The sequence below is a fragment of the Pseudomonadales bacterium genome (assembly GCA_024234435.1).
GTDB lineage: Bacteria > Pseudomonadota > Gammaproteobacteria > Pseudomonadales > Porticoccaceae > JACKOF01.
The window spans coordinates 864774-922444 of record JACKOF010000001.1 but is presented as its reverse complement, the minus strand read 5'-3'; the positions used below and the strand labels follow the sequence as shown (position 1 = coordinate 922444).

The following is a 57671-nucleotide window of genomic DNA, read 5'->3' as shown; positions in this document are numbered from 1 at the left end:
TGATTAGCCGGGTATTTATCCAGTCAGGCTATCAGGTACTGAAATGGTTATCATGAATCAGGTACTGCTGTTATTTGCGAGACAATCCAAATGCCAATTTACACAGGGCCTATGCCCAACTGTTTTTTAAGAGGTTTACAATGAACAGCCTTATTGCAATCACAGTGCTGTTGTTTCTGAACGGCTTTTTTGTCGCCGCAGAATTCGCATTGGTAAAAGCCCGTGGCGTGAGAATCGAACATATAGCCATGTCCGGCAACAGTTCTGCGCGGCTAACCCTGCGCATCCAGAAAAATCTTGAAGCCTATCTCGCCGCATGTCAGTTAGGCATAACGATGGCATCACTGGGTCTGGGATGGATCGGAGAGCCGGCTGTAGCAGCTATACTCACACCGCTACTTACTGGTATGCAGGTACCGGAGACGGTTATACACAGCGCATCCTTTTTACTTGGATTTCTGGTTTTTTCCTCACTCCATATCATTGTCGGCGAACAGGTGCCAAAAACATTCGCTATTCGCAAGGCGGAACGTGTAGCCCTCTGGATCGCCTACCCTCTGCACTTATCCTACCTGATTGTCTGGCCATTAAACTGGCTATTAAACAAGGCATCAAGAAGCATTTTATCTCTTTTTAACGTTGACGAAGCCACTCATGGCGATGTGTTCAGCGATCAGGAACTGAAAGGCCTGGTTTCCACATCCCAGGATCACGGCAACATTGAACAAAATAAAGGCGAGATGCTACAAAACCTCTTTGATTTTGATCAGCGGGCTGTTGGCAAGGTGATGATCCCCCGCAATGCTGTCCAGGTCCTTGATCTGGCCGCCTCAGCGGCAACCAACCAGCGCATAGTACTTGAGTCCGGGCATTCCCGTTTCCCCTTGATAGACGGTGGTAGAAACGATGAAATTCTGGGGGTTGTACTCGTCAAGCAGCTTTACCATGCTGCACTGAAGGACGGCGTCGACCCATGGGAAAACCTCTCTCACTACTGCCGGGACCCATTAATCGTGCCCGAAACCCAGAAAGTATCTCAACTATTCGAGCTGATGAGAGAGCAGCATAGCCACTTTGCCTTTGTGGTTGATGAATACGGTAGCATGCGTGGCATCGTGACACTGGAAGATTTGCTGGAAGAAATTGTCGGTGATATCGAAGATGAAACAGATGCCTCTATCCCGGACAATTTGCAAATAACCAATACGGCCAACGGCCTCTGGGAGGCAAGTGGCATGCTGTCACTGGCCGATTTACAACGCACGATAGGCATCAGGATTGACAGTGATATCGAGGCAAACACATTGTCAGGGTTACTCATGGAGCGCTTGCGACGTATGCCTAACATTGGCGACGCCATTATTGAAGACGATTTCAATATCGAGATCACATCCATGTCAAACCGCCGTGTTGGCAGCGTTACTATACGTCAATTACAGGACACAGATAGTACCAAATCCAGCGAAAATACAGTGGCAGCAGAAACCCCTGAATCCTCTATTGTCGATAAACAGGAGGCCGAGTCATTTACGGAAAAGCCTACTGCTCGTGATATTGACTAAACGAAATACCAAAGAATACTGTCATATGTGCAAGCGGCATCGAATCAAAGAGTCACGCAGAACCCAAAACAGCAGGTTATGAATTACAAACTGACAAGCCTGATAATAGCCGGTTGCATATTTCCGCTTTCCGTCCATGCGCTGGATACCTCTTCACTGCCATTTCTGGGCAAAGCTCCCAGCTTTGTCATTGAAGTGACAGACAACCAGGATTTACAAGAAATTCTCAGTGAAGAATTGGCGCAACAACGCAAAAACAATCGCCAGCTGCAGCAATACTCCAAACCGGGAAAAATTGCCTACTATGAAAGTAAGCTGCTCAAAGAGCGGCTGCGTGCCGAAGGCTATTACCAGAGCGAAATCCGATCAAACACCAGTGAAAATAAATTTACATACCGTGTTAACCCCGGACCTGTTTATCTTATTCGCCAACTCCGTGTGGAGCTTCCCGACACACTGCAACTGAACAAACCGCCCTTACCCGAACTGACAGAGGGTTCCCCGCTCAGGGCAAAAGCCGTACTTTCAGCCCAGCAGACGCTCTCGGATGCCATTGCCGCCCAAACCTGCCTGTACAATATTGATGTCAATTACCGGGCCAAAGTATTTCACGAGAACCACTCCGCAGAAGTTGTCTTTATTGTCAGGGATAGTCCTTCTGTTGTATTTGGCGATATCACAATATCCGGTCTTTCTTCAATTGACGAAAACTACTTCCGTTCACTGCTTCCGTTAAAAAAAGGCGACTGCTTTAAACGCAGCCTGATCGACGTCGCACACCTGCAGTTAATGGAAAGCAACCTGTTGGCTCGCGCTGATATTCAGATCGAAAACCCCATTAATGAAACTGTACCGCTTGCCTTCAATGTTACCGAACGATTCCACCGCACGCTGAGTGCAGGCGTCGGCTTTCAGTCCGATGAGGGGCCCGGCATTTCCGTCAGCTGGGAAAATCGCAACCTGATGGGCAAGGCCCAAAAACTGTCACTTGAAGCCTATCTGGCCAGAAACAGGCAGGGTTTCTCCTCAAACCTGAACTTTCCCAACTTTTTTGGTAGCCATCAATCGGGAACGCTTTATGCTGATCTGGAACGAGAAGACACGGATGCTTTTGAGTCAAAACTGGCAACTCTCGGTCTGGAATTATCAAAACCGCTTTCACTCCATTTGCGGCGTTTAGTGGGCGCCGAAATAGAGTTTTCCGACATCACCGAGGATCACGACAGTGATACTTTTGCACTGTTTTCCTTACCCTTCAGCCTGGAGTACGACAAGCGGAATGATGCTCTGGACCCCCGCCATGGCTGGATCGCTGTCGGCAAGGTAAAGCCCTATTGGGATCTGTATGACACCAGCACATCCTTTGTAAAAACCACTTTTGCTACCAGTGCCTACTTCACTTTTGAGCAAGCCCGCTGGCAACCAACCCTGGCAATGCGTGGCGCTTTGGGGATAATCAGTGGCATAGCACGGGACCAGGTTCCGGCCAACCTTCGTTACTATGTTGGTGGTGGCGGCTCTGTCAGAGGTTATCCATTTCAAACGCTGGGGCCATTAACCAATGGCGACCCGGATGGCGGCCTGTCGTTCAGTGAAGTTTCTCTGGAAGCCCGTTTTCGCTGGCATCAGGACTGGGGTGGGGTCATATTTACTGATGGCGGCCTGGCCTACGAAGAATCAGCACCACAACTGGGGCAGAGCCTGTTGTGGGGTGTCGGCTTTGGGCTTCGCTACTACACCAGTTTCGCGCCTATACGTCTTGATGTGGCTCTACCGCTAAACAAGCGCGACGGGATAGATGACAGCTTCCAGTTGTACATCAGTATCGGGCAAGCATTCTAATGGCACGCCCGACGTTATTTCCTTCGATTATCCGGCAGCTGGTAAAAATCATACTGTCTGCACTACTGTTCAGTTTTCTGGTGTTATGCCTCGCTTGTGCTTTTACCCTTGGCACCGAGCCAGGCAGGTTGTGGCTGACTCGTATATTGATAAACAACCTCAATGCTTCCGGAGAATTGCAGGTTAATATCGACCAGCTGTTGATGCCACGACTCGGACACTGGCAAGCGGATAATATTACTATCCGGCGTAACGATCAGATATGGTTGGAAATGCACGAATTTGAACTGAAATGGCAGCCCGGTGCATTGCTGGAAAAAAGCCTGATGATAGAAAACCTGGCCGCAAACACACTGAACGTTCACCACCTTTCGTCACCGCCGGAGGGTACGCCCGGAGAGCGTCAGGGGTCAGCCCTTTTTAATCGTACAAGGGCCAACAACATTAGCTTACAAGACTTCAGGCTCGACAATCTGAATATTGCTCAGTTGAACCTGGTCGGCTTTATGCCAGACGACAACTACCCTGGCTTTCAAAGCTACTCAACCAGAGGCAATGTCAGCTGGCTGAAGAACACCCCACTGACCGTGAACCTGGACGTACAGTCGCTGAACGACAGCCCTGCTCACCTCAGTATCAAAAGCCGTACAGAAAATCTGAAAACGGTGACTGTCGAAGGTTCTTTGCAAGAACAACCCGGCGGGGTGATAGGAAGACTGTTACAACTACCAAAAAATCAGGCCATAACAGCGGGTTTTAAAGTAAAAGTGACCGCAACCGGAACACCCGTTCTGTACGAAGTTGAATCATTCAGCTTCCCTCTGGGCAAACACAAACTCGCCGCAACCGCTCTATTTAGCGTCGAAACAGAGCGGTCCGATACCAACACCCCTGACTTCAATATAAGGGAACTGGATATCACGATTGATGACACAAGGCATCGCGTAACGGGTAGCCGCACCAACGACGCTTTGAATCTTGAGCTGGAAGCCAATCGATTTCCTCTCGATTTGCTAAATCCCTGGATTCCCAGCCTAACGACTGGCGAAATATCAAGCAGGTTACATATTCAGGGCACAACCTCAGAACCGGTTATAAAAGGTGAACTGACAACAGCAACGACTTTTAACGACAAGCCGGTAACAGCGCTCTGGCAAGGGTCAACGAGCAACCGTGAAGTCCTGCTCAACAAGCTGGTCATAGTTCAGGGGGCAACCCGAATTGACGCTACAGGAAACGTGGATCTTGCAGGCGAAACCTCCAATATCGCGGTGCAGATTGCCAATCTGAATCTGGACCAGTTTAATACGGCGCAACTGAAACGATTTAATATCCCGCTGCCACAACAACTTCAGGTCAATATAACCTCGGCAAAAGCGATGCTGCACGGTTCGATTGGCAATCCTCAGGGAACAATCAGCTTTTTATCTTCAGGACAATATCGACAACAGGACTTTACACTCACAGGCAGCCTGAACAAGTCCGGCAACACTATTGCTATCAGCAACAGCACACTTGATGCTCTGGGTGGTGAAACCAGAATCGCAGGTACTGTCAATGCACAGACACTCAAAAGTGATCTCAGTATTGAGGCGATATCCATTCCCCTGTCAGTCCTGACATTATTCGATATCACCTTGCCGAAAAACCTGGATGCCTCAATCACTACCCGGCTGTCACTACAAGGCACTCTCAGACAACCCAACCTGAGGGGCAACATCGTTGTGGATGGCTTCTATCAGAAGATACCCATCTCACTTGAAGCCTCGGGCGATTACCAGCGCGGCCGGAGCAATCTCGAAAAACTGGTTTTACAAGCCTTTAACGAAAAGGTCTTCTCTGCTTCAGGTCAGCACCAGGCACAACATTTTGACTTCCAGTTTCAAATGGAGCAATTACCCTCAGAGCTGCTGTCTTCCCTAGGCTGGCAATTACAGCCAGGCCTATTCAATGCTGACTTCAGAGCCAAAGGAACGTTGCAAGAACCGCGACTCAGCGGCAAACTATTGTACGAAACGAGCTTCACCGGGATAAATTTTGAGGGCACTGATGAACAGAACCGGTTTTCCTGGCAATTAATTGCCGATACCCAGGATTCAACACTCAGCCTCGCCTCGGCATTCAACCGCAACGACAGCACAAGCGGTCAATTATCGGTAGAGTTGCCAATGCAACCCTACGTTCATCAGTTGTCAAGCTCCAGGACACTTGACCGTACAACCCCACTAAGTGCAACAATCAAAGGTTCCCTGGACCTGCACACAATATCGTTTCTGCTTGATCCTGATCTGCACCGTCTGAGCGGCAATGTTATTGCTGATCTGGCTCTGGCAGGCACATTCGAAAATCCGTTGGTTAACGGTACTCTGCATATTACCGATGGTGCTTATGTCAACACTATTACCGGTACTACAGTAGAAGACATCAACTGCGGGATATCCACCGTTCAGGTCAGACTTCATATCGATAGTTGCCAAGCTTCAGATGGTCACACAGGGCAATACCAGTTACAAGGTGAGCTACAGCTGCCAGCCAGTTCCGATTCAGGTCTTATCAATCTGCAATTGCAAGCCAATAACGCAAATATTTTGAGACGGCCTGATATTGAAAGCGAGGCGACTGGGCACATAGCATTAACCGGGAATTTCAAAACCCTGCTGGCAAAAGGTCATCTGGAAGTATCACCCTTTACCGCCCTACTCGACTCCGCACTGAGCAGCAGCACCGATAACATAGAGGTGGAGGAAATCTACGCAGATCAGCCACAACCGACTGCCACTGTATCGGAAAAACTCAACTTGCCAGACGTCAGCCTGGACCTTCTGATCGCCGCTAATCAACAGGCTTACCTACGGGGCCGAGGCCTGGAAGCGGAACTGGAGGGCAAAATTGCCATAAAGGGAAATTTGCAAAACCCTCATTACGATGGCGAATTCAGAACCGTGCGCGGTGTTTTTGAGGTTTTTGGCAAGAAATTCAAGCTGGAACAGGGTAGTGTAAATTTTGCGAACAATGCCATCTCCCTTTATATTCCTGGTATATATAAAAAGAATGGACAGCAAGTCAGAGCCGAACTGACCGGCTCCAATGGCGACTTCAGGCTATCGCTATCGGCAATTCCCGCGATGGCCCAGGATGAAATTCTCGCCTTCGTGATTTTTGGGAAATCGCTGCAAAAAATCACACCATTTGAGGCCATACAGCTGGCAAATGCTGTTCAGAAATTGCGCAATGGCAACAATGGCTCCTTCGACCCTATTGGCACCACTCGGGATATTCTGCGCGTAGACAGCCTCTCTGTGGGCACCGAAAAAACTGAAAGTGGAGAAAGCGGCCTTAACGTAGGCGTAGGTAAATACATTAATGAGAAAGTTTACCTTGAGCTGGAGCGAACCCCTAACCCCTCGCAACCCTGGAAAGGCAATATACAGATTGAGCTGACACCCAACCTGAATATTGAAAGTTCTACCGGTGGAGAAACCGGTATCGAAGGTGTTGAGCTCAAGTGGAAAAGAGATTATTAAAAACTCTCTGATTTGAAACAAAGTCAGCAATCAGTAATAAGACTCTAATATTTATCAGTCAAAATCTTATACGCATTCGACAGTCTTAACCGGCGAGAAACGGAAATGTCCAACAATACACTTTTGAAATCAACGCTCTCAACCCTGTATCCCCGATCACTAAAACACTTGAGTGGCACGTTATCCCGCTTTGTTGAAAAACGCTTATGGTTGAAAGTCCTGATTGCAATGTTTGCAGGGATGCTGGTTGGTATTCTTATCGGCCCCTCTGTGGGCTGGGTTAAACCAGCTACCGGCGCAGTAATCGGCAGCTGGATGGCTTTTCCGGGGCAATTGTTTATTGCAGCCATTCAAATGATGGTTATTCCTCTGGTTTTTGCCTCTATTATTCGCGGACTCGCGGCAAGCGAAAGTATTGAACAATTGCGTCGCTTGGGGTTTGTGGTGGCTGGCTACTTTGTCTTTACTACTGCAATCGCGGCCATTATTGGATTATGGGTCGCTAGCATGATTGACCCGGGACAGTATTTAAACCCGGAATTACTCACCACACAGATCAATTTCTCGACGACCCCCACAGAAACAGCACCAACCTACTCGTTCTCGGGGTTTCCCGAAAAATTGCTGCATATTCTGCCCAGCAATCCACTGGATGCCATGGTCAAGGGTGAAATGCTGCAAGTGGTTTTATTCGCCATCATTGTCGGTGTTGCGCTAATTTCAATGCCAACAGCACAGTCCAAACCCATGCTGGATTTACTGGGCTCCCTGCAACAAGTGTGCATGACCGTTGTGCACTGGGCCATGCGCTTGGCGCCTCTCGCCGTGTTCGGTCTAATGGCGCGGCTCACCAGCCAGACAGGTGCAGAAGCGCTGGTAGGCGTTGCTGTTTATGTCGCAACGGTGCTTCTCGGGCTGGCGTTGTTGTTTATTTTGTACATCGCAACCGTTAGCCTGCTAACAACAGAAACCCCCACCGGGTTTATCAAAGCAATACGTGAGGTCATACTGCTGGCCTTCTCTACTTCCAGTTCCGCAGCCGTCATGCCTCTGTCGATCAAAACAGCTGAAGAAAAGCTGTTGGTCAGGCCCTCTATTTCTCAATTCGTCATTCCGCTGGGCGCCACTATCAACATGAATGGTACTGCACTGTATCAGGCAATCGCCGCCGTATTTCTAGCCCAGGTCTTCAATATTGATATCGGTCTGGGAGGCATGGTCTTGGTGGTTGTCATGGCCGTAGGCGCATCTATAGGCTCTCCCGCCACACCGGGTGTTGGTATCGTTATTCTCTCACTAACCTTAAGTACAATAGGTGTTCCCCCCGCAGGCATTGCTCTGATCATGGGTGTAGACCGTATTCTTGATATGAGCAGAACTGCCATCAACGTCACCGGAGACTTAGTCGCCGCAAAGCTGATGGATAAATGGATCGGCAGCGAAAAGAGCCTGGAAGCAGAGTTAGCAGAGGAGCAACAGCATGACCTTATTCGCACAAAAACTGGTGAGGATGTTATTACCAGCCCATAACAATAAGAAAAATAAATAAAAGCAATCACACTCTAGTGCTGTCATTAAACCATGAGGAACAGTCAACCAAATCTCTCGGGGTTCGTTACTAACAGTGACTCCAACAACCTATGAGGACAATACTATGAAGATCGGGATATTAACCGCCAGCCTTTTGCTGACTCTACCTGCCCTTTCTTTCGCCAATGATCGGGGTGACCGTGTCGAAGAGCGACTCGACAGAAAAGGTGACCGCATCGAACACAGGCTGGATCACAAAGGCGATAGAATCGAAAATCGCTTCGAGCGTCGCGCCGACAACGCTGAAGAGCATGGCCACGAAAAACGTGCACGTATGCTTGAGCGTAAAGGCGAACGCATAGATACCCGGCTGGATCGAAAAGGTGAGCGAATTGATCATCGACTAGATCGCAAGGGAGATCGAATTAATCGCCGCGCCGATTAGAGTGCTTAGGCAAACCGAAGTAATAGACCCGGCTAACTAAAAAGTTTTTTTAACGTCACTTAACGACCAACAACCCGGCACAAGGCCGGGTTATTCGTTTCTGGCGGTGAGGGAGGGATTGACTCGCAGCTCTGCTGCTCGGGGTTTCACCCCGTCGTCGCAAGCGCCGACGCCCAAAACGCTTTCGCGTTTTGTCGAACCCCACGAGGCTTCTCACCCACCCGTCACCGCAACAAAAAACCCGGCACAAGGCCGGGTTATTCGTTTCTGGCGGTGAGGGAGGGATTCGAACCCTCGATAGGGGATTAGCCTATACTCCCTTAGCAGGGGAGCGCCTTCAGCCGCTCGGCCACCTCACCAAATATGTTTTTGAACTCGGATTTAAACAAGTTCAGGAAAGGCGCCCCCAGGTCGCGCGTTGCTCATCGCTCCGCTCTTCGTCCCTTCGGGATCAACCTGCGGTTGCCCAAGTTAAAAACTTGTCAGCCGCTCGGCCACCTCACCAAATATGTTTTTGAACTCGGATTTAAACAAGTTCAGGAAAGGCGCTCCCAGGTCGCGCGTTGCTCATCGCTACGCTCTTCGTCCCTTCGGGATCAACCTGCGGTTGCCCAAGTTAAAAACTTGTCAGCCGCTCGGCCACCTCACCGTTTTTCGATTAAAGCAGTAATACACCGCCCCGAAAATGAGGCGGCATAATACCATATCGATTGGAAAAACAAAGAAGATTTAGACGTTTCCGTTCCCGTCTTTTTCCATCTGGATGCGCTGATAAATTTCTTCTCGGTGGACAGCCACGTCTTTTGGTGCGTTAACACCAATACGAACCTGATTGCCCTTTACACCAAGAACAGTGACAGTAACTTCGTCACCAATAACCAGCGTTTCTCCAACACGTCTTGTGAGAATTAACATGCTACTACTCCTATTTAACTGCCTGAACTGGCAACACTATGCCAACATCCATATCCGTGGCCCGATTATTGTTATGAGACCTCCGGCATAAGACAAACTCATACTACTCTTCGCCTTACGGCCGATACAATACCATTCGTTCCAATTTAAGTCACTAGCGTTTAAGCAAGTAAAAACCTTAATAACGGACTAATTGTCATTCTGCTGTTTGCTGTCCAGCTCAAATGCTGAGTGAAGTGCTCGTACTGCAAGCTCCAGGTAGCGCTCTTCAATCACAACAGTAATTTTGATTTCAGAGGTAGTGATCATCTGAATATTGATATTCTCTTTGGCCAATGTCTGGAACATTTTTGAAGCCACACCTGCGTGAGACCGCATACCTACACCAACCAGGGAAAGCTTGGCAACGCGATCATCGCACTCAATAGAGCGAACGCCTAACTCGGAAGATATTCCATCCAGCACTTTTCTGGCTTTGGTCATTTCATTGCGATGGACGGTAAATGTCATAGAGGTGGTCTGATCCTCTGAAACATCCTGTACTATTACGTCAATCTCAATATTGGCATCACTGACCGGACCCAAGATTTTATAAGCAACCCCGGGCACATCCGGAATACCCCGGACGGTCAATTTGGCTTCATCCCGATTGAAGGCTATTCCTGAAACAATGGGTTTTTCCATTTCGTCGTCATCCTCAAGCGTAATCAGTGTTCCCGGCCCGTCTTCAAAACTGGACAGCACTCGCAAGGGCACTTTATATTTTCCAGCAAATTCAACTGAGCGAATTTGTAGTACCTTTGAACCCTGGCTGGCCATTTCCAGCATTTCTTCAAAGGTGATTTTATCGAGCCTGGAAGCCCCCTGCACAACACGAGGATCAGTGGTATAAACACCGTCCACATCAGTGTAAATCTGGCATTCGTCAGCTTTCAGAGCAGCAGCCAGCGCCACAGCTGTGGTATCGGAACCACCACGACCCAGTGTGGTAATATTGCCTTTTTCATCGACACCCTGAAAACCGGCCACCACCACTACACGACCTTCATTCAAATCGGCCTGCATGTTGTGAGCGTCAATATGTTCTATACGCGCCTTCGAGTGGGCATTATCCGTGATAATTTTTACCTGCCCTCCCGTGTAGGAACGGGCATCACAGCCAATTTTGTGCAAGGCCATGCTGAGCAGCGCTATTGTCACTTGCTCACCCGTGGAAACCAGCACATCCATTTCTCTGGTCGCGGGATCCTCATCTATTTCTTTAGCTAGTGCCAGCAGCCGATTGGTTTCACCACTCATTGCGGAAACCACAACGACGACATCGTCACCCTTCTCACGGTATCCGGCTACTTTTTCAGCCACGGCCTTGATACGGTCAATAGTACCAACAGATGTACCGCCATATTTTTGAACAATTAAGCTCATATCCAGCTTCTTTTTTCAGATCTTGATTACGGTTTCATTTCCAGCAACAAAACCCTGCGTTTACAAGGGGCGCCATTAAACAACAAACCCCAATAAGTGTTAAGAAAAACAACGCAATTGCACAAATTATTTAAGTTTTTTCTCTACCCAGTTGTACACAGACGCCACCGCTGCTGGTAGAGCAGACTGATCCGTTCCTCCACCCTGAGCCATGTCGGGCCGTCCACCACCTTTACCGCCAATCTGTGTAGCAACAAATTGTATCAGTTCACCCGCTTTTATTTGACCAATGCTATCCTGGGTCACACCCGCAACCAGCGAAATTTTTCCTTCACTGACTGCGGCCAGAAGTACAACCCCACTTCCCAGCTTATTCTTCAATTGATCAACCATATCCCGCAAGGATTTCGGATCTGCGCCCTCAAGGTTGGCTGCCAACACCTTGATTCCGGCAATATTTTTAGCGCTGGAAACAAGATCGCTGCCAGCCGAGGACGCCAGTTTTGCATTCAACCGGGCATTTTGTTTTTCGGCTTCTTTGAAATCGGTCATCAATGCTTCAGCTTTTTGTACAACATTGTCGCGACCGGATTTCAATATCTTTGCAACCTGGCTCAGTTGTTGGCTTATGCTGTCAATATGATCAAGGGCCTGCTCACCCGTTACCGCCTCAATACGACGAACACCTGAAGCAATACCTGTTTCACTGGTAATACACATCAGACCTATATCCCCGGTTCTGGCGGCATGGGTTCCGCCACAGAGCTCAACTGAATAATCATTTCCCATGGTTAGCACACGTACACTGTCTCCGTACTTTTCACCAAACAGCGCCATTGCACCTTTGGCAATAGCTGTATCCATATCGCAGATTTCGGTTTCCACTGCGGTGTTGCGGCGAATCTCGGCGTTTACCCGGTGCTCTATTTGCTTCAATTGCATCTCTGACACGGCTTCGCCGTGGCTGAAATCAAACCTCAGTCGCTTGCTATCCACCAGTGAACCTTTCTGCGTAACATGTTCACCCAGAATTTCACGCAATGCCGCATGCAATAAATGCGTCGCAGAGTGATTCAGTGCAGTAGCCTGTCGAACCCGGTCATCTACGACTGCCGATAATGTCTCTCCGACCGCAATTGAACCTGAAACAAGGAGCCCGATATGCAAGTGATGATCGCCCTGTTTTTGGCAATCACGCACCTCAAATTTTGCTGTTTCAGTTCGCAGGTAGCCACTATCTCCAGCCTGACCTCCTGATTCGGCATAAAATGGCGTCTGGTCGAGAACCACAACACCGGATTCCTCTGCCTTCAGCGTATCAACTGATTTGCCATCTTTTAGCAAGGCAACCACTTTGCATTGCCCTGTCACCGCCTGATAACCGGTAAACTCGGTATTGCCTTCAAGTTGCACGCTCTGACTATAATCAACCTTGAAAGTCCCCGCAGCCCGCGCCCGTTGCCGTTGAGCATCCATTGCCGCCTCGTAACCCGCCATATCCAGCGTCAGGCCGCGTTCCCGGGCAATATCGTTGGTCAGATCAACAGGGAAACCGTAGGTGTCGTAAAGGGTAAACACCACATCACCAGATATTTCACCACCATTTTGTGAAGGCTGGCCGTCATCCAGAGCCTGTTCAAGTATGGCCAAGCCCTTATCCAGCGTTTTCTCAAACTGTTTTTCTTCCGCCAGCAGCACTTTCTCCACCTGCTGCTGGCTGGCGGTCAGCTCAGGGTAAGCCTCGCCCATTTCTGCAACCAGTGCGGCAACCAGCTTGTGGAAAAAGGCCTGCTGCTGACCAAGTTTATGACCGTGTCGGATCGCCCGGCGAATAATACGCCGCAGTACGTATCCTCTCCCCTCATTAGACGGCAACACACCATCGACAATTAAAAAGCTGCAAGAACGAATATGGTCTGCAATCACGCGCAGTGATTTGTCTTCCAGATTTGAGCAACCGGTTACTGCGGCGGCGGCTTTCAGCAATGCCTGAAACAGATCAATTTCATAATTGCTATGAACACCCTGCATGACAGCAGCAATTCTCTCAAGCCCCATACCTGTGTCTATAGAGGGCTTGGGAAGCGGTGTCATGGTGCCATCGGCACTTCGCTCATACTGCATAAACACCAGATTCCAGATCTCGATGTAACGATCAAGATCATCATTGTCACTACCGGGTGGGCCGCCCGGCACATCGTCGCCATGATCGTAAAAAATTTCCGAACAAGGGCCACAGGGGCCGGTGTCACCCATCTGCCAGAAATTATCTTCGTCAAGCCGAGAAAACCGCTCGGCATTCACACCCAGCTCTTTGAGCCAGATATCAGCGGCTTCGTCGTCTGAAATATGTACCGTTACCCAGAGCCGCTCTTCCGGCAAACCCAATGTTTCGGTAAGGAACTGCCAGGCAAAGTGTATCGCCTCCCTTTTGAAGTAATCACCAAAACTGAAGTTACCAAGCATTTCAAAAAAGGTATGGTGACGGGCGGTGTAACCGACGTTTTCCAGATCATTGTGCTTGCCACCAGCCCTGACACACCGTTGAGAGGATACCGCCCGCACGTAATTACGTTTTTCTGTGCCCAGAAAAACATCTTTGAATTGCACCATCCCGGCGTTGGTAAACAGCAGCGTGGGGTCATTACCAGGCACCAGACTGCTGCTGCTGACTATACTGTGTTGCTGGCTTTCAAAATATTTCAGGAAAGCATCCCGTATTTCTGCACTTTTCATTGCGCCCTTCATAAAACTCGTAAAACGTTTGTTTCCGATGGCTCAAAATGAGCCTTTAGATCTGACAACCAATTATGCTTGCCGCCTAAAAACCCAACTGATCCTCGGAAAACTGTTTGTTGCCCAGAATATGTAGGTGTAAGTGAAACACCGTCTGACCCGCTCCAGCACCATTATTGATAATCAGGCGGAAAGCATCTCCAACACCTGCTTGTTCTGCCACTTTACCAGCCGTCAGCATCAAATTCCCCAATAACGCCTTATCCTCATTCGAGGCATCCACAAGACGCGGGATCGGCTTTCGTGGAATCAGCAATAAATGCAGTGGGGCCTTGGGAGCAATATCCTTGATAACGAAACAATCATCATCCTGGTAAAAAATATCACCGGGAATATCGCCATTAATAATTTTGGTAAAAATACTTTCTTCAGACATGACAAACCTGTTCGCTGGAAGTGGTTATATGGAAGTGGTGAATAGCTGCTCTTAGCCAAGTTTTTCATCGGCAGAAAGCTGGCGCGCCTCACTCTCCAGCATGACAGGAATACCATCCCTGACCGGGTATGCCAGACCACTGGCCTTGCATACCAGTTCCTGCTTCACTTTGTCGTAAACCAGCGGCGCCTTGCTTACCGGGCATACGAGCAGACTTAATAATTTTTTGTCGATCATGGATAAACCCTGTTGTCAGCCCCAACACTTGTACTCCCACATTGCAGGAGAAGCTCATAAGGCTGCTATTTTAGAAAGATGGTAATTCTACGTGAAAGATCGGGTCAAAACCACGTTGTCAGTAAGGCTACCCCGGAGGATCAATCAAGGCTCTGGCTGAGCAGAGGATGCCGGGAAGCTCTCCAGCACCAGCGCCGGGTCAACCCGCACATCAAACCAGTTTATACGCCAATCAAGATGGGGGCCGGTAGCCCTTCCTGATGAGCCTACTTCGGCAATCAAATCGCCCATTTTTACCAGATCACCCGGCTGAACGTGAATCTTGCTCAGGTGGATAAATGAAGACGTAATGCCATGTCCGTGATCGATGATCAATGTACCCCCGGAATAATACATATCACGATGACTCAGCTTGACAACACCGGCCGCTGGCGCATGAACCGGTGTACCTGTAGGGGCGGCAATATCAAGACCATAGTGCGGCCGCCCGGGAGTGCCATTGTATATTCGCCGACTGCCATAAACACCACTGATGCGACCCTCCAGCGGGCGCCTGAAACCATCGCGAAAATACTGAAAGTGCTCATCGTCAGCACGCGCAGCTCTGACCAGAGCAGCCTCCTCACGGATACGCTGCAAGACATCTTCCGGTGGTGTTACCGTACGCTGCGGCACCCCTTCAACTCGCTCTTCGGGATATTGCCGTTGCGCAATATGAAAATAATGATGCTCTGCCGGTCCATTGGCTACCTGCACCAGCAGCTCCACATCAGCCGGGGCATCGCGCCCAAGAGCAATAACAAAGACTCCCTGATCGGAAACACGCACACGCTTGCCCATAAACTGAATATCTGCATCAGGGGCAGTCCTACCAATCAACATACCGCCCTGCGACCAGCTGCCGGTCAGCTCCAAAGCACGCAGCAGGGGCGTAAATAGCACCATAAACAGCACGAAAGACAGGAGCTTACCAAGGGGAAATAGCGACACGTTTGAGTTACTCCTCGGAAACATTCTGATCTTCATTTGGCTCTATATAGGGTTCGAAAGACTCTATCATGCAGGTATTCCCCTGCCTTAATACTCTGATGGAGTCAAACTTTGCGCACAGTTGCCCCGTGCGGGAGCTATAAATAAATCCGTCATGTTTCAGGTTTCGGCAGTCATTTTTAAAGCGCATCAACAATTTCTTGCCGCCGGTCAGTTCGAGAATCGCCGTTTTGCTATCCAGCACATCAACGTTGCGAATCCGCTGTGTCGACACGCAGCCATTGCGCAAAGACCAGCCCGCCGTATCCGAATCACTCTCCGGCACCGCACTCAATGACGACCCTTGCGCAAACACCGCAGAAGTTGCCACAGACATGGCGAAGAAAAGGGTTTTAATGCTTATCTGCTTACTGATACTGAGAATCCTGCTTTTTGTCGGCAACCTACACCCCGGAACATAGAGATTTACAGCCAATACTGTCCGTTAGAGTATCCAGCATGACCGCCGTTCCGTGAATTTTCACGGATATTATAAAATTCATCAATCCAGTACCGCCTGTATTTGTTCAGCGGTGAATCCCCGGTATTGTAAAAAACGACTACGTTTAGCTTTTTCTGCATAGCTGTCACAAACGGTTTCTCGATATTTTTTGTTCAACACTGCCAAGGCAAGCTCGTACCAATCAGTATCACAACAGCTCAGAGACTCATAGATCAGCACTGAAGACACGCCCCTTTGCTGAAGCTCACGGGCAATTCTTTGGGGTCCTTGCCCCTTGCTGATTCTGGCACGGATAAAGGATTCGGAGAAGCGGGAATCTGATTGCAACCCCTCCTCTGCAAGCTGATCCAGGACGGGATACAGAAGGTTTTCTTCCTCAGGAAACCGGGAGAGCAGCTTCCGGTACAACTCCTGCCGACTGTGCTCACGCCGGGCGAGCAAGTCCATTGCCTTTAGCCGGATAACTTTTTCGGGATTCGGTTCTGTAAATGCCAGTTCGGGCATATTAGGGCTGAGGTTTGACCGTATCTGGATGCTGCCGATGACTTGAAACAGCACTCTCAAGCGGTGCTGTATTGCCAGCAACTTCCAAGGTTGACGGCTTACTGCCTGAGAACCAGCCACGAATTTTTTTGATCAGCGCGATCAATGTACGAATCAGTTTAGGCAACAACCAGATAACCAGCAGGATAAAAGCCAGCATCAACCCCAGGAACAGCAAAGGATAATTCAACATTGTCCAGAGGCCACCCAGCACTACAACGTCTTCACCAATAGATGCAGCCCAATTAGTCATTGGCTCTGGAGAAGTGTTAATCAGGACTCGTGAGGAAGCCTTGGTGACATGACTGACCGTTGCCATGGAACCACCCAAAATACCTGCAGCAATCTCCAGCGCTGGCGTCACATCGCCCACCGCTCCAGCCGCCAGCATCGCACCCGCCGGGATGCGGATAAAGGTATGAATCGCGTCCCAACCAGTATCCACACCTGGCGTTTTATCCGCAAAAAACTCCACAAAGTACATCAAGCCTGCAGCGGCAACCACCATCGGATTTTGCAATACCACTAACTCTTCCGGCAAAACAATGTTACCTGTTGAGCCTGCGATACCCAACACCAGAAGAGCAGCATAAAGATTAATACCGCTCGCCCAGCCAACACCCATGGTCAGGGCAATAACCGAGATTAACTCCTGATAATTGTCCATTCTGTTTCCTTATTTAGCTGTCACTATATGACAGCATCATTTGAGGTTTTCATCAATCATTATGGCCCTCTGATAACAACATCGCTTTTTGCTGCGCTTGTCTACTCTCTCTGCTTCCCAAAGGGTGAAGCCAACAGGCCAATTAAAGATGTCTCACGGCTATCATCAAGCCCAATCGCCATATCCAGTTCCCTGCGGCTGTTTGAGCGAGAGCCAAACAGTCTGTCCCAAAAACTGAACAGAGTGCCATAATTACTGTTAGTATCAGACCTTAACACATGGTGATGCACCCAATGGATAGAAGGTGTGATAAATACTTTCGACATACGCTGCTCAAATCTGACAGGCAAACGCAGATTTGAGTGCTGAAACCCTGACATCATCAACACCAACGTCTCAAAAATAATGACTGATACAAGTGGCATCCCCATGATCCAGACTATGGGTATGCGTGCCATCGCTGAAAATATAACCTCTCCAAAATGAAACCGGACGGAGGTGCTCACGTCAAGCCATTCATCCAGATGATGCACCCGGTGAAAGCGCCAAAAAACAGGTATGACATGGTTCAGCCTGTGCCACCCGTAAATCCATAAATCCAGCACAACAATACCCACCAGAATACCCGGCCAGCCATTCAGCCACGAAAATCGCCAAGCCACCCCTTCAGACACAAGAGCCGTCATCGGAATAACCAGCAATGGGGAAAACAGTGCATTCAATCCCCATAGAGACAGGTTACGACCCACTCTCGCCATATCGTGATATTGCTCTGCCCTTATCGCAGCAGGCCGAAGCCTTTCAGCTATAAACAGCAGTAACAGGCAAGTCAGGACAACAGCCCCTTTTATGCTCAACAATTGTTCAATACTCATAACGGCATATTAAGTGAGTTACCTCCTTTCACCAAAAACAGTATCTATTGCAAACAAAAACCCCCGCACTAAAAACAGTACGGGGGTTACAACTGGGCCAACGCTTTAAAACAGGCATTCACCGCCAGAACAAGTGATCTGCATTCATTCTATATTTTCAACCGCCTTCTTTTTTGGATCTACTTTCTTTGGATCACCCAGCAGTTGGGCACGAATTTGCTGTTCAATTTCGTTTGCTACTTCGGAATTTTCTTTCAGAAAATCACAGGCGTTTGCCTTACCTTGCCCTATTTTGTTGCCTTTGTAGGCGTACCAGGCGCCGGATTTTTCCACCAAACCACATTTGACACCCAGATCCACAATTTCGCCCAACTGGTTAATGCCCTGATTATAGAGAATCTGGAACTCAGTCTGTTTGAATGGCGGTGCAACCTTATTTTTAACAACTTTTACCCGTGTTTCGTTGCCGATTATTTCCTCGCCATTTTTTACCGCACCAATTCTTCTGATATCCAGCCGCACAGACGAATAGAATTTCAATGCATTACCACCGGTGGTGGTTTCCGGATTCCCAAACATAACCCCGATTTTCATGCGAATCTGATTGATAAAAATCACCAGACAATTGGCCTGCTTGATATTACCGGTTAATTTACGCAACGCCTGAGACATTAAACGCGCCTGCAAGCCCACATGATGATCACCCATTTCGCCTTCGATCTCAGCCTTCGGAGTTAATGCCGCGACAGAATCAACAATCAGTACATCAACGGCACCGGAGCGAACCAGCATGTCGGTCACTTCCAGAGCCTGCTCACCTGTATCCGGCTGGGAAACGATCAGGTCATCAACATTAACCCCAAGACGCTCGGCATAAATCGGGTCCAGCGCATGCTCGGCATCAACAAAGGCGCAAGTGCCCCCTTGCTTCTGCGCCTCGGCAATGACCTGCAGCGTCAGCGTTGTTTTACCCGACGACTCCGGCCCATATATTTCAACAATACGTCCTTTTGGCAAACCGCCAACACCCAGAGCAATATCCAGCCCCAGCGAACCGGTGGAAACAGCTGGCACCACAACACGCTCCTTGTCGCCCATGCGCATGACAGTACCCTTGCCAAACTGACGCTCAATCTGACCTAATGCCGCCTGCAGCGCCTTTTCCTTGTTTGGATCCATTGCTTTTACCCCTTTTTTAATATCATTCTCTATCATCTGTTCCACAGCTGCATTCATGGTAATCACCTCAACATAACTGGATAAATATACACTGTATGTAGATACAGTATATTATTTTTTCAGGATGTCAAGCAATCCCTGCAACGCCCTTTCAACTGCCGCAGACCTTACCTCAGCGCGGCCGCCGGAAAAAATTTCACGCGCACAGTGTGCGCGCTCCATCTTCTCCTGCCAGCAAAACCAGACAGTACCCACCGGCTTATCCGTTGTACCACCATCAGGCCCAGCAATACCACTGATAGCCACCGCAATATCAGCACCCGAAACACGGAGTGCACCTGCAACCATTTCCCTGACCACTGGCTCACTTACCGCTCCGTGAGCACACAGAACCTGTTCCGAAACACCGACCAACTGCTGCTTGGCTCTATTCGCATAGGTAACAAAGCCATACTCAAACCAGGCGGAGCTGCCGGGGATATCGGTAATGGCGCTGGCAACACCTCCACCGGTGCAGGATTCAACACAGGTGACCTTGAGTTTTCGCTGTAATAACAACTCACCCAGTTGCGATGCCAATAGTGAAGTTTTTTCAGTCATCCTGAAAACCCGGCGACAGTTTATTCCGGCCTCATGTGAGGGAACAGCAACACGTCACGAATCGAGGGGGAGTCTGTGAGCAACATGACCAGGCGATCGATGCCGATACCCTCGCCTGCCGTGGGTGGCAAGCCATACTCAAGGGCGCGAATATAGTCTGCATCGTAGTGCATGGCTTCGTCATCACCGGCATCTTTTTCCGATACCTGGGCACGAAATCGCTCTGCCTGATCTTCAGCATCGTTCAGCTCCGAAAAACCATTAGCCAGTTCGCGGCCACCCACAAAGAATTCAAAACGATCCGTTACGAATGGATCGGCATCATTGCGACGCGCCAGCGGCGACACCTCAGCGGGGTACAGGGTAATAAAGGTTGGCTGATCAAGCCGGTGTTCCACTGTTTTTTCAAAAATCTCAATCTGAACCTTGCCCAGCCCCCAGTAGTCCTTCAAAGGAATATCCAGATGCTCCGCAATCTGCCGCGCACCGGTTTCATCCGCCAGAGCCTCAGCACTGATATCAGGGTTAAAATGCAAGATTGAATCGAACACTGAAAGACGACGAAAAGGCTTGGCAAAATCGTAAACCGTTTCCTGCACAACCTCGCCTTCGGCATTTTTTACTGTGCTACGCACTTCTGTTGTAGCCAACACATGCCGGGAAAGTTGACGCAACATGTCTTCTGTCAGGTCCATCAGATCATTGTAATCGGCGTAAGCCTGATAGAATTCGAGCATTGTGAACTCGGGGTTATGACGCGTCGACAGCCCCTCGTTGCGAAAGTTGCGATTAATCTCATAGACTCGTTCAAAACCACCCACTACCAGGCGTTTGAGGTAGAGTTCCGGCGCAATCCGCAGGTACATGTCGATGTCCAGAGCATTGTGATGGGTAATAAATGGCCGGGCCGTAGCACCGCCTGGAATGGCTTGCAGCATGGGAGTTTCCACTTCCATAAACTGCTGATAATTAAGATATGATCTAATAAATTCAATAACTTGTGATCTAATCCTAAAGACATTTCTAATATCTGGATTCACAATCAGATCGACATAACGCTGACGGTAACGCAGCTCCTGATCGGCAAGACCGTGATATTTGTCCGGCAGCGGACGCAGTGATTTGGTCAACAACTGATATTGCTCAAGGTTGACATAAAGATCACCCTTTCCGGATTTGTGCAGCGCTCCGGAAACTCCGACAATATCACCCAGATCCAGCCCCTTCGCAAAAGGCCTGGCTTCCTTGGTCACGTACAACTGAATACGCCCTGACATATCCTGGATTTCCACAAAAGCACCGCGGTTGCGAATTACCCGACCAGCCACTGAAACCGGCAGCACCTGCTCCTCAAGCTGCTCCTTGGACTTTTCACCAAATTCCCGCTGCAAATCACCGGCCAGATGCTGACGCCGAAAATCATTGGGGAATGCCGTACTGTTCTTCTCTGCCGACTGCTCGCGAATCATTTGCAATTTGGCACGTCGCTCTGCAATTAGCTTGTTTTCGTCTTGCTGGCTCTCAGTCATTTTACTGCTCGATCATGTTCGTTTTCAGTGATTGCGTCGATATCAATATCTGGTTAAACACCAGCCTTAAGACTGGCTTCAATAAAAAGATCCAGATTACCATCCAGCACGGCCCCACAATTGCTGGTTTGCACATTGGTGCGCAGGTCCTTGATGCGCTGGTCGTCGAGCACATAGGAGCGAATCTGGCTGCCCCAACCGATATCGGATTTACTCTCTTCCAGCTCCTGCGCGGCTTCCCTGCGTTTCAGCATTTCCTGCTCATAAAGTTTGGCACGCAGCATTTTCCATGCCTGATCACGGTTTTTATGCTGCGACCTCTGACTCTGGCACTCCGCCACAATACCGGTAGGTTCGTGAGTCAGGCGCACGGCTGAATCGGTTTTGTTCACGTGCTGACCACCGGCCCCGGAAGCACGATATGTATCTGTGCGAACATCAGCAGGGTTAATATCAATCTCGATATTGTCATCAATCTCCGGTGACACAAAAACCGAACAGAAAGATGTATGTCGACGATTCCCGGAATCAAACGGTGACTTTCTGACCAACCGATGCACGCCGGTTTCGGTGCGCAACCAGCCAAAAGCGTATTCACCTTCAAAACGGATTGTTGCGCTCTTGATGCCAGCAATCTCTCCAGCGGAGGCCTCTTCAAGTGTGGTTTTGAAACCTCTTGCCTCCCCCCAGCGCAGATACATACGCAGCACCATTTCAGCCCAGTCCTGAGCCTCAGTACCACCTGAACCCGATTGAATTTCAAGGAATGCGTTATTGGCATCCGTTTCACCGGAAAACATCCTTCGAAACTCAAGATTGGCAAGGTGGCTTTCCAACTGCTCTACTTCAGCTTCTATTTCACTGACCGCATCTTCATCATTTTCTTCAGCAGCCATTTCAAGCAGGTCTCTGGCATCACTAACACCCGCATCGAGTGTTTCAATCGTTTCAACCACCGCTTCCAGAGATGCCCGTTCGCGCCCTAACGCCTGAGCTCGATCAGGGTTGTTCCAGACATCGGCATCACCGAGTTCCAGCTCAACCTCTGCTAGGCGGTCCTTTTTTTCAGCGTAGTCAAAGATACCCCCTGAGCACGTCAGTACGCGCCTGAAGATCATCGAGGGCATTTTTTATAGGGGCAATTTCAAGCATACAGTGCTTTAACTCTCAAGATATGCACCTCCATGGTGAAACCACGCAAGCACAAAGGGTTTATGTACGGAATAAAACAAAGCCGGGATTCTAACGGAAAGCGCCACCCTTCTCCAGACACCGGGAAGCTTTTCCACACGAAGATCAATAAACAACACTCATACCCCTCCGCGCCAGCCAGCGCACCATAACAATAGCTCCAACTAACACAGAAACAAGAAACCGGAGGCAGGCCGCGCCATAAACACAAGAAAGCCGTTGACCCGAAGTCACCGCTATTTTTATTTCGGATAACTTCGGATAACAAAGTACAACAGCGAATTTGATATAGATTCACAACACAGCCCATAGCAACGGCTTGAGAGCTGTCAGCTTTTTTTACAAAATTTACCCATACTTTATAGAAAAAATATTAACATGTTGTTTTTAAAAGAAAAAAAATATTGGCATTTTAATTGCTTTTGAGAAAGGAGAGCCATTAATACAAAAAATAATCAGCGTGTTTATGGCTACTAAATTTTGTATGTTTCGACTATAAGGATATGCTGATATGCTAAATTCTAACCTCAAACTCATAAGAGCATTTGCATTATTAGGCGCAGTGTCTCTGATGCCTCACGCAAATGCCGCACTGTTGGACGCTTTCGAAAATGGCGGTTTTGAAGGTGGTTCAATAAATACAAACTTCCACAACTCCCAAGTTCCTCCGGGTTGGACTACAACTGGCGGCACACCAGACACTTTTGACGGCAATACTAATTTTGGCAGTTACACCTGGGCACCCAGTAGTACAGGCGGGCAGTTTCTGCACGGTATTGGTGATCAACCAAACTGGACTGAAAGTGCTTTGCAAGTAGGACTTGGTGGACTGGTCATTGGCCAGCAATATGAAATTTCCTTTGAGCAAAGTATCTCTCGAAGCCAATGGTCGCAGACTGGTGGTTACTGGAAGATCAAGTTTGGTGATGAGATTCAGGATTCTGCTCATATGGACATCCCGGATTTCGGTGTATTCGAAGGCTGGACATGGCAAACCATGATTTTCACCGCAACAGCAGAGATCCAGACACTTGAAGTGATCGCTTGGAGTGACACCGACAGCTTCAGAACCGATATTGGTATTGACAGCTTCTTCTTGGGAGACCCTGGCACCAATCCTGATAACCCGGATAATCCAGATAACCCGAATCCTGTGCCCGAGCCAGCTTCAATTGCACTGTTCGGACTTGGTCTTGCGGGCCTTGGCTTTAGCCGACGCAGAAAAGCAAAAGCGTAAAAACCAAACCCTGTGGCGGGGGCATTAGCGCCAGATGAAACAAGGGGCATTTAGTTAGCCCAGCAACAGGGAATCAAAGGGCAATCATTCTGTTATAAGGTTGATTGCCCTTTTTCCATTTTCGGGAAAATCCGGGTAATCAGCATCACAGATTATCTGCCGTCAACACCCGTTTTATCTGCCCAGAGGTAAACGGCCAGTCTTTTTCTTCTCCTCCCGGTGTAACAACGACAGGAATTCTCGAGCCGTATTTGTTTTTTAACGCAGCGTTATTCGCAATATTGATTTCTTCCAGTGCCCAGCCATATTCCGTCAGCAGGGGGTAAATCAGCATTTTCGCCTGATCACAAAGTGAACAGTGGTTGCCCGTGTAAAGAATCAGCTGCCGCATTACTCGCTACCTCTGCCCCGCCCGCGTTTCCAGGGGTTCGGTGACGCATCAGGCAGATACTGAGGCGCCAGGTTGCTCCCTTTGCGGTGGTGAATTAACCAGCAGTTGTGAATCCGCTGGTTGCGCTGAAAGTCCGGGTCCAGCGTTCGACTCGTCACATTCTCAACCTGATAATCCATCAACACAGATTCGGCCATCTGGAAGCGACGAAAATTATTGGAAAATACCAAAACTCCTGTTTCAGGCAACAGCGACATGGCATTGGCAATCAACTCAGGGTGATCTCTTTGAATATCAAGTATCGACGTCATCTTCTTTGAATTTGAAAAGGTCGGCGGGTCGAGAAATATCAGATCAAACTGCCGATCTCCCGACTGCGCGGTTTCGGCCAGCCATTCAACACAATCCGCTCTCAGCAGGCGATGCCGCTTGCCGATACCGTTAAGATCAAAGTTGCGCTGCGCCCACTCCAGGTACGTGTTCGACATATCGACACTCAATGAAGATTCAGCACTCGCCAGCGCCATTTGTACGGTTGCCACAGCGGTATAACAAAACAGGTTCAATACCCGTTTGCCTCCGGCCAGCTCCGCCAGCAAGTGCCTGACAGGGCGATGGTCCAGAAACAGCCCTGTATCCAGATAGTCCTGCAAATTAACTTCCAGTTCTGCACAACCCTCTTTGACACGGAACACAGCATTGCTGTTACGGCGGGCGGATACTCGCTGGTATTGATTCTCACCTTTTTGACGTCGGCGCTCCTTAAAAAACAGTTTGGCGCGACTTTGTGGATACAAGTATTGCAAAGCCTGCTTCACTTCAGATAAATGTTTGTTGGCCTGCTGTTCGCCGATTTGCTGGGGAGGTGCATACTCCTGAACGTGGATAGCATCGTGATAAATATCTACCGCTACTGCATACTCGGGCATATCGGCATCGTAGAGCCGGTAACAACTCACACCCGACTGTTTAAGCCAGGGCTTCAACTTGCGGCTATTCTTCTTGAGCCGGTTGGCAAACATGGTTGCCCCCTCCGGCAGGATAACGGCCTTTTCAGACTCTGATTCTGCAGCCTTTGTATCGGTCTTACTGTCCGCATCCCTCATCTGAAACAGCAATAATTGGCTGGCTATGGTGCCATTAAACAGTTTGTACTTCCTGTCAGCCCTCAGGCGCAACTCACCGGCCAGCGCTTCGTTGCCAGTGAACACGGCCAGCCGCCAGCCGGGGCATTCCTGCTTTGCCAGTTCACCCAGTTGTTGGTAGAGGGGTCTCAGCTCCTCCATCTCGCCCCATCGTTCGCCGTATGGAGGATTGGTGATTAACAACCCCTTTTCGATCTGCCGGTGAGTCGGTTTTTTAAATGCGTTCAGAGGTTTCGCCATCACTCGTATAATGCCATCCAAACCTGCATCAATAATATTGTCTTCTGCGGCTCTTACGGCACGAGTATCCTTATCGTAACCCCGAATTTCCGGCAGCAAGCCTGCCTTACCCTTCTCTAATCCCACCCGTGAACGGCTAATCGCTTCACTGTGAACCTGCTGCCACTGTTCATCATCATGCTGCAACCAGTTATGGAAGCCGAATTTGGAACGCTTCAGGCCAGGGGCTATATCCGCGGCCATCAACGCCCCTTCAATCAGAAGTGTGCCACTACCACACAGAGGATCAACCAAGGCCGCCTTATCAGCAAGATCATTGATCATCTGTGGCCAGCCAGCCCGTATCAACAACGCGGCGGCAAGATTTTCTTTCAGGGGAGCGGGAACCATAGCTTGTCGGTAACCACGCTTATGCAGGCTTTCGCCAGACAGGTCCAGGCTGATGTTGACGCGATCTTTGGATAAGTGTGCATTGATACGGATATCGGGGCGCCGCAGGTCTACATCGGGCCGGTCAGCATACTTTGCCTGTATCACATCCACCACCGCATCTTTCACTCGTTGAGCGCCAAACTGCGTATGCCGTATAGCATCGTTACTACCGACAAAATCAACCGCAATCGTTTGACGAGGTGTCAAATGCTCCGGCCAGGCAACAGCCTGTACTCCTTCATAGAGCTGCTCTGCAGATTCAACGTCAAATCTGGCCAACGGCAGCAACACACGGTTTGCCAGTCTTGACCAGAGACACATCCTGTAAGCCAGTGCCAACGGGCCATTGGCGTAAACACCGGCCACGGTCATACGCAAATCTTCTGCACCAAGCGCTTGTAGCTCATCCAGCAAAAGTTCTTCCAACCCCTTAGGGCATGTAACAAACCAGTTATAGGTCACTTTTTATCCGCTCTTTTCACAACTCAAGTTAATTCAATTTTTCGAAAATTCCCTTGCTGATTCCGACAGGGAATTAAAACCCCACCTCTATAGAAAAATAAAATCTTCGACAAGGGGGCCTCAATTTGTTGAACTGGAACGCCGAGATCAAGAGCAGCCAAGAAGGATCACTCAAGTATGAAGAGACAGAAAAGAGACACTTCCCAACGCGCCTTTCTCAAAGGCTACCAGGCCGGATTCAACGGTAAAGACAAATATTCATGCCCACATAATACATCATCACCCTGTGCACACGACTGGTATAACGGCTGGCGCGAAGGCCGCGATGACCGAATGCAAGGCTACAAACTTCACACAGAACAACAAAAGGTCGCCAATTTCTAACACTTACCTTCTACTACTCAACCTTCTAACAAGAGGACCATTGAACAGTTAGCAAGCAGGTGACTACACGCAGGGGTACAGACCCCTATCTAAGCGCCTTACCAAAGGCGCAGGCCCAGGCTAAAAACCTGGGCTACCGGGCGGCGGATGCAACAGCATCCGCCGTTTCTCTGATAAGCTCAGGGCCGCGGTAGATAAACCCACTGTACAATTGCACCAGACTGGCTCCGGCAGCCATTTTTGCCACCGCATCCTCACCGCAGCAGATGCCGCCAACACCGATTATAGGTAATGCTCCATCCAGCTCTCTGCTGAAGGCAGCGACCACTTCCGTGGACTTCCCGGCTAATGGCGCACCGCTCAAACCACCCGCTTCAGCGGCATGGATGTGATTTTCAACACCGGCTCTGGAAACCGTGGTATTCGTGGCAATAACACCATCGACATTCTGTTTCACCAAAATCCGGGCAATATCTGCCACTTCATTCTCTGTCAAATCCGGCGCTACCTTAACCGCCAGGGGAACGTATTCACCGTACTTGTCCGCCAGCTTCTGCTGCTCGTTTTTCAAACGTCGCAACAACCAGGTCAGGCTCTCACCAAACTGCAACTCACGAAGTCCTGGTGTATTGGGAGAAGACAAATTGACCGTAATGTAATCCGCATGGTTATACACTTGGCGCATACAGATCAGGTAATCATTGACAGCCTGGTCTACAGGGGTATCGAAATTTTTGCCGATATTAATACCCAAAACACCGTGATAACGGCGTCGCTTTACCCGCTCCACCAGATGGTCAACACCCAAATTATTGAACCCCATACGGTTAATGATTGCCTGATGCTCCGGCAGCCGGAATAAACGTGGTTTCGGGTTACCCGGTTGTGGTCGTGGCGTCACCGTGCCAACTTCGACGAAGCCAAAGCCAAGCCCACCCAGACCGTTAAAATAATCGCCATTTTTATCCAGCCCGGCAGCCAAACCAACCGGGTTGGGAAAATTCAGCCCCATCACCTTGACCGGATTGTCGGCAACTTTGCGACCCCAGTATTGATTCAACCCCAATCGTTCACCACAACCAATCAGATCAAGCGAGATCTCGTGAGCCGTTTCTGGAGGAAGAAGGAACAAGGCGTTACGGGCCAGGGAGTACATAGCTTGAAGAATCCTCCGATAGAAACAAACGTGTGCGGCGGCAAGGATAAAGCAAGCCGTATGACAAGTCACTTTTTCTCAAAGCGTATTGCTGGTTAAATAACCGCCCTAATCAAGCAATGCCGGAACTCAAGGTCCAACAACAGGTCTAGCATTACGCTTCAATCATAGAACTCGGGAATTAGTAACCTATGGCAGACAATCATTCGCTATCAGAACTACAACACTGGTTAAACCGGCAAATTGTCGGACAACAAAATCTGGTGGAACGACTCCTGATTGCCCTGTTAGCTGATGGTCATTTACTGGTAGAAGGGGCGCCTGGACTGGCAAAAACCAAAGCTATCAAAACCCTCTCTGAAGGTATCAGTGGCGATTTTCATCGAATCCAGTTTACGCCTGACTTATTACCCGCCGATATCACCGGCAGTGACATTTATCGACCTGAAAGTGGCTCTTTCGAATTCCAGCCAGGCCCTATTTTTCACAACCTGGTGCTGGCCGATGAGATCAATCGGGCACCAGCAAAAGTCCAATCTGCACTTCTGGAAGCCATGGCCGAAAGGCAAATCAGTGTCGGCCAAAGCACTTACGCATTGCCCACCCTGTTCCTGGTGATGGCGACTCAAAACCCTATTGAGCAGGAGGGTACCTACCCGCTACCCGAAGCCCAGATGGACCGTTTCCTGATGCACGTCAATGTCGGCTACCCCGCTGTGGAAGCTGAGCGTAGCATTCTCAAGCTGGCCCGTAACGAGGCCATGCATATTGAAGCCGAACAGCCAGAAATAGTCGACGAACAAACCCTGCTTGACGCCCGCAAACAGGTTCTCTCTGTACATATGGCAGAGCCCGTTGAGGAATATATCGTGCAATTGATACTCGCCACCCGGAATCCGGAAACCTATGGTGGCGAGCTGGCCAACTGGCTGGAATTTGGTGGCAGTCCGCGCGCCACCATTGCGCTTGACCGATGCTCACGGGCTCATGCCTGGCTCAACGGGCAAGACTTTGTCAGCCCCGACAATGTCAGAGCCGTAGTCAATGATGTCTTGCGCCATCGACTGATTCTCAGCTTCGAAGCCGAGGCCAGCGGCATTACACCTGACAAGGTGATCGATACACTACTGCACAGCGTGCCTTCCGCCTGATCCGATAACCGGCAATATCGAGATAATGAAAATTTTAGCAACAGACGTCCCACTCAATCCGGCAATTGCCGATATCAGTGAACTGCTGAAATTGCGCTTTGCTGCCCGCGAGTTGACCTTTTTCCCCCGTATGGCGGCAAGACATCAACAAGCAGGAGCGCATCAATCCCGTTTTCGTGGCCGAGGTATGGATTTCGATGAAGTACGCCCCTACCAGCCCGGAGACGACATTCGCACTATCGACTGGCGTGTCACCGCCCGCACAACAACTCCTCACACAAAACTGTTCAGAGAAGAGCGGGAACGCCCTGTACTGGTAATCACTGATTTGCGCCCATCGATGTTTCTGGGTAGCCAGGAACTGAAATCGGTTACTGCTGCAAAGATCGCGGCCACACTTGCCTGGGCCGGACTCTATGCCAATGACCGGGTTGGAGGGCTGATATTCGGCGCGCAGCAGCAGCAAGACTTCCGCCCCAGACGCAGTCATCACAGTGTTTTGCAAATTATTCACGGCCTCAGTGATTACACTGAACGCCTGCTACTCAATGAACCCTGCCGTTATTCTCTGGCCGAAATACTGACAGAAGCGCGCCGCGTAGTTCACCCCGGCACCACATTGTTTATTGTCAGTGACTTTCACGATATTGATTCGGCAGGGCGCAAGGATGAGGCGTCTGAAAGCCAACAACACCTGTTTCAACTGGCAAAACATTGCGATCTCACACTGTGTCATACCTTCGACACACTGGACAGCCAGCTTCCACCACCAGGCAGTTATGCGGTAAGCAACGGCGAACAACAATGCTTGCTGAATACGCGCCGCCAGCCGCTTCGGCAACAGTTTGAGCAGCAGTTTCGCAATCGCCAAAGCCACCTGCGCCAGCTCTGTAACCGCTTATCAATGGGGTACCTGTCATTCCGTACAGGCCAACCCATCATCCACCCCCTGCTGCAAGCCTACAGCGGCAAGCGAAACAGGAGGTCACGGTGAGCTTCAGGTCGGCACTTCTGCCCGATATGCCTCTACAGTCATCCGGGCCTCTTGCCCGGTTGCAGGATATCCACTTGCCGGAACCCATTGGCTGGTGGCCTCCGGCACCGGGGTGGTGGCTGCTGACTGTGCTGGTTGTGGTGGCGCTAACATTCACTATTATCTGCATAGTTCGCAAGCATCGAAATAACCTCTACCGCAGACAGGCGCTTGCTGAACTGGAATACTTGTATCGTAGCAACAAAAGTCATCCGGCAATTTTCAGCCATCAGCTACTCGCTCTCATACGCCGCACGACAATAGCGGCCTACCCCGCTGCGCAACTGGCCCCGCTGCCGACCAGAGAATTGCTGGAAGCCATCAGCGACGATGAAAACGGTACTGGCTTCAGCTGCGAACTGCGCCAACAAATCGATATGCTCGCCTACCGTAAAGCACCCGAGTATCCCGCCAGCTTCAGTGATGATATATATCAAGCCACGAGACAATGGCTCAAGCGTCATCGTCGTTCCAGTCAGGAGGCTTCTCCTTGTTGACCTTTGAATGGCCCTGGCTAATGCTGTTACTGCCGTTGCCATGGCTGTATCGCTGGTTGCGCAAACCGGCAAAAGCGCAAATACCGGCCTTGAAAGCATCTGTATACAGCCATTTAATCAACCCGAATGAGGAGACATCAGCCACGTCCAGGTGGCATCTATTATTGCTGACATTACTGATTACCTGCTGGGTTTCAGTACTGCTGGCAGCCTCACGTCCAACCTGGACAGGTGATCCAATAGCTCTGCCAAGCAATGGTCGTGACCTGCTGATTGCCGTCGACATTTCCGGTAGTATGAAAAAAAATCAGGACATGTTGCTTAACGGCGACTACGTTGACCGGTTAACCGCCGTAAAAGGCATTCTGGGTGACTTTATACAGCGCCGCAAAGGAGATCGTCTGGGGCTTATTTTATTCGGCAGTGTGCCCTACCTGCAAACACCATTGACCTTCGATCGCACCACGCTCAATACCCTGCTGCAAGAGTCGGAAGTTGGCTTTGCCGGGCTGGAAACAGCAATCGGCGATGCTATTGGCCTGGCTGTCAAGCGACTGCAGGCGCGCCCCCAAAACAGCCGTGTACTCATTCTGCTGACCGATGGCGCCAATACAGCCGGGGCAGTACCACCACTTGAAGCAGCCAAAGTTGCCGCAGCAAAAGGTATCAAAATTTATACCATTGGTATTGGCGCCGATGTGCTCTATCAGCGCAACCTGTTCGGCACCCGTAAACTCAACCCTTCACAGGATCTGGATGAACGAACACTGGCCAGTATTGCCGAGCAGACTGGCGGCACTTACTTCAGAGCCAGAGACCCACAGGAGCTGGAAGCCATTTATCGACAACTCGATCAACTGGAACCTATTGAACAGGAAGCAGAGACCCTGCGCCCGACCAAAGCGCTCTTTCACTGGCCCCTGGCCATAGCACTGATAACCAGCTTATTAACATCCCTCCTGATGAAACGTGGAGGTGCGCACTGATGGAGTGGTTTCACGGCTTGCAGGATTTCCATTTTTTACGACCCATATGGTTCATGGCACTGGTTCCCGCCCTACTTGCCGGATTTTTGATTTACCGCAGCCAGACCGATTCCGGCAGCTGGTCCAAAGTGATATCACCCGAGTTGCTACCGTACCTGATAGACAAACCTGCCAGTGGTAAACGACGCAATTTGAGCGGTCTATGGCTTTTGGGGTGGTCAGTCGCTATCACAGCCCTGGCAGGACCGACTTTGGAACGCACACCACTGCCCGTACATGAACAGCAGAGCTTTCTGGTCATCGCCTTTGATCTCTCACCCTCAATGCTGGCTCAGGATCTGTCACCCAACCGACTGAGTCGGGCCCGGCTGAAGTTGATTGACCTGCTGAACACACGCCAGGAAGGTTCAACCGCCCTGATAGCCTACGGCGGTGACGCCTTTGTAGTCAGCCCACTGACAGATGACGCTGCTACCATTGCCGCCATGGTGCCTGCCCTCGATCCCGGCATTCTGCCCGATCAGGGCAGCAATGTAGAGGCCGCCATCGAAAAAGCTGTTGAATTGACTCTCAATACCGGACAAACCTCAGGCGATATCCTGCTGATTACCGATGGCATTTCCGTTCAGGGCGGCGAATCGTTACAAGTGATTCTTCGCAGCATGAGCGGCTTTCGGCTATTTATTATGGGAATTGGCACCGAACAGGGGGCACCAATACCCCTTGCTAGAGGTGGTTTTGCCAAAGATGCTCATAATAATATCCTGGTACCCCGGCTGCACAATCAGTATCTGAGAAAACTGGCCGAGAAAAACGGTGGTACTTATGCAGCCCTGACCGCAGACGACAGCGATATCCAATTCCTCAAACAGCAGTTTGAGACGCGTTCAAATCATTCAACAAAACAGCTGGATCGCACCTTCGACACCTGGCACGACCTCGGCTATTGGGCAATACTGCTGCTTCTGCCGCTACTGGTGCTGGCCTTCAGAAAAGGGCTGGTTGCATGCCTGCTCGTGAGCGCAAGTTTGGGCCTGTTTCCAGAGCGCACGCTGGCATTTGAATTTCAGGATTTATGGCTAACCAAAGACCAGCAGGCAGCCAGAGCTTTAGCGGAGGGAGATGCAGTAAAAGCTGAGCAGTTATTTGAAAATCAGCAGTGGAAAGGTGTAGCAGCCTATAAGAACAACAACTTTTCAGATGCCGAAACGCTATTTGACGGTAATGACGCCGACAGTCATTTCAATCGGGGAAACGCCCTGGCAAAGCAGGGGAAACTGCGTGAAGCCATCACAGCCTACGAACAGGCGCTAAAACTGGATCCCGAGATGAGAGATGCACTCGACAACATCCAGGCGGTCAAAGAAGAAATGAAAAAACAAAAAGAAAAAGAGCAGCAGCGCAACAAAGAAAACAATCAGGAAAATAATCAGGCGCATTCGTCGGCAGAGAATCAGGAAGGAAACCAGGGGCAGAAAAACCAGAGCCAGGATCAAGGTACCCGGCAGGAACAGGAAGGCAACAGCCAGACCTCACCCGAACAGACACAAGACCAGCAGCAAAGCGGCAATCAGTCCAGTCAGCAGACGCAACAGAGTTCGAACTCCCGAAATGCTTCCGGGCAGCAAAGGGAACAGGAACAGGAACAGGAAAAAAATACCGGACAGCAACCGGACAAAAATCGACAAAGTGAAACACCGCAAGATGTTCCCTCGGGCCAGTCAGAAGGACAACAACAAGAAAAGCAACCAAATGAGAGTGCCAACCAGTCTGTTCCGGAGGAACTCAGTGACGAAGAAGAGCAGGCCGTAGAACAGTGGTTACGCAGAATTCCCGATGATCCCGGCGGCTTACTGAGAAGAAAGTTCGAGGCCGAAGCACAAAAACGACGTGAACAACGTCGCTGGGGAAGCATGCCGCCACAAGACAAGCAATTGCAGCGATGGTAATTTAATTGAAATGACAAATATGCTTATTTTCAGAACCGCAGTAGCGCTGATGCTCTGGCTTGCCTGCCAGTCACTTTCAGCTGCCAGCCTCACCAGCTCGGTTGATCGGACCAGTATCGGCAACGCAGAAACACTCCAGTTGAGCGTTCGCTTCGATCAGCAAACATCAGAGGAACCTGACTTTTCACCGCTGGAACACCACTTTGAAATTATTTCCCGTTCACAGCAGAGTAAATTTTCCATTGTCAATGGATCAACCTCCTCCTACACCGAGTGGTTATTGCAATTGCTGCCAAAAAAAACCGGCAAGCTACTGATACCATCACTGCGGCTGAAAGGTGAAGTCAGTGACGCTATAGAAATTAACGTCGCCAAACAACAGGTCAGTTCAAGTGGCCATGCGCAATTGCCGGTTTTTATTGAAACGCTGGTGGATAAGGACGAAGTCTTCGTGCAGGCTCAGCTACTGCTCACCTTGCGCATCAAACATTCGGTATCACTGGATGGTATTTCAAGTGAAGAGCTCGTTATCGATAATGCCAACATTGTAAAAGTGGGTGAAGCCGATTTTTACCAGACCATAAACGGCGTCAAACATCGTGTTATCGAACTGAAATTTGCCATCTTTCCTGAAAACAGCGGCACGCTGACCATTCCTGGAGTTCGCTTTGATGTCACACTGCCTGACCGAAACAGCCGTTTCTCCGGTTCGTTTTTTAACCGCGGCGGCAAGCTGGTTGTTTTGCGAAGCGACCCCAAGACCATCAAGGTAAATCCCCGTCCGCAAAATTCTGGCTCAGATGACTGGTTGCCGAGTCGGGGTATCAGTATCAGCGAAAAATGGAGCCGCCCTCTTGATGATCTGGTTGCGGGCGAGCCTGTCACCCGAACACTGATTGTTACCGCTCAGGGGCTGGCTGCGGCCCAACTACCACCGCTGCCTGAACCACAGGGAGATGGTTTTAAAGTCTACCCCGATCAGCCCCAGCTCACAGATGATGTCGATAGCCAGGGAATCATTGGCAGCCGCTCGGAGTCCACTGCGATTGTACCGACCCGCGAAGGCAGTATCGCTCTGCCCCCTGTCACACTGGAGTGGTGGGACACCGTCAATAACCGGTTGCAAACAACCGTCCTTGAAAGTCGCACACTGCAAGTGCAAGCGAACACTGAACTGGCCCAGGCTCCACAACAAATCGTGCCACCAGTACCCACCCGTCACGAAGTACCCGCTACAGAATCACAAAACCACAGCAACTGGTTGTGGCTCTCCTTGCTGCTAAACCTGCTACTCTCCTGTGCATTTGCTGTCGCACTGATAAAACTGCGACAGCGGTCGGTTGCACCACCCCAGGCCAGCATGATTTCTTCAGCGGCAAATGTCTCTGAAAAAGAGCTGTTTAAAGCCGTAAAAAAGGCTGCCAGGCACGGCAAGCCAGACATCTTTCGGGAGAATATCCTCAAGTGGGCGCGGCACCACTGGCAACGCAGTGATCTAGTCACCTTGCAACACCTGCTGGCTTATAGTGAAGATTCAGAGCTGAAAGCCGGTTTTGACCGGCTTGACCAATCACTTTACAGCAATGGCAAGGAGATAGCGGTTGATCTTGTCAACCTTACCCAAAGGCTAGAAACCCTGCGCCAAAACAGTGCCAAAAAAAGCACCAGTGGCGATGCAAATGAATTAAAACCACTTTACGAGAACAAGTAGTTCCGAATGGTCATTTATTCGCCAGATTTAACGGTTTACAACCTCGTCAGCCAACGTCCCTTGCTTTAGAATATTGGCTTTCATATTCCAGTTGCTCAATTCGAGCACCTAATATTTTCAGAGTGAGAAATGCTCATGCGTCGAGTTATATTCAATCAGAAAGGTGGTGTGGGCAAATCCAGCATTACTTGCAACCTGGCAGCTATCAGCGCGACCAAGGGCAAACGTACACTGGTCATTGACCTTGACCCTCAATGCAACTCTACCCACTACCTGCTGGGTGAAGACTTTACTCCTGACACCAGCATTGCAGACTATTTCAATCAGACATTAAAATTTAATCTGGTTAACAAGCAACCCGTTGAGTTTATTTACGAAACCAACTTCGAGAATCTGTTTGTATTGCCCTCCAGCCATGAACTAGAAAGCCTGGAGCAGAAACTGGAGTCGAAACATAAAATATATAAATTGCGCGACTTACTCAATAAACTGGAGGATGATTTCGACGCTGTATTTATCGATACCGCCCCGGCAATGAACTTCTACACCACCTCGGCACTCATCGCTGCCGATCGGGTACTGATTCCATTTGATTGTGATGCTTTCTCCCGACAGGCACTTTACAACATTATCGGCATGATCCACGAAATTCGTGAAGACCATAACGATAATCTGAGTATCGAAGGGATCATTGCCAACCAGTTCCAGCCGCGCGCCAACCTGCCAACACAGATTATTGATGAACTGAAAGCCGAAAAACAGCCTGTACTGCCGGTATACCTCAACCAATCCGTTAAAATGCGTGAATCCCATCAGGCCTGCACACCGCTGATCTTTTTCGCACCAAAACACAATCTGACACAACAGTTTGTTGAACTTTACGAACTGATCTCAGGGCTGAAGAAAAAAGCCGCGAGAAAAACCGCTTCCAAAACAACAAAAAAACAGGTGGCTTAGGCCTGCACCCTGATACCACTCTCGCCATTGCAAGCAATGGCTCGCAAACTACCGGTAGCATCCAAAACTCTCGCCCTGGCGGGAATTTTTCGTATTGGCCCGATAGCCCGGTAATCAAACTTTTTGCTCTTTCAAGCTCAAGGCAATCACACTTTTTTAACGAATTCCGATTTCAGCTTCATTGCACCGATGCCATCAATTTTGCAATCGATATCGTGATCTCCCTCCACAAGACGAATGTTTTTTACTTTAGTGCCCACTTTAACCACTGATGAAGACCCCTTCACTTTCAGGTCCTTAATCACTGAAACGGTATCCCCATCACTCAGGGTATTACCATTAGCATCCTTTACGACCTTTTCTATTTCGGTTTCGCTATCGCTATTATTCCATTCATGGCCGCATTCCGGGCACACAAACAAATCTCTGTCTTCATAGGTATAGATTGACTGGCACTCGGGACAATGGGGTAAAGTACTCATAAATTTCCTTGGTCAGAACGTCGTTCAAGCTGGCTGAAGTGTGTGGTTCGGCGTTATACAGCGTTTTTCGGCGGTAGCAAATAGTTTGTGTCTGCCCTGTTTACCTGTATGCTGCCCTGAAACCGTCATTTATCGAAGTTGGATAGCTGGCTCAGCTCACTATTCTACAGGTAAATTATGTGTTCCTTCCGCGTTCGTTACCAAACTCTGGAAATTGGCCCGCTCGATATTCACTTGCGCACCTTGCGTAATAATCAGGAATTCTCCGACCCGCTGGGCATAGCCAAAAAACTGGGCATATCGTCTGCCACCTGGCCTCTTTTTGGTGTTGTGTGGCCCTCCAGCCTGGTGCTCGCCAACGAAATACTCGATTACGACACTGCAGACAAGCGCATATTGGAGATAGGCTGCGGCATCGGCTTAACCAGCCTTTTACTGAACAAGCGGAATGTGGATATATCCGCTACAGATTATCACCCGGAGGTAGAAAGTTTTCTGATTGAAAACACGTCGTTAAATGGTGGTGCCCCTATTCCCTTTGAGCGCGCCGACTGGAGCGATTTGAATACGGATCTGGGCCGGTTTGACACCATTATCGGCAGCGACTTGCTCTATGAAGATGAGCATATCGAAATGCTGGCAAAGTTCATTGAGTTACACGCGAATCCCGCATGTGAAGTGTTAATCGTTGATCCCGGTCGAGGCAGGAAGCAAAAGTTTTCCAAGCAGATGGCGGATTTTGGCTTCACCCATACACATACCAAACCCGAAAATACCGACTATCTGGCAGCACCTTTCAAGGGACATATTCTGACCTTCAAGCGGAAATAAAATAACCCATCAATTCGGATGCAATGCCGCTCCACCACAGACAGAGATACACTGACCGGTGACGTAACGGGAAAGATCTGTCGCCAGAAACTCCACAACACCAGCACAATCTTCGGCAACACCTAACCGCCTTAACGGTACAGCTTCTGCCTGCGACTCTGTGCCAATGCCCCTCTCTTTTGCCTGAGCGGCAATTCGGGCGGTCATCATAATTCCGGGAGAAAGAATATTTACCCGTATTCCATACGGTCCCAACTCTGCAGCCAAACCTCTCGAATACTGTTCCACGGCGGCTTTGGCTGCCCCGTACCCCGCTAACACCCCATTGGTTAATGTGCTGATAGCCGTCAGTGAAGAAGTGTTAATAATAATGCCCGACTTTTGTTTCTTCATAATTGGCGCAACAGCTTTACAACATAAAAAGGCACTTTGGAAATTAACATCCATCAATAATTTAAGATCAGACAAAGAAGTTTTTGTAGGAAGATTACCGCTATCTTTCGCGATCGCCCCTCCGGCATTGTTCACCAAAATATCAACACGGCCGAATCTCTGTAACGTTTTTTCAAAAAGCTGTTCAACAGCTTCGGGGTTGGTGAGGTCACCTTCAACCCCAATGGACGATCTGCCAAGTGCTTCAATTTCCTCTACAACAGAATCTTTCGTTAGCTCTTCGCCGAACTCCTTCGCGCTGTTAAGGTTTATATCGGTAACAACAACATCTGCACCTAACTTGGCAAGGCGATGAGCATAGGCTCTGCCCAAGCCTCGTGCGGCACCAGTAACTATCGCAACTTTACCTTGCAGCTCCTCCGTCATAACACACCCCTTTCGTTAAATTATGTTTAAACGATACGTTTTAAAGCGTCGCAACCTTTTAAGGCGTGCTAACTTTGTCTTTCGAGCCAAAACTCATTATGGTTTTTCGAACAATGTATTGCCGAATCAATTCCGCCTCCTCTTCCGTTAACCGGCCCTTGAAAGAAGGCATACCTGCGGATTGAAACAGCCCATCCAGCAAAATTTTCGAAAATATCTCGTGTTTCCCTGCGCTTAAATAGCGCAAGTCAGGAATGGAAGAAGAAGAGACGACATTGTCCCCATGACAAAAATAGCAGTTGTGCATGTAATGCGATTTACCCTTCGCGGCTTTTTCTTCATCTACGGGATAAGTAAGCACAACAGGGTCGACAGACTTCAGTTGATTAACTTCCGGAGGCAGCTCCGCAGTACCGCCCAAAGCAAATACCAGTAAACGGTTTACCTTGCCAAACCCTCTGCTGCGAGTAGCCAGTGTCCCCGCCGCTGATCCGTAACTGGCGGACCAGCCGGAAATAACCGCCACATACTGAACCCCGTCCAGGCTATAGCTGATAGGAGAAGCGATAATGCCGCTCTCCGAGTTGAACTCCCACAGGACTTCGCCGGTACTATCTTCATAAGCCACAAACACACCTTCGGCATTACCCTGAAAAACCAATCCGCCTGCTGTACTTAAAATGCCCCCATTCCATACATTAGGGAACTTCACTTTCCATTTTGCTTGCTGGGCTACCGGGTCCCAGGCAACCAACTCACCATAAATAATTTCGTTGGCATCAGAAATACTCTTAGGGTCCTCGGGTAATGAAGACTCAACCCACGCAGTGCCGTTTTGCCAATAGCTTTTTCGCACACCGAACTCGGTATCCTGTCGATACACGCCGGGAATATTATGCGCGGGGATATAAACCAAACCGGAATCCGGACTGTAGCTCATCGGCTGCCAGTTGTGCCCCCCCAAAGCGCTGGGAAAGATCACTTTGGCCTGTTCACTGCCGTAGTGCATATCCGGGTTTTCAACCGGGCGCCCGGTTTTCAGATCCACATGGCTCGCCCAGGTAACAGTGGTGTATTTCTCGGCAGAAATCAGCTTGCCTGTCAGCCGATCTATCACATAAAAGAAACCATTTTTGGGAGCCTGCATGATGACTTCACGGCTCTCACCGTCAATGACCATATCCGCAAGTATCATGTGTTGCGTCGCGGTGTAATCCCAGCTGTCTTTGGGAGTGGTTTGATAATGCCAGACATATTCACCCGTATCAGGCCGAACCGCGACGATTGAAGACAAAAACAGGTTGTCCCCTTTGCCGTTGCTGCGCTGAATATGACTCCAGGGTGAACCATTACCAACCCCTATATAAAGCAAGTCGTGCTTGGAGTCGTAAGCAAACGAATCCCAGGCAGTACCGCCCCCGCCGAACTTCCACCACTCACCAGACCAGGTTTTTGCAGCCATTTTCAATTCCGGCGCCTCAAACCCTTGCGCCGGGTTTCCCGGGATCGTATAAAAGCGCCAGAGCCTTTCACCCGTATCAACATCATAGGCAGACACAAACCCGCGAACGCTCATTTCAGCCCCGCCATTGCCAATAATCACTTTGCCTTTAACAACTCTTGGCGCGCCAGAGATTGAATAGGATTTCCCTTCTGGGACCGTATTAACAGACCAGAGTCGTTTTCCTGTCGCCGCCTCTAAAGCCACCAGACGACCATCTAGCGTTCCGACAAAAATTTTGCCTTGCCAAAAAGCCACGCCACGGTTAACCACATCGCAACAGAAGGTCCCGGCCAGCTCGCGCGGCACAGAGGGATCGTAAGTCCAAAGCAAGCGCCCGGTTTTTGCATCAAAGGCGTAAACCACACTCCAGCTGCCAGTCAGATAAATAGTTCCATCGACCATTAATGGCGTGGCCTCTTTTCCCCGTGAAGTTGGAAACTCATAAGACCAAAGCAAACCTAATTGCTTAATATTTTCCTTATTGATTTTATTCAGTGGGCTGTAGCGCTGCTCGTCGTAGGTTCTACCATGGCTCAACCAGTTTTCCGGTTCAGAATTAGCGCGGCTAATTCTGGAACGGTCTTCTTGAATGGCTTGAGCAACTGAATGAACACCACACATCAACAATAAAATGATTGCAACAACGTACCTGATCTTAGAATGAAGCATCTTTGGTAATTCCCCGGCCTTTGTTTTTATTCATAGCTTTATTCGTATTTAACCTTATCCGTCACCCGTCAAATCTTGGTTTTTTGCTCGGCCCAATACTTCTCACGAAGCACGTTTTTACGTACCTTGCCAACAGCCGTTACAGGTAATGCTTCCGCTTGAAACTCTACACTTTTTGGCACTTTGTAACCCCCAATCAATGTTCGGCAATGTTCAATAATTTCAGCTTCAGATACGCTATGTCCTTGCCTCGGAACGACAACTGCGTGCACAGACTCTCCCCACTCTTCGCTGGGTATCCCTATCACCGCTGCCTCCATTACCGCTGGGTGTGTAAAAAGCGCGCGCTCGACTTCTATCGAATAAACATTCTCCCCTCCGGTAACAATCATGTCCTTTACCCGATCGGCAATATAAAGAAAGCCATCTTCGTCAAAATAACCCGCATCGCCGGAATGCATCCAACCGTTCTTAAGCACATCGGCTGAGCCCTCGGGGTTATTCAGGTATTCAGTCATCAGAATATCACTGCGTACCACTACTTCACCGAGTTCACCAGTAGCCGCTCTTGTCCCGTCAGGTCGTACAGTTCGTACTTCAACTGCCGGGGCTGGCTGGCCAGCAGAACGTAAACGGCCCGCTTTTTCGTCTTGATGAAGGTGATCATTCCATCTGAGCATGGTGGCAAAACCACCTGTTTCGGTCATGCCGTAAATTTGATAAAAATTCCAGGAAGGCAGCTTTTCCATGGTTCGGGTAATCAGTGCTTCCGGCATGGGTGAACCGCCGTAAATACAAGTTTTCAAACTGGACAGATCGTAATCTTCAAACTCTGGGTGGTTCATCAGCATATTGACCATTGTCGGAACCAGTACCGTATTGGTTACCTGATGCTCTTGTATGGCAGCCATTGCTACCTCTGGATCAAACTTGGGCAATATCACATGCGTGCCTCCTGCCAGTGTGACGTACCACATAGGGCTACCCGCAGCGAAATGAAAAAAACCCGGCACATACAAATGCCTGATATTGTCGGCGGAAGGTAACATAGAAAGGTAGATCACCGCGCCAAAGACAATCGCCCGATGAGACATTGCCACCCCCTTGGGATGAGATGTAGTACCTGCGGTGTAGAAAATAATGTACAAGTCGTCGTTACACCGAAACGCATCGTCCACCGGAGAGTTTTCTGCGATGAGCGACTCATAGCACATCATGCCTTCGGGAACCGCCCCCTCTCCCATATAAACCAGGTGCTTGATAGTATCCAGCTGTTGTTTAAGCTCAAAAGCTTGATCAATAAAATTTTCATCGACCAGTAATACCGAAGCCTGAGAATCAGTAAGGGCGTAATGATTCTCGGCGACCGACCAACGCATGTTCAGCGGGGCAAATACTGCACCAGCCCACGGAACTGCGTAAAACAACTCGGCATAACGATCAGAGTTCATTGCCAGCGCGGCCACACGATCGCCATTGTCAATTCCGAGCGACTGCAACCCGCCTGCCAAACGTGGGACTCGCTCGCCCAGCTCTTTCCAGGTTCTGGTGCGATGACCAAACACAGTTGCCACACCATGTGGCCGAATAGCTACGGCTCGTTCGAATAGTTGCGTTGCTCTCATAAAAATTCCCTGTTGCAACTTCTTGTTGCTATCAAAAAAACGATTGATGATCCGTATATGGCATTCTTACGCCGTTGGTCTTTAACGCTGAACAACGATACCTGACGCGAAGTAATTTTTAACCTCTGCCTCATCAAAGCCCCACTCGGATAACACAGCGCGGCTGTGTTGCCCCGGTTCCGGAGGCTCGTATCTCAAACTGGCTGGCGTGCGCTGAAACCTAGGCGCCGGAGACGGGTGAGTAACACCATGAAAATCCGTAAATACCTCGCGAGCTTTCATGTGTGGGTCCTGCAAGGCTTCATCCATATCAAGCACAGGGGAAAAGCAGGCTTCCAGAGAAGTCATCGTGCTCACCCATTCATCCCGGGTTTTTGTTTTAAAGCGGCTGGCGAAAAGTTGCTCCAGTTGTGGCCATCCAGAGCGATCATTCTGGGAAGGTAGCTCTTCATTATCCAAACTCAGGCCTTTCAGAAGGTCCTGATAAAATCGGGATTCAATAGCGCCTACAGCAACATATTTGCCATCACTGGTTTCGTAGGTTCGATAAAACGGCGCACCGCCATCGACAAAATTATCCCCTCGTTCCAGAGACCACATATTCTCCTGGCGAAAACCCAGAAAGGCTGTCATCAGGTTTGAAACGCCATCAATCATGGCCGCATCGACCACCTGTCCCTTGCCAGACACCTTTGATTCAATCACTGCCGCAAGTACTCCCACCACAAGATACATGGCACCCCCTCCCAGATCCGCAACCAGATTTAGCGGGGGAACGGGGCGACCGTCTTTCTCACCAATTGCCTGAAGCGCACCTGTTAGTGAAAGGTAGTTAATATCGTGCCCCGGAATCTGTGCCATTGGTCCGTCCTGCCCCCAGCCAGTCATACGGCCATAGATCAAGCGTGTATTTTTCTGTAGACACACCTCCGGGCCTAAGCCTAGACGCTCAGCCACTCCTGGGCGAAACCCTTCAATTAGAATGTCGGCCTTTTCTACCATTTTCAGGACAACTTCAACGGCCTCCGGGTTCTTTAAATCGAGGGCAACAGAGCGCTTATTTCGATTGTACATATCGATTTTTGACGGCACAGCTATGCCCAGGTCTGTCGCCAACGGCCTGTCAATGCGTACAATATCGGCCCCCATATCACCAAGCACCGAGGCTGCAAAAGGAGCAGGCCCCAAAGCACCCAGCTCGACTACACGTAATCCATTCAAAGGCGTGGTCATAATTATGTCCTTAGTTCCGGTTATTTCCCCTAAAAGGCCGGCCCTTTATTAGAGTAAACAACTAAATTAATTACTGGTATCAACCGCAGACAAGGCTTAGGTCAGCGTCGATCCATCATTATATTTATTTGCTTGCGTCAAGCAATATAATTGCGGATTAAAAAGTTTCCGAAAAAGTTTGTTGTCAATATTTCAACAGCACAATTATTCTCGATTCTTGTATTATCGCTATCCCATAAACGCCCCACCATTCACATCGATAACTGAGCCGGTGGTATACGCTGCACCGTCCGAAGCGAGAAAAGCAACGGTTGCGGCCAATTCAAAAGGATCGCCTATACGCCCCACGGGAATACGTTGAATAGACGCAGCAACCTCGTCGGCTGGCATAGTATCTGCCAAAGGTGAAGGAAAACGTCCGGGTGCCACCGCATTCGCTGTGATTCCAAAAGCTGCTCCCTGCTCTGCCAGGCTTCGAGTTAACCCAATAATCCCTGATTTTGTTGTACTGTAATGCGCAGCGGTACCTGGAATACAGGTGCGCCCCGCGCGTGAAGCTGTGTTGATAATACGTCCCCATTGCTTTGCTTTCATCAACGGAAACACTGCCTGGGAAAGCAAAAATGGTGCTGTCAGGTTAACCGCTAGAGCTTGTTGCCAGTCATCTAGCGTCGTGTTGTTTAGCGCGGTTGCGTTATCGACGTTTTGCAAAGGATGAACGCCCGCATTATTTACAAGAACATCGCAGCGCCCGTATTGATTATTAATTGTGCTGATCAGATTGTGAATTTCAGAGGCAGCCATCAAATTGGCAACCATTCCTTCCGCTTGCATACCTTGTTTTGAGATATCTTCCGCCGCCTCCATCACATGTCGATCGCAGTCAGACATCACTACAATAAAACCGTCCTGTGCCAATCGGAATGAAATTGCTTTACCCAACGATCCGGCTGCACCTGTTATCAGGGCTACCCGTTTACTACTAGTCATATTCAGTCCTTAGCCGCAGCGCTTATAATTTTTTACTCATACCACTTTTAACTCTGTCTCTGTTCTCAACCTGAGGCTTCTCAGACATGCGCAAATATCAATGGTATCTGGTGACGAAATCCATAAATAAATCAAACCAAAAATCTCGGCCATATGTCGAAGAGCATAAGCATTAGGCGTGATCTCCGCAGAAATATCACCGGATTTAATACCTTCTATTATGTGAACGATAACTGCAGCCTGTGCGTCTTTATTAAACTTGGTTAAACGCTCATCCAACACCGATTTTTGTCCGACAGAATCGAACCACAACAGGTACATTGCGCGAACATTATCGGTTTCTTCTTTAAGAATGCTTTCCATTGCATCTATTCGGGCAAGCACCGCTTGCAGGCCGGTTTTGTCACCCAGGCATTGTTTTAAGTAGTCTTTCCACAGGGCTCTGTGTGACTTTTCCAAGTTTAGGAACAAACCATCTTTAGAACCAAAACGCGCACTGGCAAATCCGCGACTATAGCCTGCGCGGATACTCACATCTTTTAATGTTGTTCTGGTTGTACCTATTTCGAGTATCAAATTCGTTGCTTCGCGCAACATGTTCTGATCCGAAATTTGAGTTTTTTGTGCTTGCGTTAATTGAGCTTTTTTCTCCTTTGTCACGGCTACGTTATCCCTCTAGGCTGTTTTGTCCAAACACTATCGTCCACCCTCAAAAGTAACACCTTTTCATCATCACTTACGCAGTTAGTTATCTGCCAAATAACCACTCTAATCCATACTTGCCAGTAACTTCACTACTAAAATTGCATAGCCAATACTATGAATCGGGAATAATCTTACTGTCTTTTCCAAGATATATTTTCCGAATAGCAACCTTATCTATTTTCCCTACTGATGTTAAAGGCATTGTTTCAATAAAGATAATTTCATCTGGCAACCACCATTTAGCAACACGTTCTCGCATATGGCCCAATAAATCTTCTTTACTGCATGTAGCGCCATTAACCAGAGTGCACAAAAGCAATGGCCTTTCTTGCCAGCGGGGATGAGGCATCGCAATAGCGGCAGCTTGCTCAATAGCTTCATGACTAATTGCCGCCCCCTCCAACAGAGGCGTACTTATCCACTCGCCTCCTGACTTGATCGCATCCTTGGAGCGGTCGACAATTTCAATCGCGCCATCGGGCTCAATTCTAGAAATATCGCCAGTATCCATCCAATCAACTTCTTGAGTTTCATCCTGACCAAGGTATCTGGACGCAACAAAGTCACCGCGGACAAACATATTCCCTTGTGATTCGCCATCATTGGGTAATCGCTTGTTATTTTCGTCGCGCAATTCAAACTTAACCAAAAATGACGTTCTTCCCTGAGATCGCAACCGCTTTTGGCGCTGCTCTTCTGCCGGCAATTGATCCGCTCCAGGAGAAAGCGTTCCTTTTGTCGAAGCAATTGCTTCTGTCATCCCCCACATTTGCAGCGCATCAATACCATTTTTTTCAAAGTTATCGAGCAAACTCATCGACGGCCTGGACCCGGCTACCAGTGCGACGCGCAGAGATGAGAGATCCAGATTACCTTTTTCAGCAATATCTAATATATCCATCCAGACTGTAGGCACAGCTCCAGCTATGGTTACTCCTTCAGAGCCAATCAGGTTAGTTAAATTAACAGGAGAAAAGTCTCTACCTGGAAGCACCAATTTAAAACCATTCATGGGCGCAGTGAAGGGCATCTGCCAACCATTGGTATGAAAAAAAGGAGCGATCGGCATGACCACATCCAACGCGCCGTTCTGGTAACCACCAAAGCCATCGGCCATGCTCATACCCATAGCAGACAGTACATTCCCACGATGGCTCTGAACCACGCCCTTGGGCATTCCAGTAGTGCCTGACGTATAACCAATAACCGACGCCTGCCGTTCATCAAAGAGGGGCCAGACAATCGCTTCACTGTATTCGCTGACAAAATCACTTTTACGTACAAATGGAGACAAGCTCGACTCAGGAAGACCTTCGCCTTCATCAAGGTATACCCACATTTTGACGCAAGGAACCAGATTTTGAATACTTTCTGCAATCGGCAGTGTCGTCTGATCAACAAAGACCAGCTCGTCTTCTACCTGATTAATCATGTAAACAATATGTTCTTCGGACAGCCTCGGGTTTACGGTGTGTAAAGAGGCTCCGACGCCGAGGGAAGCATAAAAAACTTCGAGATGATTAATGGTATTCCAGGACAGCGAAGCGTGTTTTGATTCGAAACCGTAACCCTGATCACTTACCGCATTCGCCAGCCGGGCAGCGCGCTTTCTCAAGCCCGCGTAATTAGTTCGCTCAGTTCTCCCATTGATATTCAACCCGACAATTTCTGTTTCGGAATGATATTCCGCGGCGTAATCAAGTAAACGGGAAATCTGAAGGGGGATATCCATCATCAGGCCAAACATTTCTACTCCTTAATCGTGATGCGTAGTTTATGGAAGCGCCAACAACCAGAAACCAGTATTGTTCATAGCGCTAACCTTTCCGGTATCCGAAAACCAACGAAGTTGCCGTCAATTGCTCGTATCCTTACGTAAAAACTCTCCCAGTAGTACTTTGGCACCGCCCAAACTGCCAACAACCGCCTCTTTCGCTACATCAAACACCTCGTATACGGGTTTAGGGGTCTCTTTAAGTATAAAAGGAGCCTTCCCGGTGACCTTTTCAATATGCTCAACACTGGAGGCCAGATCCTCAACACCAAAGACCATGCCATAAAACCCTTCGCCAAATTTATCCAGATGTTTCTGATACGCGGGGTTGTCGATAACAGGAAACACCAGTTCGATACCACTACTCCAGGAAATGAGCACCGATAGCCCTTCAGGAACTTCGCCTACCTCTTGCCAGTCATCTATTTTCAAAACAGAGCTAAACTCATCCCTGGCTTTTAACTGGTTTTCCCGATTCTGATAGATAAACAGTGTGTGATGTATTCGCCCCACATGTTCACGTCCTGAATTTGTATCGCTCATAGTATCTCCAGCCTTATATCCCATTAACCGTTGGTGTTTCGATTCAACCTCAAACATTGAATCCCGGAATTAATAATCCAGATCTTTTTTCCTCAACAAACCGATATTGTGCTCAAGAATCTCGGTAGCAAAGGTACAAAAATCTTTTGGTGAAATATGTAACTTGGGAGCAACCTTATCCTGCATGTCTTTCTGAGACTCGTAGAGTTTGCCCAGCTGAGCAAATACCACCGCCATCCGGAGCATGGCCAGCACCCAGTAGAATTTCCAGTCTGACGCCGTCACCTCCAGGCCGGAACGTTCGCAATAAACAGCCAAAGCCTTGCGCCGCCCCCACCAGCCTTCAGCCGATGATGGCATCATGCAAAGCTTGTCATAAACACCTGAATCCTCCGCCTCACCCCAGACTGCCAGGGTTAAAGCCAGATCGAAAAGGGGGTTGCCAATAGTTGACATCTCCCAGTCAATAACACCGGTGATTTCAAGCCTTTCGGGGTCGATCAAAATATTGTCAAGTTTATAGTCGTGATGCACGAGCGATATCGGCTGGTTTTCCGGTTCATTCTCGATCAACCATTGATAGACTTCTTCCATTAACGGCATTTGCTCTTCTGTGAACACCAAACTGCCCCTTTTCCGCCAGCCTTTTACCTGCCTGAGGATAAAGGCTTCCGGGTTGCCGAGGTCACTCAACCCTACTTGTTGAGGGTCAAGTTTGTGCAAATCGGCCAGTGATTCGATAACCAGGCGGCTTAACTTGTCACCAATCATCGGAACCGATGCCAGGTTGTCGGGCAGCTCCCTGCCAAGTGACACCCCCTCACAGTACTCAACAAAGAAAAACGGCACACCGATAACGCTGGTGTCCTCACAAATGGCCAATCCACGCGGTACAAAAGAGAGATGCTGACCGAGATGAAAATAGATATTGAACTCTCTGGCCAAGTTGTAGGCTCCCGGAGGAACAGGGCCTGCGGGCGGTCTTCTGAAAACCACTTTCCGGCCATCAGCCAGTGTCAACAGATAGTTCAGGTTAGCTAATCCTGAAGCGAACTGTTTAATCCCGGCTTTTTCATCAACAGGAATACCGGATTCGGCCATAAACCGGGCAATAGCCTTCCAGTCTTGTTGCAAGATGCTTTTTTTATCTACAAACATGCTTTCCACTTAACCCTTCTATTTAAATCAATAACCCATCAACGATTCTGGTCACTCTTGGCTTGAAATATCGAAAACATCCCTTACCGAACATTCACATTCGGCCCAGGTTCCTGCTTTACATGCCCTTGGGAGCCTTCTGTTTCATAAAACCAAACATATAACCTGCCACACGGCGCATCTGGATTTCGTCGGCACCTTCAGTAATACGGTAGCGGCGATGGTGGCGGTAGATATGCTCGAACTGCTTATGACGGGAGTAACCTATTCCTCCGTGGGTCTGGATGGCGCGATCTGCGGCATCGCAGCAGAACTGGTTCGCCGCAAAATTGCACATTGACACTTTATCGGATTGAGAAAAGGCACCGTATTTATCCATCATCCACGCGGTTTTCTGGATAAAGGCTCGCAGCATTTCTGCACGGGTCTGTAACTCGACCAGTGGAAACTGGATGGCTTGATTGGTCGCCAACGCTTTACCAAAAGGCTTTCTTTCCAAGGCGTATTTAACCGATTCATTGATGCAGTAAACACCTGCTCCCAGGCTGTTGGCCGCCTGGCGCAACCTGTTTTCATTGAAAAAATGTTGTGCAATACGAAGTCCCTGGCCTTCCTCACCAATAATATCGCTGTCTGCCACTCTGACATCAGTGAAACTGGTATGGGCATGGGACGTAGGCATGTTGAAGGTCCACAGATATTCTTCAATTTTTGCGCCTTCTTTCTTCATATCAACCAAAAAAGCGGTGATGCCTTCTGCGCTGCCTTTCTCGCCACTGGTGCGGGCAAAAACCATATTGTAGTCAGATAGGTGTACCTCAGAATTCCATGTTTTGTGGCCATTAATCACCCACTCATCGCCTTCTTTTACCGCAACCGTCTCCATATGAGTGGCATCGGAACCATGATCAGGCTCAGTAATGGCAACAGCGAGTGTCCTCTTGCCCAACAAGATACTATCGAACAGCTTTTCCTGTTGTTCAGGCGTGCCGTACTGCAACAACAGTTGCGCATTGACATGGTTGCCGACAACGGAGTGCTCGTTCTGGAGATCGTGATGTAACCCCAGGCCTTTTGCAGCAAGGTGTTCCCGTATTACAGCACCATCCAGGTTACTGCCTTCTCGACCGCCGTACTCTTTTGGCAAAGCATAGCGATAAAAACCAGCCTTATCCGCCCGGCATTTGGCTTCGTACATAAGCGCTTCCCACTCTTCAGTAGGAAGCCCCTGATTATCCCAATCAGTACGTGAATTCTCTCGTCGATGATCAAAGAATCGGATGTTGTCGTTTTCCTGCTCAAGAGGCTTTATTTCTTTTTCAATAAAAGCGTCGAGATCACCCAAAAAGCCCTGTAATTCAGACGGCAGCTCAAAATTCATTGCTATTCTCCAGTATTGGATAAGATAAACAGTTAATTGGCAGCCCGAAGCACTCCGCCCGGCCTGTCACATATTCAGTCATTCAAAAAAGTAACGATGTCACCCAGATCAGCCCTGGATGTCACCGTGTTGCTGGTTACATGGTCGGGATCTTCATAACCAAAGGAAACGCCAACCAGTATGCCCTGATCGTCAGCAATACCGGTTACCTCACGAACAGCATCCGGGTACAGTGCAAGCGCTCCCTGAGCACAGCTGGCCACACCGTAGCTTTTCATACAAAGCAACAAGGTTTGCAGATACATGCCTACATCCAGCGCATTAAAAACACCAAACCTCTTCGGCATACTGATAAAAGCGGCATGCGGGGCTTGGAAAAACTCAAAATTTCTCAACATCGCTGCCTTGCGCTGACTTTTGTCTCCCCGCTGAACACCCATGCTGTCATAAAGCGCAGTGGCGCAATCAACCTGCCTCTGGCGAAATACGCCGTCATAAGCATGCTGTATCTTAAAATCCGGATTTGGTTCCTGATCGCTACTGGCCAGCTCGTACAGCCTGTCACGCAGAGACTGGCATACCCTGCCGGAAACCACACAGACGCGCCATGGCTGGGTATTGCAGTTAGAGGGGGATCTCTGTGCCAGCTCGAAAATCTGCCTCAACTTTTCGGCCGACAAGGGCGTTGGCAGAAACCCCCGAACCGAGCTGCGCCCTCTCAGAACATCCTCAAATGCCCGATTCTCTATACCTGTATTTTTTTCCGAAACCATAATCACACTTCACGATAACTTTAATGACAGGCAGACCTGAAACACAAACCACAAATAATTTATAAAACAATCATTTTTAAAAGATTGGATCTTGTCTAGCAAATTAATTGACAATAAAAGGCTTGTCAACCACTTACTTGTCCTATCTGCGCACAACTGATCAGATAACTACTATCTGGCAGAATTTCAGCATACCGCCATATTGGAGAACAGGTTAATCATCACCACCCCCCTGCTGCGATAAAACCCATTCCATCATAATTGGCAGGTTCGGCAGTTGTTGAAATGTCGCTGACGCTTTCAGACTATCTCAATTCCTGAAGCATGACTTTTAATTAATTCAAGGAAATTTGAGGATTGAAGCGGCTTAGAGTAGAGAAACCCCTGAATATACTGGCAACCAATTTCCTGCAAAAAAGCAGCTTCGGCCTCTGTCTCTACACCCTCGGCCAAAACATCAACAGCCATTTTTTCACCTAACCGCACAATTGTTTCCGTAATGCTGCTGTTGCCCTTATCTTCAGGCACATTAATCACAAAGGAGCGGTCAATTTTTAACAAACTGATTGGCATCTGCTGCAGGTTTTTTAAAGAGGAATACCCGGTACCAAAATCATCAATGGCAATGCTGAAACCGGCACTGGTCAACCTGTTTAATGCATTGACAATAAAACTGTCCTGTTTAGCTACCGTCCTTTCTGTTAACTCAATCTGCAGAGCCCCCGGGGCAATGTTGTAACGCTCGGGAATCACAACAATATCATTGAGAAAATCAGGGTCTTCCAACTCTCTGGCAGAAAGGTTGATCGCAATAGGCGGAACACAGACCCCCTGCTCTTTCCAGACATTGATCTGATAGCAGCAGCTGTTCATTACCCAGTATGCAATATCGGTAATTAACGAGCTCCTTTCGGCAATAGGAATAAACTCTTCAGGGCTTATAAGCCCTATTTCGGGATGATGCCAGCGCAGTAGCGCTTCGGCACCCACCAACTGCTTGCCATCAGCAGAAAACTTTGGCTGATAAAACAAGTCCAGCTGATCTTTGTCTATCGATCGCCTCAATTCGCTTTCCAACCAGAGGTTTCGGGACAAGCGTTCAGCCATCTTCTCAGAAAACAGTACGTAATTGTTCCGCCCAGCCAGCTTTGCATGGTAAAGCGCGATATCCCCCGCCTTAATAATTTCATGTGCCGTGGTGTCAGCCCCTTCTACATACAAGCTGACACCCATACTCAGTGTAACGCGAAGGGTTTCACTGCCGATTTTAAACGGCGCAACAAACAACGCCATCACTTCCTTGCAAAAGGTCTCTATATCAACCTGACCATTTTCTCTGTTCAACAGAATGGCATACTCGTCGCCACCCAGCCGACAAAGCGAATCAGAGTTCGACAACACAGACGACAACCGATTCGCCACATCAATTATGATCTGGTCTCCCACCTTGTGCCCAAGCACGTCATTTAAGTGGGAAAAGTTATCGATATCCATCCATAACAGTGCAAGCAGCTTCCCTTTGGTAAGTTTCGCATCGGAAAGCAGCTCGTGGATTTTTAATTCCATGTAATTCCGGTTTGGCAACCCGGTTAGCTGGTCATGTATTTTTTGATGGGCAATCTCAGTGGCCAGCTCTTCTTGATAAAAATTAATCATTCTTGCCCGCCTGACCCTGGCCAGCACTTGAACACTCAACTGCCAGGGCTCAATAGGTTTGACGAGAAAGTCGTCGCCTGCGAGTCGAATGGCGTCCAGCTGCTTTCGAACATCTCGCTCTACCGACATAAAAACAATCGGGATTGATGCAAATTCGGGCCACTGCCGAATAATCTGCCCAAGCTCAATACCATTGCAACTCGGCATATAAAGGTCGAGCAGAATCAATTCCGGCTTGAATCGTTCAATCTCTTCAACCGCATTGAATGGCTCAGTAACAATGGTTACGTTGATATCATGGTGTAAGAGATCCAGCTTAAAAGCCTCTGCCAGCAATTGATCATCGTCTATCAGCATTACCCGGTATGGCGTGTAGGGCTTTTTATATACACTTTCGTACAATGCCTGCTTTAGCTGTTTCATAATCAGGGGTTTTTTAAGGTAGTAATCAGCCCCGGCCCTTACCGCGTTGAGTCGTGTATTAAAATCACCCTTTTCCGATATAAAGATAACGGGTATTGGCGGCTTGATAACCTTATTGATTGCGTTAACCCAGTCAATCCCTGCTTCAGAGCCCTCTGGAAGAATGATGTCAGCAATAATCGCCGCAGGCAGCACCTTGTATACGGCCTCATTTATTTCGGCAACACTGGAAAAAAGCACTACCTGATAATCATCCAGCAACAATTCTCCGGCAATATACCCGGCAAGCTCATGGTCATCTTCAAGCAAATAAACATGCTTGGCTTCTCTCGAAAGAGGCATTCTGGGTTTTACTTGGAGAGCTGGCTCATCAGGGTGAAACTCAATAAGTTCACCAATAACCGACAGAAATGTGGTTAATTGCGGCTTAACAGATTTAAAATTTTCTTCGTTGAGTGCGCGCACAAGGTAGTCTTCGCAATAGCTCGCTCCAAGAGATATTCCGGAAAAGCCAAATGTTGCCCCACTTCCAGCAAGCTTATGGATAATATTTCGAATATTTTCAACATCTTCGCGAGAAAGGGTGTCCTGCTTTAATAAAGCGGTAATATCTTCATAGGTTCCTTTCAATCGCTTGATAAATCGCCTTCGTATCGCACCGAAATCACCCTCAGTATTTTTGATTCTCACACCGATCTCCTTATTTATTCACTTGACCAATCCATAGCAGCGCTACCGAAATGGCGAAGTCTCCATTAGCGAGCTCACCCCTAACCTACGAGAGGATAGAACAATTACTGCCCGAGTCCATCCGTAGAACAATCTATTACCTTACACCTTAGCCGTCGTAAATAGCCTGACAATTTGCTCCGCAAGGGTCATGGGGTCAAAAGGTTTACGGATAACACCTATAGCTCCCAGCGCCTCATATTGAGCAACCTCAGAAGCCTGTACTTTAGCGGTCATAAAGATCACAGGGGTATTCTTTAATTGCGGATACATTCTCAGCGACTTCAAGGTTGCAGGCCCATCCAAGCCGGGCATCATGACATCAAGCAGCAGCAGATCCGGGGTCAGATCGGCAGCGGCACTGACCGCTTCCTGCCCCGAGGAGCAGGCAACCAGTTCAAACCTTTCATCCGCGAGTACCATTTCGGTTACCTCACGAATATCTCTATCATCCTCTACATAGAGTATGCTGATCACATTGCTACCCATTATTTGCTTCCATTTAGCTCTTCATTTAACACGTTATGAATTGTCGCCTTTAACAGATCATTGCTGGTTATAGATTTCGTCAATGCCGCGGAGACTTTTCCCGACAAATGATTAGGTATTTTGGCCGAAAAAATCACCACGGGACAAAGGCTCTTCAACTCATCCAGCAGATCGACACCCGAACCATCCTCCAACCCCAGATCCAGAATAACCAAATCATAGCGATTGTGTTTCAATAGTTTTTTGGCACCCTGAAGACTGGGTACCGAGCTGAATTCAGCAACGTCGCCAACTACATCTTCCGTAATCTGAATAATATCAAGGTCATCTTCAATATGAAGAATTTTTGGCCTTTTTACCTTTTTCAACGCTTCTCTCAATGCATGCATCAGGCGCTCTCGATCAACCGGCTTCTGCAGCCAATCAACCACCATCACGCCGTCGCCAGTGAATATTTCCTTACCTTCTTGAGCACGCCTGGAAACCACGATAACAGGCAGCTGCCTTGTCAAGGGATCTTCTCTAAGCTCTTGCAATAATTTAAGTCCATCTTCATCCGGCAGAAGTAGGTCTAGCAGCAGCAGGCTATACTTCCTTTCTTTAATGAGTTCTCGCGTTCGACTCGCCGTCTGAGCGATGTCGCAGGTTACGCCTTCCGCACGAATCATTCCTTCCAGAACAGCAGCCACATCTGCATCCCCCTCACAAATAATAGCTCTGCTTTTCTCACATGCAATTTTCTGCGACTTTAATCGCTTCCCCAAGGTTGGCAACGAAAAACCAAATTCTGCACCCTCACCCGGAACGCTGTTGTAACCAATAGTTCCGCCATGATGTTCAATAATAGCCTTGCTAATGCTAAGACCAAGCCCGGTACCACCTTTTTCTCTTGAATCGGAGCTGTCCGCCTGAGCAAAACGCTTAAAGATACTGGCTCGGAATTCATAAGGAATGCCTGGCCCATAATCACGTACCGCAACATGGCAATCCCTATCATTAAGTACAACCGAAATTTCTACTTTCGCGCCTTTCGGCGAAAATTTGACTGCGTTTGAAATAAGATTGGCAAATACCTGTAACAGCCGGTGCTCGTCACCCAGAACCAAAGCAGAATCCGCGCAATTCTTCATTTCCAGAGTGACTCCGTGCTCCTGAGAAAACCCCTGATTGTCTTCAATTGCTCGCCTTGCAACAGCACCCAGGTTTATTTCACCGAAAGTGAACTCCAATTGCCCTGATTCTATTTTTTCCAGATCCAGAATGTCATTAATCAGCAACGTGAGCCGCTCGCTATTGCGGTTGGCCATCTCGATCATTTTTCGCACATCTTCCGGTAATTTGTCTGATGAACGACCTAATACTAAACCCAACGCTCCCCGAATGGAGGTCAATGGCGTTCTCAACTCGTGGCTCACCGTCGAAACAAACTCCGATTTCATTCGTTCTATTTTTTTTCTTTCTGTAATATCCCGCACGATGCCTGTAAAAATATGCTCTCCTTCTATTTGCATTTCACTGACAGCCAACTCCATTGGAAAAACCGAATCATCCTTGCGTAAGCCAGTAACTTCCCGACCTATACCTATCACCTTGGCATTGCCCGTCGTTAAGTAATTTGATAAATAACTGTCATGCTCCACAGAATAGTTTTCCGGCATCAGCATTTTTACATTTTCGCCCACCACTTCTTCAGATTTATAACCAAAAATCTGCTCGGCAGCCCGGTTCATTGTCTGAACAGTACCCTTTGCATCAATGGTTATAATGCCATCCAGTACATTTTCAACAATCGCCCGAATGCGGGATTCGCTATTCTTTAATCGAATTTCGGCCTGCTTGCTTTGCGTTATATCTCTGGCAATGGTTGATGCGCCAACAACACTACCGTACTGATCAAAAATGGGCGATACACTCACAGACACATCGATATAGTGTCTATCTTTATGCATCCTGGTAGACTCAAAATGTTCAATTTTGTTACCCAGAGAGATCTCCCCGAGAATATTTTTTTCCTCATGAAGTCGATCCGGAGGAAACACCACCTCCATCGGTTTCCCCACAACTTCCATCGATGAGTAACCAAACATCTGTTCAGCCGCACGATTCCAACTGGTAATAAAGCCATCGAGAGACTTGCTGATGATCGCATCCTCGGAAGAATCCACGATAGCTTTATAGTATTTAGACTCCAGCTCCAGCTCTTTCCGGCGCGTAATATCTATCCAGAGCCCGACTATGTCATCGCCATCTGAAGTGAAATGCCTCTTATCGTGCAACCACAGATACCCTCCATCTGCTCGCTTAACACGATATTCGAAAACAGCCGTCCCGGTTTCATCGTCCTTATGCAGACTATCAAAAATCTTTCCGTTATCCTCCGGGTGAACAAGATTGCTCCAGATGTCGGGATTACCCAGCATTGATTCCGGTTTATAGCCTAAAAGGTTTTCCATCTGAGGACTAATATAGGAAAAAATCAGACGCTCATGACCGTGAGCCGTATAAATAATTCCCGGGCTTAATCGGAGAATATGTTGCAGTCGTTGCTCAGTCGTGGATAACTCTTCCTGAACTTGTAACAGGCGAGCGCGACCCAGTTCCGCTTCAACAACATCAGCCAGATCCCGTAATACTGAAAGCTCGTTATCGGTAAAAACTCGAGATTGGCGATCAATGATGCAAAGTGTGCCAATTCGCATTCCGTCGGGGGTATGCAAAGGAGCACCGGCATAAAAACGAATATCCGGAGGTCCTGTTACCAGCGGGTTATCAGAAAAACGAGGGTCATCCAGTGCGTTTGGCACATAAAAAATACTCTCATCCAGAATGCTGTGCCCACAAAAGGAGATATCACGAGGTGTTTCCGCAGCATCAAGCCCCTGTCTGGATTTGAACCACTGTCTGTCAGCATCCACAAGACTGACCAGGGCAATCGGCACCTGAAAGTGTGCGCTGGCAATACGGGTAATCCGATCGAAACGCTCTTCTGCAGGGGTATCCAGCACACCCACACCACAAAGCGAAGCAATGCGGGCGGCCTCATTGTCGGGCTTTTCAGGTGCATCCATTGTCAATCAGCCATCCCTTTCTAATATCGTAAAATCCGGCTACTTATTTATAACAACAGCTATCCTTAATCATGACTCTAAATCTTTTGTTAAATATAGAACACAATCTCTCAGAATTTCTAAAAATATGTCATGCCCGAAACCATACCCACGTCGTCTATAGTTCCTCTTACTGCTGAGCCGCAATTAACGTATTCTGCAATAAACATGCTATCGTCATCGGGCCAACACCCCCAGGAACAGGTGTGATAGCCCCAGCCACCATTGCAGCTTCTTCGAAGGCTACATCACCGACCAGTCGGCCTTTGCCATCTTCGGTAGGAACGCGGTTAATACCGACATCAATCACGGTTGCTCCCG

The 57671-nt window shown here is 48.8% G+C and carries 48 protein-coding genes and 1 tRNA gene (1 of these 49 only partly in view); 15 read left to right on the top strand and 34 right to left on the bottom strand.

What is annotated here, in order from left to right; genetic code table 11:
* The first annotated feature begins 140 nt into the window (after positions 1-140).
* From H7A02_04230 to H7A02_04210, 5 genes are all read left to right on the top strand, one after another.
* Positions 141-1562: an HlyC/CorC family transporter gene (locus tag H7A02_04230; protein MCP5171462.1), complete on the top strand. Its 1422-nt coding sequence runs from the start codon at positions 141-143 to the stop codon at positions 1560-1562.
* A gap of 78 nt (positions 1563-1640) precedes the next feature.
* Positions 1641-3404, top strand: coding sequence for a BamA/TamA family outer membrane protein (locus tag H7A02_04225; GenBank protein ID MCP5171461.1), 1764 nt, complete (start codon positions 1641-1643; stop codon positions 3402-3404).
* Entirely contained in the window at positions 3404-6928 is a 3525-nt protein-coding gene (locus H7A02_04220; protein ID MCP5171460.1) for a translocation/assembly module TamB domain-containing protein, read from the top strand. Before H7A02_04225 ends, H7A02_04220 begins: the two co-directional genes overlap by 1 nt.
* A gap of 105 nt (positions 6929-7033) precedes the next feature.
* Entirely contained in the window at positions 7034-8458 is a 1425-nt protein-coding gene (locus H7A02_04215) for a dicarboxylate/amino acid:cation symporter (protein ID MCP5171459.1), read from the top strand.
* Between the two features lie 124 nt (positions 8459-8582).
* The gene (locus H7A02_04210; GenBank protein ID MCP5171458.1) at positions 8583-8903 is read left to right on the top strand and encodes a hypothetical protein; all 321 of its coding nucleotides are present in this window, start codon (positions 8583-8585) and stop codon (positions 8901-8903) included.
* Between the two features lie 268 nt (positions 8904-9171).
* Here H7A02_04210 and H7A02_04205 read toward each other — a convergent pair.
* The 15 genes from H7A02_04205 to prfB form a co-directional block, all read right to left on the bottom strand.
* Positions 9172-9262, bottom strand: a tRNA-Ser gene (locus H7A02_04205).
* Positions 9263-9632: 370 nt separating this feature from the next.
* Positions 9633-9818, bottom strand: a complete 186-nt coding sequence (gene csrA / locus H7A02_04200; GenBank protein ID MCP5171457.1) for a carbon storage regulator CsrA — start codon at positions 9816-9818, stop codon at positions 9633-9635.
* 189 nt (positions 9819-10007) lie between these two features.
* On the bottom strand, positions 10008-11243 hold the full coding sequence (locus H7A02_04195; GenBank protein ID MCP5171456.1) for an aspartate kinase: 1236 nt from the start codon (positions 11241-11243) through the stop codon (positions 10008-10010).
* Between the two features lie 126 nt (positions 11244-11369).
* Entirely contained in the window at positions 11370-13979 is a 2610-nt protein-coding gene (gene alaS, locus H7A02_04190) for an alanine--tRNA ligase (protein MCP5171455.1), read from the bottom strand.
* 85 nt (positions 13980-14064) lie between these two features.
* On the bottom strand, positions 14065-14415 hold the full coding sequence (locus tag H7A02_04185) for a histidine triad nucleotide-binding protein (GenBank protein MCP5171454.1): 351 nt from the start codon (positions 14413-14415) through the stop codon (positions 14065-14067).
* A 51-nt stretch (positions 14416-14466) separates the two neighbouring features.
* Entirely contained in the window at positions 14467-14652 is a 186-nt protein-coding gene (locus H7A02_04180; protein ID MCP5171453.1) for a Trm112 family protein, read from the bottom strand.
* 144 nt (positions 14653-14796) lie between these two features.
* The gene (locus tag H7A02_04175) at positions 14797-15678 is read right to left on the bottom strand and encodes a M23 family metallopeptidase (protein ID MCP5171452.1); all 882 of its coding nucleotides are present in this window, start codon (positions 15676-15678) and stop codon (positions 14797-14799) included.
* Entirely contained in the window at positions 15650-16084 is a 435-nt protein-coding gene (locus H7A02_04170) for a hypothetical protein (GenBank protein ID MCP5171451.1), read from the bottom strand. The genes H7A02_04175 and H7A02_04170 overlap by 29 nt, the downstream gene beginning before the upstream one ends.
* A gap of 99 nt (positions 16085-16183) precedes the next feature.
* Positions 16184-16648, bottom strand: coding sequence for a regulatory protein RecX (locus H7A02_04165; GenBank protein ID MCP5171450.1), 465 nt, complete (start codon positions 16646-16648; stop codon positions 16184-16186).
* A 1-nt stretch (position 16649) separates the two neighbouring features.
* Positions 16650-17354 carry a DUF4126 domain-containing protein gene (locus tag H7A02_04160; protein ID MCP5171449.1) on the bottom strand — a complete coding sequence of 235 codons (705 nt, stop codon included), beginning with the start codon at positions 17352-17354 and terminating at the stop codon, positions 16650-16652.
* A gap of 101 nt (positions 17355-17455) precedes the next feature.
* The gene (locus tag H7A02_04155) at positions 17456-18229 is read right to left on the bottom strand and encodes a sterol desaturase family protein (GenBank protein MCP5171448.1); all 774 of its coding nucleotides are present in this window, start codon (positions 18227-18229) and stop codon (positions 17456-17458) included.
* A gap of 144 nt (positions 18230-18373) precedes the next feature.
* A complete protein-coding gene (gene recA / locus H7A02_04150; protein ID MCP5171447.1) occupies positions 18374-19408 on the bottom strand; it encodes a recombinase RecA in 1035 nt (344 codons plus the stop codon).
* 111 nt (positions 19409-19519) lie between these two features.
* Positions 19520-20008, bottom strand: a complete 489-nt coding sequence (pncC, locus tag H7A02_04145; protein MCP5171446.1) for a nicotinamide-nucleotide amidase — start codon at positions 20006-20008, stop codon at positions 19520-19522.
* 20 nt (positions 20009-20028) lie between these two features.
* Complete coding sequence (gene lysS / locus H7A02_04140; protein MCP5171445.1) at positions 20029-21537, bottom strand: lysine--tRNA ligase; 1509 nt, start codon at positions 21535-21537, stop codon at positions 20029-20031.
* Between the two features lie 53 nt (positions 21538-21590).
* A protein-coding gene (gene prfB / locus H7A02_04135; protein ID MCP5171444.1) for a peptide chain release factor 2 occupies positions 21591-22689 on the bottom strand; the annotation gives its coding sequence in 2 pieces (ribosomal slippage) (positions 21591-22613 and positions 22615-22689; 1098 coding nt in all).
* Between the two features lie 550 nt (positions 22690-23239).
* Here prfB and H7A02_04130 point away from each other — a divergent pair.
* Positions 23240-23965 (top strand): PEP-CTERM sorting domain-containing protein, encoded by a 726-nt coding sequence (locus tag H7A02_04130; GenBank protein MCP5171443.1) that lies wholly within the window; start codon positions 23240-23242, stop codon positions 23963-23965.
* A 145-nt stretch (positions 23966-24110) separates the two neighbouring features.
* On the opposite strand, the gene H7A02_04125 is transcribed toward H7A02_04130, so the two are convergent.
* Together H7A02_04125 and rlmKL are read right to left on the bottom strand one after the other, a co-directional pair.
* Positions 24111-24356, bottom strand: a complete 246-nt coding sequence (locus tag H7A02_04125) for a glutaredoxin family protein (protein ID MCP5171442.1) — start codon at positions 24354-24356, stop codon at positions 24111-24113.
* Positions 24356-26635, bottom strand: coding sequence for a bifunctional 23S rRNA (guanine(2069)-N(7))-methyltransferase RlmK/23S rRNA (guanine(2445)-N(2))-methyltransferase RlmL (gene rlmKL / locus H7A02_04120; GenBank protein ID MCP5171441.1), 2280 nt, complete (start codon positions 26633-26635; stop codon positions 24356-24358). Before rlmKL ends, H7A02_04125 begins: the two co-directional genes overlap by 1 nt.
* 177 nt (positions 26636-26812) lie before the next feature.
* Between rlmKL and H7A02_04115 the strand changes: the two genes are divergently transcribed.
* Positions 26813-27019, top strand: a complete 207-nt coding sequence (locus H7A02_04115; GenBank protein ID MCP5171440.1) for a ribosome modulation factor — start codon at positions 26813-26815, stop codon at positions 27017-27019.
* A 133-nt stretch (positions 27020-27152) separates the two neighbouring features.
* Here the strand turns inward: H7A02_04115 and H7A02_04110 are convergent, their stop codons facing one another.
* Complete coding sequence (locus H7A02_04110; GenBank protein MCP5171439.1) at positions 27153-28175, bottom strand: quinone-dependent dihydroorotate dehydrogenase; 1023 nt, start codon at positions 28173-28175, stop codon at positions 27153-27155.
* Between the two features lie 191 nt (positions 28176-28366).
* Here H7A02_04110 and H7A02_04105 point away from each other — a divergent pair, with 191 nt between their 5' ends.
* The 7 genes from H7A02_04105 (at position 28367) to H7A02_04075 (ending at position 36459) form a co-directional block, all read left to right on the top strand.
* Positions 28367-29326, top strand: coding sequence for a MoxR family ATPase (locus H7A02_04105; protein ID MCP5171438.1), 960 nt, complete (start codon positions 28367-28369; stop codon positions 29324-29326).
* 25 nt (positions 29327-29351) lie between these two features.
* A complete protein-coding gene (locus H7A02_04100; GenBank protein ID MCP5171437.1) occupies positions 29352-30320 on the top strand; it encodes a DUF58 domain-containing protein in 969 nt (322 codons plus the stop codon).
* Positions 30317-30856, top strand: a complete 540-nt coding sequence (locus H7A02_04095) for a DUF4381 domain-containing protein (GenBank protein MCP5171436.1) — start codon at positions 30317-30319, stop codon at positions 30854-30856. Before H7A02_04100 ends, H7A02_04095 begins: the two co-directional genes overlap by 4 nt.
* Positions 30850-31842: a VWA domain-containing protein gene (locus H7A02_04090; protein MCP5171435.1), complete on the top strand. Its 993-nt coding sequence runs from the start codon at positions 30850-30852 to the stop codon at positions 31840-31842. Before H7A02_04095 ends, H7A02_04090 begins: the two co-directional genes overlap by 7 nt.
* Positions 31842-33791, top strand: a complete 1950-nt coding sequence (locus H7A02_04085) for a VWA domain-containing protein (GenBank protein MCP5171434.1) — start codon at positions 31842-31844, stop codon at positions 33789-33791. Before H7A02_04090 ends, H7A02_04085 begins: the two co-directional genes overlap by 1 nt.
* 10 nt (positions 33792-33801) lie before the next feature.
* Positions 33802-35502: a protein BatD gene (locus H7A02_04080; protein MCP5171433.1), complete on the top strand. Its 1701-nt coding sequence runs from the start codon at positions 33802-33804 to the stop codon at positions 35500-35502.
* Between the two features lie 135 nt (positions 35503-35637).
* Positions 35638-36459 carry a ParA family protein gene (locus tag H7A02_04075; GenBank protein MCP5171432.1) on the top strand — a complete coding sequence of 274 codons (822 nt, stop codon included), beginning with the start codon at positions 35638-35640 and terminating at the stop codon, positions 36457-36459.
* 146 nt (positions 36460-36605) lie between these two features.
* Here H7A02_04075 and H7A02_04070 read toward each other — a convergent pair whose 3' ends face one another.
* Positions 36606-36941 carry an alkylphosphonate utilization protein gene (locus H7A02_04070; protein MCP5171431.1) on the bottom strand — a complete coding sequence of 112 codons (336 nt, stop codon included), beginning with the start codon at positions 36939-36941 and terminating at the stop codon, positions 36606-36608.
* 177 nt (positions 36942-37118) lie between these two features.
* On the opposite strand from H7A02_04070, the gene H7A02_04065 reads away from it, so the two are divergent.
* A complete protein-coding gene (locus H7A02_04065) occupies positions 37119-37772 on the top strand; it encodes a methyltransferase domain-containing protein (GenBank protein ID MCP5171430.1) in 654 nt (217 codons plus the stop codon).
* 9 nt (positions 37773-37781) lie between these two features.
* Here H7A02_04065 and H7A02_04060 read toward each other — a convergent pair whose 3' ends face one another.
* The 15 genes from H7A02_04060 to folD form a co-directional block, all read right to left on the bottom strand.
* The gene (locus H7A02_04060) at positions 37782-38591 is read right to left on the bottom strand and encodes a glucose 1-dehydrogenase (GenBank protein MCP5171429.1); all 810 of its coding nucleotides are present in this window, start codon (positions 38589-38591) and stop codon (positions 37782-37784) included.
* A 58-nt stretch (positions 38592-38649) separates the two neighbouring features.
* Positions 38650-40764, bottom strand: coding sequence for a PQQ-dependent dehydrogenase, methanol/ethanol family (locus H7A02_04055; GenBank protein MCP5171428.1), 2115 nt, complete (start codon positions 40762-40764; stop codon positions 38650-38652).
* Between the two features lie 68 nt (positions 40765-40832).
* A complete protein-coding gene (locus tag H7A02_04050; protein ID MCP5171427.1) occupies positions 40833-42389 on the bottom strand; it encodes a long-chain fatty acid--CoA ligase in 1557 nt (518 codons plus the stop codon).
* 81 nt (positions 42390-42470) lie between these two features.
* A complete protein-coding gene (locus H7A02_04045; GenBank protein MCP5171426.1) occupies positions 42471-43622 on the bottom strand; it encodes a CoA transferase in 1152 nt (383 codons plus the stop codon).
* A 228-nt stretch (positions 43623-43850) separates the two neighbouring features.
* A complete protein-coding gene (locus tag H7A02_04040; GenBank protein ID MCP5171425.1) occupies positions 43851-44612 on the bottom strand; it encodes an SDR family oxidoreductase in 762 nt (253 codons plus the stop codon).
* 36 nt (positions 44613-44648) lie between these two features.
* Positions 44649-45272 (bottom strand): TetR/AcrR family transcriptional regulator, encoded by a 624-nt coding sequence (locus H7A02_04035; GenBank protein MCP5171424.1) that lies wholly within the window; start codon positions 45270-45272, stop codon positions 44649-44651.
* Between the two features lie 157 nt (positions 45273-45429).
* Entirely contained in the window at positions 45430-47064 is a 1635-nt protein-coding gene (locus tag H7A02_04030; protein MCP5171423.1) for an AMP-binding protein, read from the bottom strand.
* 108 nt (positions 47065-47172) lie between these two features.
* A complete protein-coding gene (locus H7A02_04025) occupies positions 47173-47634 on the bottom strand; it encodes a hypothetical protein (GenBank protein MCP5171422.1) in 462 nt (153 codons plus the stop codon).
* A gap of 69 nt (positions 47635-47703) precedes the next feature.
* Positions 47704-48792 carry a phosphotransferase family protein gene (locus H7A02_04020; protein ID MCP5171421.1) on the bottom strand — a complete coding sequence of 363 codons (1089 nt, stop codon included), beginning with the start codon at positions 48790-48792 and terminating at the stop codon, positions 47704-47706.
* 118 nt (positions 48793-48910) lie between these two features.
* Positions 48911-50173, bottom strand: coding sequence for an acyl-CoA dehydrogenase family protein (locus H7A02_04015; GenBank protein ID MCP5171420.1), 1263 nt, complete (start codon positions 50171-50173; stop codon positions 48911-48913).
* Positions 50174-50247: 74 nt separating this feature from the next.
* Positions 50248-50946, bottom strand: a complete 699-nt coding sequence (locus H7A02_04010) for a nitroreductase (protein MCP5171419.1) — start codon at positions 50944-50946, stop codon at positions 50248-50250.
* Between the two features lie 300 nt (positions 50947-51246).
* The gene (locus tag H7A02_04005) at positions 51247-53715 is read right to left on the bottom strand and encodes an EAL domain-containing protein (GenBank protein MCP5171418.1); all 2469 of its coding nucleotides are present in this window, start codon (positions 53713-53715) and stop codon (positions 51247-51249) included.
* A gap of 141 nt (positions 53716-53856) precedes the next feature.
* Positions 53857-54243: a response regulator gene (locus H7A02_04000; GenBank protein ID MCP5171417.1), complete on the bottom strand. Its 387-nt coding sequence runs from the start codon at positions 54241-54243 to the stop codon at positions 53857-53859.
* Positions 54243-57311, bottom strand: a complete 3069-nt coding sequence (locus tag H7A02_03995) for a PAS domain S-box protein (GenBank protein MCP5171416.1) — start codon at positions 57309-57311, stop codon at positions 54243-54245. Before H7A02_03995 ends, H7A02_04000 begins: the two co-directional genes overlap by 1 nt.
* A gap of 169 nt (positions 57312-57480) precedes the next feature.
* Positions 57481-57671: the 3' end of a bifunctional methylenetetrahydrofolate dehydrogenase/methenyltetrahydrofolate cyclohydrolase FolD gene (gene folD, locus H7A02_03990; protein ID MCP5171415.1), read on the bottom strand. It continues 670 nt past the right edge of the window; only the last 191 of its 861 coding nucleotides appear in the window; the start codon falls outside the window, past its right edge; its stop codon occupies positions 57481-57483.

Bases quoted from the DNA above. Each gene is read 5' to 3' on its own strand.
- H7A02_04230 (MCP5171462.1), top strand. From the start codon at position 141: ATGAACAGCCTTATTGCAATCACAGTGCTGTTGTTTCTGAACGGCTTT.
- H7A02_04225 (MCP5171461.1), top strand. From the start codon at position 1,641: ATGAATTACAAACTGACAAGCCTGATAATAGCCGGTTGCATATTTCCG.
- H7A02_04220 (MCP5171460.1), top strand. From the start codon at position 3,404: ATGGCACGCCCGACGTTATTTCCTTCGATTATCCGGCAGCTGGTAAAA.
- H7A02_04215 (MCP5171459.1), top strand. From the start codon at position 7,034: ATGTCCAACAATACACTTTTGAAATCAACGCTCTCAACCCTGTATCCC.
- H7A02_04210 (MCP5171458.1), top strand. From the start codon at position 8,583: ATGAAGATCGGGATATTAACCGCCAGCCTTTTGCTGACTCTACCTGCC.
- csrA (MCP5171457.1), bottom strand. From the start codon at position 9,818: ATGTTAATTCTCACAAGACGTGTTGGAGAAACGCTGGTTATTGGTGAC.
- H7A02_04195 (MCP5171456.1), bottom strand. From the start codon at position 11,243: ATGAGCTTAATTGTTCAAAAATATGGCGGTACATCTGTTGGTACTATT.
- alaS (MCP5171455.1), bottom strand. From the start codon at position 13,979: ATGAAAAGTGCAGAAATACGGGATGCTTTCCTGAAATATTTTGAAAGC.
- H7A02_04185 (MCP5171454.1), bottom strand. From the start codon at position 14,415: ATGTCTGAAGAAAGTATTTTTACCAAAATTATTAATGGCGATATTCCC.
- H7A02_04180 (MCP5171453.1), bottom strand. From the start codon at position 14,652: ATGATCGACAAAAAATTATTAAGTCTGCTCGTATGCCCGGTAAGCAAG.
- H7A02_04175 (MCP5171452.1), bottom strand. From the start codon at position 15,678: ATGAAGATCAGAATGTTTCCGAGGAGTAACTCAAACGTGTCGCTATTT.
- H7A02_04165 (MCP5171450.1), bottom strand. From the start codon at position 16,648: ATGCCCGAACTGGCATTTACAGAACCGAATCCCGAAAAAGTTATCCGG.
- H7A02_04160 (MCP5171449.1), bottom strand. From the start codon at position 17,354: ATGGACAATTATCAGGAGTTAATCTCGGTTATTGCCCTGACCATGGGT.
- H7A02_04155 (MCP5171448.1), bottom strand. From the start codon at position 18,229: ATGAGTATTGAACAATTGTTGAGCATAAAAGGGGCTGTTGTCCTGACT.
- recA (MCP5171447.1), bottom strand. From the start codon at position 19,408: ATGGATCCAAACAAGGAAAAGGCGCTGCAGGCGGCATTAGGTCAGATT.
- pncC (MCP5171446.1), bottom strand. From the start codon at position 20,008: ATGACTGAAAAAACTTCACTATTGGCATCGCAACTGGGTGAGTTGTTA.
- lysS (MCP5171445.1), bottom strand. From the start codon at position 21,537: ATGACTGAGAGCCAGCAAGACGAAAACAAGCTAATTGCAGAGCGACGT.
- H7A02_04130 (MCP5171443.1), top strand. From the start codon at position 23,240: ATGCTAAATTCTAACCTCAAACTCATAAGAGCATTTGCATTATTAGGC.
- H7A02_04125 (MCP5171442.1), bottom strand. From the start codon at position 24,356: ATGCGGCAGCTGATTCTTTACACGGGCAACCACTGTTCACTTTGTGAT.
- H7A02_04115 (MCP5171440.1), top strand. From the start codon at position 26,813: ATGAAGAGACAGAAAAGAGACACTTCCCAACGCGCCTTTCTCAAAGGC.
- H7A02_04110 (MCP5171439.1), bottom strand. From the start codon at position 28,175: ATGTACTCCCTGGCCCGTAACGCCTTGTTCCTTCTTCCTCCAGAAACG.
- H7A02_04105 (MCP5171438.1), top strand. From the start codon at position 28,367: ATGGCAGACAATCATTCGCTATCAGAACTACAACACTGGTTAAACCGG.
- H7A02_04100 (MCP5171437.1), top strand. From the start codon at position 29,352: ATGAAAATTTTAGCAACAGACGTCCCACTCAATCCGGCAATTGCCGAT.
- H7A02_04085 (MCP5171434.1), top strand. From the start codon at position 31,842: ATGGAGTGGTTTCACGGCTTGCAGGATTTCCATTTTTTACGACCCATA.
- H7A02_04080 (MCP5171433.1), top strand. From the start codon at position 33,802: ATGACAAATATGCTTATTTTCAGAACCGCAGTAGCGCTGATGCTCTGG.
- H7A02_04075 (MCP5171432.1), top strand. From the start codon at position 35,638: ATGCGTCGAGTTATATTCAATCAGAAAGGTGGTGTGGGCAAATCCAGC.
- H7A02_04070 (MCP5171431.1), bottom strand. From the start codon at position 36,941: ATGAGTACTTTACCCCATTGTCCCGAGTGCCAGTCAATCTATACCTAT.
- H7A02_04065 (MCP5171430.1), top strand. From the start codon at position 37,119: ATGTGTTCCTTCCGCGTTCGTTACCAAACTCTGGAAATTGGCCCGCTC.
- H7A02_04060 (MCP5171429.1), bottom strand. From the start codon at position 38,591: ATGACGGAGGAGCTGCAAGGTAAAGTTGCGATAGTTACTGGTGCCGCA.
- H7A02_04055 (MCP5171428.1), bottom strand. From the start codon at position 40,764: ATGCTTCATTCTAAGATCAGGTACGTTGTTGCAATCATTTTATTGTTG.
- H7A02_04050 (MCP5171427.1), bottom strand. From the start codon at position 42,389: ATGAGAGCAACGCAACTATTCGAACGAGCCGTAGCTATTCGGCCACAT.
- H7A02_04045 (MCP5171426.1), bottom strand. From the start codon at position 43,622: ATGACCACGCCTTTGAATGGATTACGTGTAGTCGAGCTGGGTGCTTTG.
- H7A02_04040 (MCP5171425.1), bottom strand. From the start codon at position 44,612: ATGACTAGTAGTAAACGGGTAGCCCTGATAACAGGTGCAGCCGGATCG.
- H7A02_04030 (MCP5171423.1), bottom strand. From the start codon at position 47,064: ATGTTTGGCCTGATGATGGATATCCCCCTTCAGATTTCCCGTTTACTT.
- H7A02_04025 (MCP5171422.1), bottom strand. From the start codon at position 47,634: ATGAGCGATACAAATTCAGGACGTGAACATGTGGGGCGAATACATCAC.
- H7A02_04020 (MCP5171421.1), bottom strand. From the start codon at position 48,792: ATGTTTGTAGATAAAAAAAGCATCTTGCAACAAGACTGGAAGGCTATT.
- H7A02_04015 (MCP5171420.1), bottom strand. From the start codon at position 50,173: ATGAATTTTGAGCTGCCGTCTGAATTACAGGGCTTTTTGGGTGATCTC.
- H7A02_04010 (MCP5171419.1), bottom strand. From the start codon at position 50,946: ATGGTTTCGGAAAAAAATACAGGTATAGAGAATCGGGCATTTGAGGAT.
- H7A02_04000 (MCP5171417.1), bottom strand. From the start codon at position 54,243: ATGGGTAGCAATGTGATCAGCATACTCTATGTAGAGGATGATAGAGAT.
- H7A02_03995 (MCP5171416.1), bottom strand. From the start codon at position 57,311: ATGGATGCACCTGAAAAGCCCGACAATGAGGCCGCCCGCATTGCTTCG.